Annotated in this window: 47 protein-coding genes (1 of these 47 running past the window's edge); 8 read left to right on the top strand and 39 right to left on the bottom strand. The window is 42.6% G+C overall.

All coding sequences use genetic code 11. The annotated features are described in order from the left end of the window. The 10 genes from GVJ38_RS06890 to queA form a co-directional block, all read right to left on the bottom strand. Positions 1–418: the 5' portion of a hypothetical protein gene (locus GVJ38_RS06890; RefSeq protein WP_159722444.1), read on the bottom strand. The gene continues 68 nt to the left of window position 1, outside the view; only the first 418 of its 486 coding nucleotides appear in the window; its start codon is at positions 416–418; its stop codon lies off the left edge, out of view. Between the two features lie 208 nt (positions 419–626). Next, on the bottom strand, positions 627–3,230 hold the full coding sequence (adhE, locus tag GVJ38_RS06885) for a bifunctional acetaldehyde-CoA/alcohol dehydrogenase (RefSeq protein ID WP_159722443.1): 2,604 nt from the start codon (positions 3,228–3,230) through the stop codon (positions 627–629). Positions 3,231–3,520: 290 nt separating this feature from the next. After that, positions 3,521–3,895: a preprotein translocase subunit YajC gene (gene yajC / locus GVJ38_RS06880; RefSeq protein ID WP_159722442.1), complete on the bottom strand. Its 375-nt coding sequence runs from the start codon at positions 3,893–3,895 to the stop codon at positions 3,521–3,523. Between the two features lie 80 nt (positions 3,896–3,975). After that, complete coding sequence (gene tgt, locus GVJ38_RS06875; RefSeq protein WP_159722441.1) at positions 3,976–5,121, bottom strand: tRNA guanosine(34) transglycosylase Tgt; 1,146 nt, start codon at positions 5,119–5,121, stop codon at positions 3,976–3,978. A gap of 170 nt (positions 5,122–5,291) precedes the next feature. Then, a complete protein-coding gene (locus GVJ38_RS06870) occupies positions 5,292–7,280 on the bottom strand; it encodes an ABC transporter permease (RefSeq protein ID WP_159722440.1) in 1,989 nt (662 codons plus the stop codon). 3 nt (positions 7,281–7,283) lie between these two features. After that, positions 7,284–8,045 carry an ABC transporter ATP-binding protein gene (locus tag GVJ38_RS06865; protein ID WP_159722439.1) on the bottom strand — a complete coding sequence of 254 codons (762 nt, stop codon included), beginning with the start codon at positions 8,043–8,045 and terminating at the stop codon, positions 7,284–7,286. 123 nt (positions 8,046–8,168) lie between these two features. Next, on the bottom strand, positions 8,169–9,152 hold the full coding sequence (locus GVJ38_RS06860) for a sensor histidine kinase (protein WP_159722438.1): 984 nt from the start codon (positions 9,150–9,152) through the stop codon (positions 8,169–8,171). After that, positions 9,149–9,832, bottom strand: coding sequence for a response regulator transcription factor (locus tag GVJ38_RS06855; protein ID WP_159722437.1), 684 nt, complete (start codon positions 9,830–9,832; stop codon positions 9,149–9,151). The genes GVJ38_RS06860 and GVJ38_RS06855 overlap by 4 nt, the downstream gene beginning before the upstream one ends. A gap of 73 nt (positions 9,833–9,905) precedes the next feature. Then, a complete protein-coding gene (locus GVJ38_RS06850; protein ID WP_159722436.1) occupies positions 9,906–12,548 on the bottom strand; it encodes a cation-translocating P-type ATPase in 2,643 nt (880 codons plus the stop codon). Positions 12,549–13,170: 622 nt separating this feature from the next. Further along, positions 13,171–14,202, bottom strand: a complete 1,032-nt coding sequence (gene queA, locus GVJ38_RS06845; protein ID WP_159722435.1) for a tRNA preQ1(34) S-adenosylmethionine ribosyltransferase-isomerase QueA — start codon at positions 14,200–14,202, stop codon at positions 13,171–13,173. 126 nt (positions 14,203–14,328) lie between these two features. Between queA and GVJ38_RS06840 the strand changes: the two genes are divergently transcribed. From GVJ38_RS06840 to GVJ38_RS06820, 5 genes are all read left to right on the top strand, one after another. Then, entirely contained in the window at positions 14,329–15,219 is an 891-nt protein-coding gene (locus GVJ38_RS06840; RefSeq protein WP_159722434.1) for a VOC family protein, read from the top strand. Positions 15,220–15,459: 240 nt separating this feature from the next. Continuing rightward, positions 15,460–16,632 carry a betaine/proline/choline family ABC transporter ATP-binding protein gene (locus tag GVJ38_RS06835; protein WP_159722433.1) on the top strand — a complete coding sequence of 391 codons (1,173 nt, stop codon included), beginning with the start codon at positions 15,460–15,462 and terminating at the stop codon, positions 16,630–16,632. A gap of 2 nt (positions 16,633–16,634) precedes the next feature. Further along, positions 16,635–17,273, top strand: a complete 639-nt coding sequence (locus GVJ38_RS06830; RefSeq protein WP_159722432.1) for an ABC transporter permease — start codon at positions 16,635–16,637, stop codon at positions 17,271–17,273. Beyond that, a complete protein-coding gene (locus GVJ38_RS06825; protein ID WP_159722431.1) occupies positions 17,273–18,190 on the top strand; it encodes an osmoprotectant ABC transporter substrate-binding protein in 918 nt (305 codons plus the stop codon). Before GVJ38_RS06830 ends, GVJ38_RS06825 begins: the two co-directional genes overlap by 1 nt. A 5-nt stretch (positions 18,191–18,195) precedes the next feature. Next, complete coding sequence (locus GVJ38_RS06820) at positions 18,196–18,858, top strand: ABC transporter permease (protein WP_159722430.1); 663 nt, start codon at positions 18,196–18,198, stop codon at positions 18,856–18,858. 79 nt (positions 18,859–18,937) lie between these two features. On the opposite strand, the gene GVJ38_RS06815 is transcribed toward GVJ38_RS06820, so the two are convergent. The 8 genes from GVJ38_RS06815 to GVJ38_RS06780 all read right to left on the bottom strand — a co-directional run bounded on the left by GVJ38_RS06815 (position 18,938) and on the right by GVJ38_RS06780 (position 30,975). Then, entirely contained in the window at positions 18,938–19,279 is a 342-nt protein-coding gene (locus tag GVJ38_RS06815) for a hypothetical protein (protein WP_159722429.1), read from the bottom strand. Positions 19,280–19,497: 218 nt separating this feature from the next. Beyond that, a complete protein-coding gene (locus GVJ38_RS06810; RefSeq protein WP_159722428.1) occupies positions 19,498–21,321 on the bottom strand; it encodes an APC family permease in 1,824 nt (607 codons plus the stop codon). A 218-nt stretch (positions 21,322–21,539) separates the two neighbouring features. Further along, positions 21,540–24,245: a YhgE/Pip domain-containing protein gene (locus GVJ38_RS06805; protein ID WP_200849466.1), complete on the bottom strand. Its 2,706-nt coding sequence runs from the start codon at positions 24,243–24,245 to the stop codon at positions 21,540–21,542. A gap of 223 nt (positions 24,246–24,468) precedes the next feature. Next, positions 24,469–24,792, bottom strand: a complete 324-nt coding sequence (locus tag GVJ38_RS06800) for a hypothetical protein (RefSeq protein ID WP_159722426.1) — start codon at positions 24,790–24,792, stop codon at positions 24,469–24,471. A 1-nt stretch (position 24,793) separates the two neighbouring features. Next, a complete protein-coding gene (locus tag GVJ38_RS06795; RefSeq protein ID WP_159722425.1) occupies positions 24,794–25,726 on the bottom strand; it encodes an NADP-dependent oxidoreductase in 933 nt (310 codons plus the stop codon). A 73-nt stretch (positions 25,727–25,799) separates the two neighbouring features. Then, positions 25,800–27,677, bottom strand: coding sequence for an ABC transporter ATP-binding protein (locus tag GVJ38_RS06790; RefSeq protein WP_159722424.1), 1,878 nt, complete (start codon positions 27,675–27,677; stop codon positions 25,800–25,802). After that, positions 27,664–29,406, bottom strand: coding sequence for an ABC transporter ATP-binding protein (locus tag GVJ38_RS06785; protein WP_159722423.1), 1,743 nt, complete (start codon positions 29,404–29,406; stop codon positions 27,664–27,666). The genes GVJ38_RS06790 and GVJ38_RS06785 overlap by 14 nt, the downstream gene beginning before the upstream one ends. Before the next feature lie 117 nt (positions 29,407–29,523). Next, positions 29,524–30,975, bottom strand: a complete 1,452-nt coding sequence (locus GVJ38_RS06780; protein WP_159722422.1) for a helix-turn-helix domain-containing protein — start codon at positions 30,973–30,975, stop codon at positions 29,524–29,526. 249 nt (positions 30,976–31,224) lie between these two features. Here GVJ38_RS06780 and GVJ38_RS06775 point away from each other — a divergent pair, with 249 nt between their 5' ends. After that, positions 31,225–32,274, top strand: coding sequence for a class F sortase (locus GVJ38_RS06775; protein ID WP_235032839.1), 1,050 nt, complete (start codon positions 31,225–31,227; stop codon positions 32,272–32,274). Between the two features lie 95 nt (positions 32,275–32,369). Here GVJ38_RS06775 and GVJ38_RS06770 read toward each other — a convergent pair whose 3' ends face one another. The 9 genes from GVJ38_RS06770 to GVJ38_RS06730 form a co-directional block, all read right to left on the bottom strand. Next, complete coding sequence (locus GVJ38_RS06770) at positions 32,370–32,744, bottom strand: type II toxin-antitoxin system PemK/MazF family toxin (protein WP_159722421.1); 375 nt, start codon at positions 32,742–32,744, stop codon at positions 32,370–32,372. Positions 32,745–32,764: 20 nt separating this feature from the next. Then, a complete protein-coding gene (gene alr, locus GVJ38_RS06765) occupies positions 32,765–33,898 on the bottom strand; it encodes an alanine racemase (RefSeq protein WP_159722420.1) in 1,134 nt (377 codons plus the stop codon). Positions 33,899–33,914: 16 nt separating this feature from the next. After that, positions 33,915–34,265: a holo-ACP synthase gene (gene acpS, locus GVJ38_RS06760; protein WP_159722419.1), complete on the bottom strand. Its 351-nt coding sequence runs from the start codon at positions 34,263–34,265 to the stop codon at positions 33,915–33,917. A 123-nt stretch (positions 34,266–34,388) separates the two neighbouring features. Beyond that, positions 34,389–35,918 carry a degradosome RNA helicase CshA gene (gene cshA / locus GVJ38_RS06755; RefSeq protein WP_159722418.1) on the bottom strand — a complete coding sequence of 510 codons (1,530 nt, stop codon included), beginning with the start codon at positions 35,916–35,918 and terminating at the stop codon, positions 34,389–34,391. Between the two features lie 283 nt (positions 35,919–36,201). After that, positions 36,202–37,560: a UDP-N-acetylmuramoyl-tripeptide--D-alanyl-D-alanine ligase gene (locus GVJ38_RS06750; RefSeq protein WP_159722417.1), complete on the bottom strand. Its 1,359-nt coding sequence runs from the start codon at positions 37,558–37,560 to the stop codon at positions 36,202–36,204. A 142-nt stretch (positions 37,561–37,702) separates the two neighbouring features. Further along, positions 37,703–38,767, bottom strand: a complete 1,065-nt coding sequence (locus GVJ38_RS06745) for a D-alanine--D-alanine ligase (RefSeq protein WP_159722416.1) — start codon at positions 38,765–38,767, stop codon at positions 37,703–37,705. 113 nt (positions 38,768–38,880) lie between these two features. Next, positions 38,881–39,336: a YaiI/YqxD family protein gene (locus GVJ38_RS06740; RefSeq protein ID WP_159722415.1), complete on the bottom strand. Its 456-nt coding sequence runs from the start codon at positions 39,334–39,336 to the stop codon at positions 38,881–38,883. Next, on the bottom strand, positions 39,327–40,670 hold the full coding sequence (locus tag GVJ38_RS06735; RefSeq protein WP_159722414.1) for a hypothetical protein: 1,344 nt from the start codon (positions 40,668–40,670) through the stop codon (positions 39,327–39,329). Before GVJ38_RS06735 ends, GVJ38_RS06740 begins: the two co-directional genes overlap by 10 nt. 13 nt (positions 40,671–40,683) lie before the next feature. Continuing rightward, a complete protein-coding gene (locus GVJ38_RS06730) occupies positions 40,684–41,583 on the bottom strand; it encodes a metallophosphoesterase (protein ID WP_159722413.1) in 900 nt (299 codons plus the stop codon). 183 nt (positions 41,584–41,766) lie between these two features. Here GVJ38_RS06730 and GVJ38_RS06725 point away from each other — a divergent pair, with 183 nt between their 5' ends. Next, on the top strand, positions 41,767–42,174 hold the full coding sequence (locus GVJ38_RS06725; RefSeq protein ID WP_159722412.1) for a hypothetical protein: 408 nt from the start codon (positions 41,767–41,769) through the stop codon (positions 42,172–42,174). A 53-nt stretch (positions 42,175–42,227) separates the two neighbouring features. Here the strand turns inward: GVJ38_RS06725 and GVJ38_RS06720 are convergent, their stop codons facing one another. The 12 genes from GVJ38_RS06720 to rnc form a co-directional block, all read right to left on the bottom strand. After that, positions 42,228–42,545, bottom strand: a complete 318-nt coding sequence (locus GVJ38_RS06720; protein ID WP_159722411.1) for a hypothetical protein — start codon at positions 42,543–42,545, stop codon at positions 42,228–42,230. After that, the gene (locus tag GVJ38_RS06715) at positions 42,545–42,922 is read right to left on the bottom strand and encodes a hypothetical protein (protein ID WP_159722410.1); all 378 of its coding nucleotides are present in this window, start codon (positions 42,920–42,922) and stop codon (positions 42,545–42,547) included. The genes GVJ38_RS06720 and GVJ38_RS06715 overlap by 1 nt, the downstream gene beginning before the upstream one ends. A 256-nt stretch (positions 42,923–43,178) precedes the next feature. After that, entirely contained in the window at positions 43,179–43,535 is a 357-nt protein-coding gene (locus GVJ38_RS06710) for a hypothetical protein (protein WP_159722409.1), read from the bottom strand. Between the two features lie 76 nt (positions 43,536–43,611). Then, the gene (gshAB, locus tag GVJ38_RS06705; protein ID WP_159722462.1) at positions 43,612–45,867 is read right to left on the bottom strand and encodes a bifunctional glutamate--cysteine ligase GshA/glutathione synthetase GshB; all 2,256 of its coding nucleotides are present in this window, start codon (positions 45,865–45,867) and stop codon (positions 43,612–43,614) included. A 193-nt stretch (positions 45,868–46,060) separates the two neighbouring features. Beyond that, on the bottom strand, positions 46,061–46,951 hold the full coding sequence (gene rbsU, locus GVJ38_RS06700) for a ribose/proton symporter RbsU (RefSeq protein ID WP_159722408.1): 891 nt from the start codon (positions 46,949–46,951) through the stop codon (positions 46,061–46,063). Between the two features lie 27 nt (positions 46,952–46,978). Next, positions 46,979–47,374, bottom strand: coding sequence for a D-ribose pyranase (gene rbsD, locus GVJ38_RS06695; protein WP_159722407.1), 396 nt, complete (start codon positions 47,372–47,374; stop codon positions 46,979–46,981). 16 nt (positions 47,375–47,390) lie between these two features. Next, positions 47,391–48,296, bottom strand: coding sequence for a ribokinase (gene rbsK, locus GVJ38_RS06690; RefSeq protein WP_159722406.1), 906 nt, complete (start codon positions 48,294–48,296; stop codon positions 47,391–47,393). Between the two features lie 174 nt (positions 48,297–48,470). After that, positions 48,471–49,367 (bottom strand): ribose/proton symporter RbsU, encoded by an 897-nt coding sequence (gene rbsU / locus GVJ38_RS06685; protein WP_159722405.1) that lies wholly within the window; start codon positions 49,365–49,367, stop codon positions 48,471–48,473. A gap of 287 nt (positions 49,368–49,654) precedes the next feature. Continuing rightward, a complete protein-coding gene (gene ftsY, locus GVJ38_RS06680; protein ID WP_442896026.1) occupies positions 49,655–50,854 on the bottom strand; it encodes a signal recognition particle-docking protein FtsY in 1,200 nt (399 codons plus the stop codon). Positions 50,855–51,522: 668 nt separating this feature from the next. Beyond that, positions 51,523–52,332 (bottom strand): Cof-type HAD-IIB family hydrolase, encoded by an 810-nt coding sequence (locus GVJ38_RS06675; protein WP_159722404.1) that lies wholly within the window; start codon positions 52,330–52,332, stop codon positions 51,523–51,525. Beyond that, positions 52,329–55,898, bottom strand: coding sequence for a chromosome segregation protein SMC (gene smc, locus GVJ38_RS06670; RefSeq protein ID WP_159722403.1), 3,570 nt, complete (start codon positions 55,896–55,898; stop codon positions 52,329–52,331). Before smc ends, GVJ38_RS06675 begins: the two co-directional genes overlap by 4 nt. A 14-nt stretch (positions 55,899–55,912) precedes the next feature. Further along, positions 55,913–56,605, bottom strand: coding sequence for a ribonuclease III (rnc, locus tag GVJ38_RS06665; protein ID WP_159722402.1), 693 nt, complete (start codon positions 56,603–56,605; stop codon positions 55,913–55,915). Positions 56,606–56,914: 309 nt separating this feature from the next. Between rnc and GVJ38_RS06660 the strand changes: the two genes are divergently transcribed. After that, positions 56,915–57,466 (top strand): helix-turn-helix transcriptional regulator, encoded by a 552-nt coding sequence (locus tag GVJ38_RS06660; RefSeq protein WP_159722401.1) that lies wholly within the window; start codon positions 56,915–56,917, stop codon positions 57,464–57,466. Positions 57,467–57,671: the final 205 nt, after the last annotated feature.

Genomic DNA, 57,671 nt, shown 5'->3' with positions numbered 1-57,671 from the left:
AATCTAAAAATGATTGGAAGCTCAAATTATCTTGTAGCAAAAATTGATTCAATGTGATCAAGTCATCTAGTGCAGCCACTTTTCGCCGCAACGTTCCAGCATCTAAAGTCAACACCGTGGCATCATTACCTTGCGCTGTCAAAATGCGCTGAAAATCCCGTTGTAAGACTTTCATCAATTCATTTTGCCGAGTCAATAACCCATTGATCAACTTAGGATCTTCCTGTTCGATCGGCACACTGTGTTTCAAATCAGCTACTGTTGACAGTGCTGCGACATAATCTTGAAGATCCAAGACAAAAACTTTCAATGGTTTACGCTCCATCAAGTCTTTTTGTTTCCCTAGTAAAGAACTCAAAGAAGCTAATTCTTGGTTTAAAACAGTCAATTCTTGGATATCACGGGTATATTTTTCCACGGCCGGTTTTCCTCTCTAACGATGTTAACTTTAGTCTAGCTTCTTTTGTTCTAACAGACAACTCCAAAAATAACATTTAATAAAAAGATTAGAAGCCTACTCAAATAATTCATTTAATCCGCATAATTTTTTAGAAATTATGGTTGATCATTTAGACAGAAAAAGGATTGAGACATATTTTATGTCCCAACCCCCTCGTGTCTACGCATTATTTTTTGTAGTCGTAAGACGTCACGATGATTTCTTTTAATTCGCTGATTAATGGTTCTTTTGGATTAGCAGTTGTACATTGATCTTCATAAGCTAATTCAGCCATCCGGTCAACAGTTGAATCTAATGTTTCTTGTGTTACCCCTTGAGCTTTCAAGTTCATATCGATACCGACCCGTGTTCCTAAATCATAAACTGCTTGTGCTAGAGCTTCGACTAATTCTGCAGTTGTTTCACCTTTTAGTCCTAAGAAGCGCGCGATATCCGCATAATCAGAGTCAGCTCGGAAATAATCATATTTAGGAAACATCGCGTGTTTTTGTGGATCTTTCGCATTGTAGCGAATGATGTGTGGTAACAAGATCGCATTCGTTCGTCCGTGTGGAATACCATATTCTCCACCGATTTTATGCGCGATCGAATGGCAAATTCCTAAGAATGCATTGGCAAAAGCCATCCCAGCCATCGTAGAAGCATTATGCATTTTTTCCCGTGACTCTGAATCTGGTGTCTTCACTGATTTTTCCAAGTAGTCAAAGACGATCCGGATCGCTTGTAAACTTAAGCCGCGCGTATAATCAGAAGCCATTACAGATACATAAGATTCAATCGCATGTGTCAAAACATCCATCCCAGTATCTGCTGTAACTGAAGCCGGTACTGACATCACAAACTGAGGATCAACGATCGCAACATCTGGTGTCAACGCGTAATCAGCTAGCGGGTATTTCACGTGTGTCTCACTATCCGTGATAACTGCAAATGGTGTTACTTCAGAACCAGTCCCAGATGTTGTTGGGATACAAACAAATTGTGTTTTAGCTGGTTTTTCGATCTGATATGTCCGTTTCCGGATATCCAAGAATTTTTGTTTTGCGCCAAAGAATGATGTATCTGGGTGCTCATAGAACATCCACATCCCTTTCGCCGCATCCATTGCTGAACCGCCACCTAGTGCGATGATCGTGTCCGGTTTGAAATCATTGATCATTTCTAACCCTTTATAAACCGTATCTGTTGAAGGATTTGGTTCCACTTCTGAGAAGACTTCAACTTTCACGTCGTTTGTTCGGCGAGCTAACACCTCACGAACGGTATCCGCGTAGCCAAATTGGACCATTCCCGGGTCACACACTAGCATCACTCGTTCAACGCCTTCCATTTGCGTCAAGTATAACAATGAATTTTTTTCAAAATAAACTTTTGGCGGTAATTTGAACCATTGCATATTATTTCTCCGTTTCGCTACAGTTTTGACATTGATCAAATCGATGGCTGAGACGTTATGAGAAACTGAATTTTTACCATAAGATCCGCAACCTAATGTTAATGATGGAATCAATTCATTGTAGATATCGCCGATTCCGCCTTCTGCTGAAGGTGAGTTCACTAAGATCCGGCAAGCTTTCATTCGGAGACCGAATTGGACTTGTAACTCTTCATCTTCGGTATGGATGACAGCTGTATGTCCTAAGCCACCGAGTTCCAACATTGCCTCAGCTAAGCGGAACCCATCTGCATGATCTTTAGCTTTCAACATGGCTAAAACAGGAGATAATTTTTCACGAGATAGCGGATAATCTGCGCCAACTCCGTCTAATTCAGCAATCAGTAATTTAGTCCCTGCTGGAACTTTGATACCCGCTTTTTTCGCGATCTCTTCAGCAGAGTAGCCAACAATACCTGGATTGACTGCATATTTACCTTCATTCATGACTGCGTCTTCTAATTTGCTTAATTCAGCTTTTTTCACGAAGTAAACTTGATGACTTTCAAATTCAGCTTTAACTGCTGCATAAACTTCTTTATCAACGATTACAGCTTGTTCTGAAGCACAGATCATACCGTTATCAAAGGTTTTTGAAACGATCAAATCATTAACCGCACGTCTGATTTTTGCAGTTTTTTCGATATAAGATGGCGTATTACCTGGTCCAACCCCTAAAGCTGGTTTTCCTGTTGAGTAGGCTGATTTCACCATACCAGAACCACCAGTTGCTAACACGATCGCAATTCCTGGATGATTCATCAAACCTTGTGTCGCATCAATCGAAGGATGTTCGATCCATTGAATACAATTTTCTGGTGCACCAGCCGCAATTGCTGCATCTCGAATGATCTCAGCAGCTTTAGCTGAACATTTTTGCGCGCTTGGATGGAAGGCAAACACGATTGGATTTCGAGTTTTCAATGCAATCATTGCTTTAAAGATCGTAGTCGATGTCGGGTTCGTCGTTGGTGTTACCCCACAGATCACACCGACAGGTTCAGCAATTTCGATCAGGCCTTTTTGTGGATCTTCATGAATCACACCGACAGTCTTATCGTTTTTGATGTTGTTCCAAATATATTCAGAGGCATACATATTTTTGATTGCTTTATCTTCATAGATCCCGCGGCCAGTCTCTTCAACAGCCATTTTTGCTAACATCATATGTTTATCTAAGGCAGCCATTGCCATTTCATGGACGATGTGATCGACCTTAGCTTGATCGAAATCGGCCATTTCATTTAAGGCCACATTGGCTTTTGTCGCTAAATCGTTGATCATCTCTTCAACGTTGATTGTATCTTTTTGAACTTTCTCTGCTGCTTTAACCATAATAGTCCTCCTAGTAGCTGAAAATTATTTGTTAATCATTTCACATTCATATCATACAATACTTACAACAACTTGTAAATATCTTTTTGTGATTTTTTTCACAGTTATTTGATTTAACATTTCGAAATGCTGTTTCATTAATGATTTCATTATATCAGAAAATGATCTCATTTTAAAATCATTATATTCACATATAAATAATAATTGTATTTAATAAAACATAATTTCACAATAGTGAATAAAAAAAAGAGTATGACTTGAACTAGTTCAAGTCATACTCTTTAAGTTAGTTATTTTTCTTCAGTTGAATCGTCTTTTGGTTCAACTTCCGGTTCGATTGTTTCCGCTGGTTTTGCTTCTTCTTTTGGCACAGTTGGTTCTTGAACTGGTGCTGCAGTTGCGCTAGTTCCAGGAGTTACTGTTTTGATCGACGTCCGATCAAAGACTAAGAAGATCCCTTCGCAATCTAACGTAACAGTTTTTGCTTGGTCATCGATTTCAGATACGACGCCGTGCAATCCGCCGATCGTTACGACTGCATCGCCGGCTTTCATTGAATCTAATAAACTTTGACGTTGTTGTTGTTGTTTCTTCTGGGTACGGTTCATCATGAAGAACATCCCCACCATCACAACTAACAAAATAATCATTGAAAAGTTGCCCATTTACTTACTTCCTCTCATTTTCTGCTTAATAATAACTGTATCAAAGAAGTCTGATTTACACTAGTCTTTTCCTGAAGTTTTTAGAAACTTTTTGCGTTTGCTTTGTTAAACCCATAGGATTCGAAAAAGGCTTCACGAAAATCTAATAAATTATCATCCATGATCGCTTGTCGAACTTGTTTCATCAAGTTCAATAAAAAGTACAGATTATGATACGAAGTCAACCGGATTCCAAATGTTTCATCGCAATGAATCAAATGACGAATGTATGCGCGTGAATAGTTCCGACACGTGTAGCAATCGCAATTTTCATCTAACGGTCTAAAGTCACGGGCGAACTTAGCATTTTTCACTACGAGTCTTCCCGTCGAAGTCATGCAAGTCCCATTACGTGCGATCCGAGTCGGCAAGACACAATCGAACATATCGATCCCGCGAATCACACCATCAATTAACGAATCAGCTGCTCCAACGCCCATCAAGTAGCGTGGTTTATTTTCAGGGATCAATGGCGTCGTAAATTCTAATACTCGATTCATCTCGGCTTTGGGCTCGCCAACAGATAATCCCCCAATGGAATAACCTGGAAAATCTAAGCTGACTAGATCTTTCGCACTTTGGCGTCGCAAGTCTTCAAAACCAGCTCCTTGAATGATCCCGAATAGACCTTGTGTTGCTGGATTAGCGTGCGCTTTCAAGCCTCGTTCTGCCCAACGAGAAGTTCGTTCGACCGATTTTTTGACATAATCATAGCTTTCATCAAACGGTGGACATTCGTCAAAACTCATCATAATGTCGGAACCTAATTTATTTTGAATCTCAATCGCCTTTTCGGGTGACAAAAACATTTTCGATCCGTTCAAATGATTTTTAAAATGTACACCCTCTTCAACGATATTTCGCATATCAGCTAATGAGAAAACTTGGAAGCCGCCAGAATCGGTTAAGATCGGCTGATCCCAGTTCATAAATTTATGCAAGCCACCTGCTTCAGCAACTAAATCTTCTCCCGGACGTAACCATAGATGATACGTATTGCTCAAAATAATGCTGGCGCCCATCTCTTTTAGTTCTTCTGGTGACATCGTTTTGACTGTGGCTAGTGTCCCGACAGGCATGAACATCGGTGTCGGAAATGTTCCGTGCGGGGTAATGATCTCCCCTAATCGCGCCCCCGTATGTTTTTCTTTTTTGATCAAACGATAAGAAATGGCAGGTTCTGTCATCTTTCATCCTACTTTCTTTACTATATAATGTATGTATTTTTTGTTCACAACTTGTATCATCATAAATGTTTTTACTAGCATTTGCAACCGTAACTGTAACGCTTTAAACTTTACTCAAAATGAAAAAGCAGAAACGATCTTGATGCTGCGAGATCGTTTCTGCTTTTTAATTAACGTTCTACGATTTGATAATAACTTTTAGCTGTCAATTGATAGACGATAAAATAGAGCAAGGCAAAAATCACGACAACTGCTACGGCGGTCAATAAAAGTAAGTTCCCATTAGCTAAACCAAATAATAGCAGCAATTTTTTGATTAAAGGAAAAGCAAAGGCTAGATGAATCACTGCTACAATAATTGGAAACGCAAAAACTAATAAAACCTGACTGTGGATAACTTTTTTTACTTCTTGGTGACTCAATCCGACTTTTTGTAAAATATTGAAGCGTTCTTGATCATCCATGCCTTCTGAGATTTGCTTATAGTAAATAATCAGAGCTGTTGCTAACGTAAACGTCAGCCCGAAAATAATCCCTAAGAAAAAGAAGCCGCCAGTAAAGGTTTGACTCGATTGGACAAATTCATCTTTAGCATCAAATTGGTAATTTTGATGATTGGGACCGTACTCAACTGCTAACTTATTTTGTAATTGCTTGGCAAAGTTGACCCGTGACGATAATGTTTTACCCTTAAAATCAAAGTTGATCACATACTGTGGCTGGCGATATTCAGCTGTTTCTTTTGTCTGGTACCACTTATTCAATAAATTTTGGATTGTGGACCAATCATTCATCACCACGACATAACCTGCTGAGATACCTTCACCAGCTTTAAAACCTGGTAACTGTTTGATTCTTTTTTTGACCGTAAACTCTTCATTGACCAAATGCAACTGATTTCCCGCAACTTTTCCATCTAATGTTAAAAGCATAACTTCTTGTTGGGCAAGTGGTGTTTTATCCTGACTGAGCCGTTGATATTCTTTTTGATCCAACAAATAAAGCATCGCCGCACGGTTTAATTTCGTCAGATCATTGTTCAGTCTATTTGAAACATCGAAACCCGTTGCTGTTTTTTCAAATAATAAACTGTCGCTCATCTTTAACGTAAATAAATGATGAGGCTGAACTCCTGCTTGGCGGGCAAAACTAAGAGCTGTTTGTTTCAATGCAGTCGGATTCTTTTTGGTGGTAATCGCAATATCATGAGTAAAACGTGTAGCCAACAAATCTTTTTGACCGAAAAACAAACTAGCTGTAGTTGCAACAGTTACTAAGACCATCGTGGATAACACACAAATACTTGCTAAGCCAGCTGCATTTTGCTTCATCCGATAAATCATGCTGGAAACATTGATGAAGTGATCGGTCTGGTAGTAAAAGGCGGGGCGATTTTTCAGTAGTTTTAACAGCGCGATACTTCCGGTGGTAAACAAACAGTATGTTCCTAAGACAACCAAAATCACCGCAATAAAAAACTTACTAAAAGCAGCCAGCGGAGATTCGATCGTCACCGCCAAATAGTAGCCTGCTCCCAACAACAACAACCCTAAAATAGTAACCGACCAATTCGTTTTCGGCATTTGCTCGCCACGTTTAGCGCCATGTAACAATTCGATCGGATTTGTCCGCGCAATCTGACCACAATTAATCAAAAACAATAGTAAAAAGATGATAGCAAAAATTCCCAAAACACTACCCACTACACTTAATGGTAGCTCAAAGATAAACGGTGTAGGGACTTGCATCATTTTCCGTAAAACTAAAAAAGCAAATTTTGCCAGTACTGTTCCGATAAATATCCCACTGACAACAACAAATAAAAAACTGAACCAAGTTTCCCACATCATGAGTTGATAAAGTTCTCGTTTACCAAGACCTAATACACTATATAATCCAAATTCTTTTTTTCGCTGCTTCAATAAAAAACTATTAGTGTACAACGAAAAGATCACTGAAAAAATAATAATAATCACATTGCCTGCATCAAACATCATCATCGCACTAGTTGCATCTGGCAATTTTTGCATTCCAGGATTTTTAATGATCACTTGGGTCAATGTATTGATTGCAACTAAAAAAAGCATCGAGATCAAAAATGGAAAGTAGGCGCGCTTATTTGTCCACAAATTGCGAAGAGCTAATTTCAAATAAAACATAATTTACACCGCCTTTGTCAACAATGCAGTCATCGTCTCACTGATCGTTTCTAAAAATTGAGCATTTGTTTTTTCACCCCGATACAACTGATGAAACACTAAACCATCTTTGATGAACAGTACTCGTTGTGCGTGACTAGCCGCAATTGAACTATGCGTCACCATCAAAATCGTCTGTCCATTTTCGTTGATCGTCTGAAACAATGCTAACAGTTGATCGGACGTTTTAGAATCCAATGCGCCAGTCGGTTCATCAGCTAATAAAATCTCTGGTCGCGTAATGATGGCACGCGCAACTGCCACCCGCTGTTTTTGCCCTCCAGACAATTCATACGGATATTTTTCTAGTAAAGAGTCAATCCCCAAGACCCGAACTAATGGCGTCAACTGTTTTTCCATCGCCCGATGATTCATCCGGGCTAAGACTAAAGGCAATAAAATATTATCCTTTACTGAAAAAGTATCCAACAAGTTAAAGTCTTGAAAGACAAATCCCAAATGATCTCGTCGAAAGGCTGCTGCTTCCTTTTCTTTGATCGTTTTAAAATCAACATCTCGTAAATAAATCGTTCCTGCAGAAGGTTGATCCAACGTTGCCAATAAATTCAACAACGTACTTTTACCAGAGCCAGATTCTCCCATGATCGCGACATACTCGCCTTTTTGAACTGCAAAATTGATATCCTTTAAAGCTTCCACCGGTGCAGCATTCAAGCGACCTTGATAAATTTTTTTCACATGATTTACACGTAATAATTCAGTCATTTGATTTTCCCCTTTTCAGCTTCAAACTAAAGTAGCTGAAGCTGTTGATTATTTTTTGATTGTTCTTAGCATACAAGGCCCCTGACTAAAAAACTACTTACAAAAAAACAGCCAAACTTACAATCATGAAAGTTTGGCTGTTGTTGGAAAACTTACAGTAACTGTCGTGCCATGATTTACTTTAGACTCGATCGTGATCTGACAACCGATTTTTTTGGCAATCGTTTTACTAAGATACAGTCCTAATCCACTGGCCCGCTGCTGAGTTCGACCATTAAATCCGGTATAGCCCTTTTCAAACACTCGCGGAAGATCTTCTGGTAAAATTCCAATTCCTGTATCAGCAATGTGCAACTGATTTTCCGAAAACCAAAGTGTGATCGTCCCGTCTTTAGTGTACTTGATAGCATTGAATAGAATTTGTTCTAAAATAAATTGAGCCCATTTAGGATCGGTCGTGACAGAACCAGTCAGCGATTTCAATTGTAACGTCAAATTTTTTTGCGAAAAGAAAGTCGCGTATTTTTTGACGGTCTGTTTAACGAGTGGTTCGACAGCAACCGTTTGAAAAACAAAATCTTGCTGATCAAGATTCGTGCGTAAATAATTTAATAGCAGTTGTAAATAATCATTGATTTTGAAGACTTCAGTTTTCATCGCTTGTGCAGGAGCCACTGTCTGGATTAGTAAATCCAATGCTGCTACCGGGGTTTTGATCTGATGGAGCCACAACCCAAAATCTTCTAGCAGTTCTTGTTTTTGCTGTTGCTGACTTACTTCCATTTCAGCTAAGCGGGTCACTTCTAGCATTAAAATTTTTTGGAGCAACGCTTCGTTAGTCGTATCAGCCACTGGTAAAAAATCTTTTGCATTCGTTTGTAGTCCTCTTTTTTGTAAAAGCTGTAATCGTTGATATTTTTGCAGCCAGCGATAAAAAGCAAGACACGTATAAAGAAAAAGCAGTGTTCCACAAAATAATACACTATCCCAAAATGGCGCTAAGTCCAAGTCATGCAAATAAAAAGTGAACAACGTGACAAGTGCTAAAACTAGCGAAAAAATATAGAGCTGCCACCGACCTCTTAAAAATAATTTGAACTGTTTCATAGTTGTTCCTCTTCAATCAAATAGCCTTTATTTTTGACAGTCTGGATCAAATCATCGATGCCACTGCTGGCTAATTTTTTTCGTAGTCGCGTCATATTAACCGCCAATGTGTTGTTATCAATAAATTCATCACTTTGCCATAGTGCTTCAATAATCGTTTCCCGAGCGACGATTTTTCCTCGCTGTTCCAACAGTAGTAGCAAAATCCGTGATTCATTAGGCGTAAGCAATACATTGGGGGTTCCTTCAATCAAATTTTCAGCCGGTAAAAAACGTCGATCCCCAAGTGAAAAATTAGTCGCTTGGTGCCCGTACTGGTAGCTTCGTCTCAATAATGCTTGGATCTTGGCTAGCAAAATCGTCAGATCAAACGGCTTGGCGATAAAGTCATCAGCACCCATACTCATCGCCATCACTTGATTCATCTGATCGTCAGCTGATGATAAAAAGATAATCGGAACTTCAGAAAAATCACGGATCGCTTTCGTCCAATGAAACCCATTATAATAAGGTAACGAGATATCCATCAAAACAAGATCTGGTGCAGCGTGTTGGCATTCCAGCGCTATTTGTTGAAAATCAGCCGGAAGCAACACTTGATAGCCCCACTGTTGCAATTGTTTTTCTAATACTGAGATGATCGTCTGGTCATCTTCGACAATAAAAATCGTTGAACTCATTGCCAAACGCTCCTTTTCGTTTTGTTCTAGTATAACGAAAAAGACGCTTGCTAGCTGCAAACGTCTCAAAATTTTAAATATTCTCTGGATCGATCTCGGGTGCTAACTGAAATTTGATCAATTCATTAACGATGATCGGCACAAGCGACAACAAGATCGCAATCAGCCAATGCATCAAACTAATCGGCACAAGATTGAACAATCGTTGCGTTACTGGAACGACTGCGATCAATGTCGTGATCGCTAAAGCTAGCCATGCCATTTGGGCCAATGATTTATTAATTGCTAAGTCAACTTTAAAGATTGACTTGCTGCTTCTAACATTAAAGACATGCAAGATTGAAGAAAACGCTAAGACTAAAAAGGCGGTCGTCTGACCAACTGCAAGACTTGGCGCAACAAATGGACTGATGGACTCAACAAACGCTCCGAGATAAAAGCCAACCAGCGCTACGACTGTGAATGTGATCGTATTGACGCCGATTTTTTTCCAAAGTCCTCGTGCAAAAACACTTTCGTTTTGTGGAATCGGTGCTTCATCCATGATCCCCGCCTCTGCTGGTTCACGTCCTAACGCAAAACCTGGTAACCCATCAGCCACCACATTGACAAATAATAATTGGACAGCTGTAAACGGTGCGCCCCAGCCTAACAGCATGGCGATCACTACGATGAAAATCTCCGAGACGTTACAGCTCAATAGGAAATTGATCGCTTTTCTGATTCCTTGATAAACTGCTCGACCGCGTGCCACTGCATCGACGATCGTCGCAAAATTATCATCGGTTAAAACCATGTCGGCGGCTCCTTTTGCGACATCTGTTCCCGTGATCCCCATCGCACAACCAACATCACTTGCTTTTAAAGCCGGCGCGTCATTTACTCCATCACCGGTCATCGCGACGACTGCACCCGTTTTTTGCCACGCTTTGACGATTCGGATCTTGTCTTCTGGCGTCACGCGGGCATAAACGGAAAGGTCTTTCACTTGAGCGACGAGTTCATCGTCAGTCATTTGTTGCAATTGACTACCAGAGATCGCTTCTTTACGCGAAGTCATGATCCCTAGCTCTTTGGCGATCGCGCCTGCTGTTACTACATGGTCTCCGGTGATCATCACTGTTTTGATCCCAGCTTTTTTCGCCCGTGCAATCGCTACTTTTGATTCTGGACGAGGTGGGTCGATCATCCCGATCAAGCCCATCAACCGCAGATTTTTTTCTAACGCTTCTGACGTGATCTCCGTTGGTTCTTCATCATGGATCGCATAGCCGACTGCGATGACCCGCAACGCTTTTTTCCCGAACCGATCATTGACGATCGCGGCTTGGTCGACATCACCATAATGAAATCGTGGGTACAACACATCAAATGCACCTTTTGTGATCGTCATGTATTTTTTTCCGCGTTTATGAACCGTCGTCATCATCTTTCGTTCTGAATCAAACGGTAGCTCAGCGATCCGCGGATATTTTTCTTCTAGTTCGGCTTTCGTATGATAATTTTCTTCAACTGCGCGGACGATCGCAGCTTCAGTGGGATTGCCTTTCACCACTAGTTCATTGTCTTCCTGTTCCACTAAGACATCTGTACAAAGAGCGGCAATGCTCAACACTTCCATCGCCTCTTCGGTCATGCCTTCTTCAGTGTCAGTTACCGTATCCCCGTGACTCCAAACGCGGCGAACACGCATTTTATTTTGAGTCAACGTCCCGGTCTTATCTGAACAGATCACATTTGCTGAACCGAGCGTCTCAACTGCCGGCAACTTACGAATAATGGCGTGTTTTTTCGCCATTTTTTGCACGCCAAACGCCAAGGTCAATGTGACGATGACCGCCAGTGTTTCTGGCACCGCAGCCACGGCTAGTGAAACAGCCGTGATAAACATTTCTAATAATGGTTCGCCTTGCATTTGCCCGATCAAAAAGACAAAAGCCGCAGCTGCCAAAGCGATCAAACTGATTCGTTTTCCTAACTGATTTAATCGTTTTTGCAGAGGTGTTTTTTGATTTTGATCATCATTTAATAACCCAGCGATCTTTCCCATTTCTGTTTGCATACCCGTTGCAGTCACGATCGCTTTCCCGCGACCATTGACTACTGTGCAACCTTTGTAGAGCATATTCAAACGATCACCAAGCGCATCATCGGCAGTACCAAGATAATCGCTGTCCTTTTCAACCGGTTCACTTTCTCCAGTTAACGCGGATTCTTCCACTCGCAGTTGTGAGCTTTCGATCACACGCGCATCGGCAGGGATCGCTGTTCCGTTTTCTAAAACTAACATGTCACCTGGCACTAATTTTTCAGCGTCGATCTCGCTGATCTTTCCCGCTCGTAAAACAGTCGCCGTTTGCTTATTCATATCTTGCAGTGCCGATAACGCTTTTTCAGCATTTCCTTCTTGAACGATCGCTAAAACGGAATTGATGATTACGATCGCAATGATCAAAAAGCTTTCAAAATAATCACCGTGATCAGTCGCGATTGCGGTGTAAAGCGAAATGATAGCCGCCGCTAATAAAATCAAGGTTGTAAAGTCCAAGAGTGTATGCAGAAATTTTTTTGCCACCGATTCTTTTTTGGCTTCATCAAATTTATTTTTACCATACTCGGCCGTTCTTTTTTCTACTTCTTTTTCGGTTAGTCCTTGCTCACTATTTGTTTTTAAAACTGCTTTCACTTCTTCGATCGTCTCTTTGAATGGTTCCATTCCATTCCTCCTTTTGTTATAAAAATAATCTTACTCTCTTACTATAACATAAGTTTTGTATCACTATCAAACAAATAGCTTGTTTCCGTTCTATAAAGTAACGAGCAAAAAATAATAAAAAAATAGTATAAAAATAAATGTAATCGCTTTCCAAAATAGAAGCTTTATGCTATATTATAAATACAAGGAAGGAGGAACTTAATCATTCGAAGGATTTCTCGATAATGTAGAACGAAGTAAACAATAAAGTTGTTCGTAATACCAGATTCACAAAGTTACACTCGTTTCATCAGATCCATTCAGTTACATCAAGTTGAGTAAGTACCATCAGTTTCAGTATACGTGTAAAGTATTTCTTTACAAATAGTGAATGCGTATCAAGATATTGAAAAGAATAACTCAAGATTAGAAGTAACACGATACGTAATGTTTCAGAGTAACAAAGTTCAAGTAGCAACAAGTGAAGATGTAGTTAAAACAAGATTTATGTTTATGATCTAGAAATTCCATCAATACTTTACATGTATAAAGTAATCGCAATTCGAATGATTAATCCTTCCATAAGTAAAAGCCAGGCGATCGAGCGCCTGGCTTTTTTGATGATAAAATTTTCAACAGGTCTTTATTTAACAAACATCGCATCACCAAAACTGAAGAAACGATATTTTTCTTCAATTGCGTGTTGATACGCGTTCAGTACATTTTCTCGACCAGCAAAAGCTGAAACAAGCATGACTAAAGTTGATTTTGGTAAGTGAAAGTTCGTTGAAAAAGCTTGAACGACTTTGAACTGATACCCCGGCGTGATAAAAATATCCGTCCAACCACTATCAGCTTTGATCGCACCGTCAAATTTCGTACCGATCGTTTCCAATGTCCGGATCGACGTAGTTCCTACTGCTACGATTCTTCCCCCTTGATCGCGAACAGCGTTTAATTTTGCTGCTGCTTCAGCTGTTAAACGGTAAAATTCACTGTGCATATGATGTTCAGAAATATTATCGACACTGACAGGACGAAACGTTCCCAAACCAACATGAAGCGTTAAATAAACGAGTTCGACTCCTTTAGCTTGGATCTCAGCCAATAGTTCTGGTGTAAAATGAAGCCCGGCGGTGGGTGCTGCTGCGGAACCATTTTCTTTAGCGTAAACAGTTTGATAACGTTCTGGATCTTCCAAACGTTCTTTGATATAAGGTGGTAGCGGCATCTCCCCTAATGATTCTAAGATCTCTAAAAAGATCCCATCATAATGGAATTCTACGATCCGGCCACCGTGTTCTAATTCCTCTTTGACTGTAGCAGTCAAGCGACCGTCACCAAATTTGATTTGTGTACCGACTTTAGCTCGGCGGGCGGGTTTGATCAACGTCTCCCACTCATCGCCTTTCGTGTTGTTCAATAGTAAAACTTCTAAGTGCCCCCCGGTCTCCGGTTTTTCACCGTATAAACGAGCGGGCAAGACCCGGGTGTTGTTCATCACGAGCGCATCACCGGCATTCAATTCGTCGATGATCTCATGAAAGTGTTTATCTTCGACTTTTCCCGTTTTACGATCTAAGACTAATAAACGCGAGCTGTCTCGTTTTTCTAGAGGGGTCTGGGCAATCAATTCTTCTGGCAAATCAAAATCAAAATCTTCAGTTGTTAACATAGCTTCTCCTCTTTTCCTCGGCTATTTTAACATGAAGTCGCGTACCTTAAAAGCAAGTCTTTTTAGTTTATGATTCTGTAGGGCTTTAGTATACTAACTTAAAATAAGTTTGTGAGGTGAAGTTCGATGACTACCTTTTTTCATCATATTTCATTGTTGACTCGTTACAAAGAAGAAAATCTTCAGTTTTATACGGCTACATTGGGTTTACGCTTTGTCAAAAATACCGTCAACCAAGATAACCATCGCATGTTGCATTATTATTATGGAGATTATGACGGCTCACCGGGGACGGTTGTAACTTTTTTTGTCGTTCCTTTATTGGGGCATCGTTATGACAATGAGCATTACTTAGCGGAGATCGGTTTGAACATTCCGCAAAATAGTTTGGACTACTGGCAACAACGACTGACTGAAAAACAAGTCCTGTTTGAAAAGCAAGGTCGTTCCCTCGTTTTTTATGATCCTGATCAAGTTAAATTGACCTTGACTGAGACCGACTTGCCACCCCTTGCAGCTCAGCGAGTGGTGCACAACGAGATCCCCAGCCAGTACCAACTGCTAGGGTTGCGTTTCACATCTTTCCATGTTCCAGAACCAGCTAAAACAAGTGCTTTCTTTCAAGAATTTCTTGGTTGGGAAACAACCGGTCAAAAAATCAAAGCTAGCGATTACGAATACTTGAATCTCTATCAAACTGACAGTACTGAAAAAAGTCGGATGGGCCGCGGCAGTATCGATCATATTGCTTTTGCTGTCAAAGATGATGCCGCCTTGGATGCTCTTTATCAAAAAGCTGTGCTACAACACTGGCAGATCGAAAAAATCATTTCTCGCGGCTACTTCAAAAGTTTGTACATTCGCGAGCCTGGCGGCAACCGAGTAGAATTTGCGACGCTAGGGCCCGGCTTTACGATCGATGAAGACCTCGCGCACCTTGGCGAAAGTTTTGCGCTACCGCCTTTTTTAGCGGATCAACGAGCTGAGATCGAAAAAAATATTTACGAAGAAATGTAAATCAACTAACGGACCACTCAAAAAGCTAAGCTGCGTGCTTAGCTTTTTTTGTTTTTAATCTGACAACAATTCTTTTAATGATGAAAGCTTTTCTCATCGCTTATTACTTGAAACTTTCAGCAAGTTATTTTCTAGTCGTCTCAATCGGTCTACTTTCCCAGCTTGATTTGCTTTTTGTGTCGCAGTTGTAGCATACTGAGAGAGTAGAAATTTCTATTTTTTGAAATTAGGGGTGAAGAAATGATTGAATTTGATAACGTCTCAAAAGTTTATGCCGGTAATAAAGTTGCCGTCAAAGATGTCAATCTTACATTTGAGACTGGGGAATTTATTTGTTTGATTGGTACGAGCGGGAGCGGAAAAACGACGACGATGCGGATGATCAACCGCATGATCGATCCGACCACCGGCACGATCAAAATCGATGGCGAAGATATCCAACAAAAAAATCCAGTCGAGCTGCGGCGGCAAATCGGTTATGTGATCCAAAATATCGGACTGATGCCGCATATGACGATCCGCGAAAATATCAATCTCGTGCAGCGTTTATTAAAAGTTGACCGCGAGACGCAAACTAAAACGGCGGAAAAGATGATCGATCTAGTCGAATTACCGCGCGAAATGTTAGATCGCTATCCCCACGAACTATCCGGGGGACAACAACAGCGTATCGGAGTGGTCCGAGCACTGGCTGCTGATCAAGATATCATTTTGATGGACGAACCCTTTGGCGCGCTGGACCCGATCACGCGTGATTCGTTGCAAGATCTAGTCAAAGATTTGCAAGAGCGACTTGGTAAAACGATCGTCTTTGTGACGCACGACATGGATGAAGCGTTGAAACTGGCTAGCCGGATCGCGATCATGAGTGAAGGTCGCGTGATCCAATTTGACACGCCTGATAATATTTTACGCCAGCCGGCCAATGATTTTGTTGAAGAATTACTGGGAGAAGATCGTCTGTTGCAAGCGCGGGAAGATACGACAACGGTGGGCGACATCATGATGAGAACCGCGGTTTCTATCACGCCGGAAAAAAGTTTGCAAAACGCAATTCGCTTGATGCGGGAAAAACGAGTCGATACTTTATTGATCGTGGATGACTCCAACACTTTAAAAGGCTTCGTGGATATCGAGACGATCGAAAAAGAACGCCGGCGCGGCACAGCTACAAGTGTCGGGGACATCATCAATCCAAAAGTATTTTACGTGAAAGAATCGGCCTTATTGCGTGATAGTTTACAACGGATCTTAAAGCGCGGTGTGAAATACGTTCCAGTCGTAGACGACTATAATCACCTAGTTGGTATCTTAACGCGTGTCTCACTAGTCGATATCATTTACGATGTGCTGTGGGGCGAAGAAGAAACGCTAGGTGACGCGGCAGAAAACGTAACTGACAAGGAGGCTTAACCATGACCCAATTTTGGAATCAATATGGCAGCCAGATCTTGACTAAAAGTGCCGAACATATTTACATCTCTGCACTGGCATTAGGCTTAGGAATCTTAGTCGCGGTACCTTTGGGAATCTTACTGACTCGCCTGCCAAAAATCGCAAATTTTGTGATCGGATTAGCCAGCTTGTTGCAAACTGTCCCTTCATTAGCTTTATTAGCGTTGATGATCCCCTTTTTAGGCGTCGGAAAATTTCCCGCGATCATCGCACTTTTCATTTATTCACTGTTGCCGATTTTACGGAATACGTATATCGGCTTGAAAAATGTCGACAGCAATTACCGTGATGTAGCCAAAGGGATGGGGATGACCAATCTTCAATCCATCACGACTGTTGAACTGCCAATCGCGATGCCAACGATCATGGCGGGTATTCGGTTAGCTGCTGTCTACGTAATCGCGTGGGCGACGCTGGCCTCTTACATCGGTGCTGGCGGACTCGGTGATTTGATCTTTAGCGGGCTGAATAATTTCCAACCGCCGCTGATCTTTGCCGGCACGATCCCCGTAACTTTGATCGCCTTGTTAGCTGATTTATTATTAGGCGGATTGGAAACAAGATTGACTCCCAGTGCGCTAAAAAAGGAGGAAAGCTGATGAAAAAAACAAAACTTTTTTTACTGTTAGTAGCTAGTCTACTTTTTTTAAGTAGTTGTTCTTTTCCTGGCTTAGCCTCTAACAATAGTGATGACACGATCGGGATCACTGGCGGCATCACCTCAGAGACGCAAATTTTAGCTGGAATCGTTTCAGGGATGATCGAACATTATACAGATCAAAAAACGACGATCATCAATAATTTAGCAACAACGACGATTAATCACCAAGCAATCATCAGTGGAGCAGCCTCCATCTCTGCTGCTCGCTACACAGGAACGGATTTGACGACGACACTGGGCTTGCCAGCTGAAAAAGATCCAGCCCAAGCGTTTAAAACAGTCAAGCGGGAATTTCAAAAACGCTATCACCAAACGTGGTTCAAGTCATATGGCTTTGACAATACGTACGTCTTTTTAGTCCGCAAAGATACGGCGCAAAAATATAATTTAAAAAAAGTCAGCGATCTGAAAAATGTCGCCGACAAATTAAAAGCCGGTGTCGACACAGCTTGGATCACCCGTGAAGGCGATGGGTACGATGGCTTCAAAAAAACGTACGGCTTTGAATTTTCTTCGATTTTACCGATGCAGATCGGATTAGTTTACGATGCGGTAGAAGCTGGTAAAATGGATATCGTTTTAGGCTACTCCACTGATGGGCGGATCGCGTCATACGATCTAGTAATGTTAGAAGACGACTTGCACTTCTTCCCACCGTATGATGCAGCCCCGATCGCAACCGACGAAGTGTTACAAAAAAATCCGGAATTGCGACCGATCTTGAAAAAATTAAGCGGCCAGATCTCCACTCGTAAAATGCAGCAGCTGAATTATCGAGCGGACAATGATCTAGTGGAACCTTCTGTCGTGGCCGAAGAATTTCTAAAAGAACATCATTATTTCGAAGGGAAGTGACGGGCTTGGAAAATTTGAATACCTTACAACAGTTTTTTGACTATTTTAAGATCAATGGCGGCTATGTCTTGGCGCAATTCACCCGCCACTTCTTGATCTCGATTTATGGTGTGTTGCTAGCTGCACTTATCGGGATTCCGATCGGGATCTTCATCTCAAAACATTCAAAATTAGCTAACTGGGTGATCCGCTTGGCAAATATCATCCAAACGATCCCGTCTTTAGCGATGGTTTCGATTTTGATGATCGGTCTCGGACTTGGCGTCAACGTCGTGATCTTAACGGTCTTCTTATATTCTCTTTTGCCGATCATCAAAAATACGTACACTGGCATGCGCCAAGTCGATAAAAATGCACTGGACGTCGGTAAAGGCATGGGCATGACTAGCTTGCAACGTCTGTATTTGATCGAGCTCCCGCTTTCGATTTCGGTCATCATGGCTGGGATCAGAAACGCACTGGTCGTAGCCATCGGGATCACAGCCATTGGCGCATTTGTTGGCGCAGGCGGCCTCGGCGATATTATCATCCGCGGAACAAATGCGACCGATGGAACAGCGATTATTTTAGCAGGTGCGCTCCCTACCGCTTTAATGGCGATCATCACCGACTGGTTATTAGGAATCGTGGAACGAAAACTCGATCCTGTGACGAAAACGAGTCGGTAAAAAAAGACCGTTAAATTGCTACTAGCATAAATTCATCCAACCTAAAAAACGGAAGTGCAGCCAGCACTTCCGTTTTGATTTAAGCAATTTTTTTCTGTTTAACGACTCGTTGTAACAAAACTAAAATCAGTAACGCCAGTATGAGATATCCGACTAAATTGAACCACGAGTTGGCTACTAACGCGAGACCGATCCCCACCACGACCGAAGCATTGGCATTGGAACCAGCTGATTGACTATGGCCATAAAAATAAGGTAAGTTTGAACGCAATTCCAGTACCCAATAAAAAATCCCCAACAAACTTATGACCGCTCCTACGATCTGGATAAAAAAGACCGGCTCGACTAATTGCAGTTTCGCAGCAAAAGCCACGAGTCCAACTCCAACAACCGTTAGCCCTTTTAAGATCAATAATTTCATCTTACTCACTCCTCAGAAATATTTTGTTTAAACTTTCTGACATTGCTTTTCTGCATTATCTACCGAAACAATGGAATGTGCAATCTTTTTTATTTTATACGAACTTAACTAAATCAATTCATTTCTAGAGACAAAAGATGCGAACGAAATGAAATAGTTATCCGTTCGCTCGCATTTACTTTTTGTTAAAGATGCAAAAATTTTTCCGCTTCAACACTTTATTTTTTCAAATGATAATTATAGGTACTGACGATGATATCATCGCGATAAGACAGCCGCAGTCGCAACTTAAAGGCAGTTTGGTTATGCAATGAACGTTTCCACGCTTTGTTCGGTACAAACTCAGGTATCAAAACAGTCGTGGTGTAATTATGTTTTTTGGCATTGGCAGAAACTCGGTCCACATAGCGCGCGACCGGATTGACGATCGAGCGATACGGCGAGCGGACGACTGAGAAGCGAACTTCAGGGAAATGTTCGCGGAACTCATGGCGGATCTCTCGTTCTTTGGCTTCGTTTTCTTCTAGCGAGACGTGCATGGCGATCACGTAATCCCCGATCGATTGCGCGTAGTTCAATGCGCCGATGTTGACTTGAGTCACATTGCCCACTAAAACGATCACCGTATTGCCATCGTATTCATGTAACGCGACATCTTCAGCTAGCCGTAACTGTTCGGCGACTTTTTTATAATGATCGTGGATTTTATAAAAGACATAGATCAAGATCGGCATAATGATGAAAAATGGCCAAATATCTAACAAGCGATAGACAAACAAAATCACGACGATCGAAAATGAGATCAACGCGCCGATAATATTGGCGATCGATTTTTTTAACCAAGGACCACCTTCGCCGCGCCATTTTTTGACCATCCCAGTCTGTGACAACGTAAAAGGAATGAAGACTCCGACTGAATACAAAGGAATCAAACGTTCCGTCGAACCTTGGAAGATCATCAATAAAATAATCGAACCTAAAGCCAACGTAATGATCCCGTTTGAATACCCTAACCGATCGCCTCGGTCTTGGTACCGGTGAGGCAAATATTTATCTTTTGCTAAATTATAAGCTAAAACGGGAAAGGCTGAGAATCCAGTATTGGCTGCCACGGCTAAGATCAAAGCCGTTGCGAATTGCAAAATGTAATAAAAAATTCCTTTACCAAAAACCGCTTCTCCGACTTGTGACAAGACCGTAACTTTTTCCGATGGGACGATCCCATACCAGTAGTTTAAAAACGTGATCCCGGTAAAGAAGAACCCTAAAATGATTCCCATCATCGCCAGCGTTCCCGCAGCATTTTTCGCGCGCGGTTTTTTGAAAAACGGCACGGCGTTACTGATCGCTTCGACCCCGGTCAAAGAAGAAGACCCTGAAGAAAAAGCCCGCAGCAATAACGCGACCGTGATTCCTGGAACGACTGTCCCGACTTGAGCTGTCGCTTGGATCGGTGCAGCACCCGTCAAACATTTGAACAGTCCGACAATGATCAAAAGTGTGATCACTCCGATAAATGAATAGACCGGCACCATCAAAAAGCCTGCGCTTTCTCGTAAGCCGCGTAGATTCATCAGCATCAATAGCAAGACGATCACCACCGAGATCGCAACTCGATGATGGTACAAACTCGGGATCGCCGAAGCAATCGCTTCTGCACCGGCCGAGACTGAGACGGCTACCGTCAACATATAATCGATCAGCAAGGAACCCCCGGCGATCAAACCGGCATTTTTGCCCAAATTCTCGCTACTGACGACATACGCTCCCCCACCGTGAGGATACGCGTGAATGATTTGACGATAAGATAAAATCAAGGAAGTCAGTAAAACTAAAACAACGACTGCAATTGGCAATGAGTACCAGATCGCAGCAGCTGATAAGGTCACTAAGATCACAACGATTTGCTCTGTTCCGTAAGCGACCGATGACAACGCATCTGACGACAGCATCGCCAAAGCCGCGAATCGACTCAAACTTTGATCATCATTTTCTGACGATTTTAATGGGCGTCCTACTAATAGACGCTTCAAGTAATCCACTTTCTTCACCCCTTTAATAAAGTACAAACAAGCGATATGCTACTCGGGAATGAGAAAAAAGTCAATCTTTTCTTGCAGGTTTTTAGGAAGGACTTAGAAAAGTGGAACCGACTGGATAGCTTCGGTAAAATAAGCGGAAGCAAGCGTAAAAAAATACAGGCGTGACAGAAGTGGTCAGCTCCAAAAAAAGAGCTACTTCTGTCACGCCTTCACTTAGTTTAATGGAAGATCTTGCTTTCATGAGAGACTTTAGTCAATTTTTTCAACTGCGGTTGGATGACTGGATAAGCCCACGTCCCGATCACCGCAAATCCGATAAACAACGCGACCATGATCCAAATATCTTTTGTCGCATTAGGCCAATAGATCCCGCCGGCACTTTCTCGTAACAGATTGACCGCATGAGTAAAGGGTAGCCACGGGTTGACTGCTTGGAAAAATTTCCCCGAGACTTGGATCGGATAATTCCCGCCCCCGCCAGAAATCGACAAGACCAGAATGATGACCGCTAGTCCTTTACCAACTGTTCCAAAGAGTGCGACTAGTGCATAGACCATCATCGTAAAGGCTAGTCCAACGAGTAACGCAAACAAGACACTCAACACCGGACTTTTCACATAGACGCCTAAAATAAAGATATTTCCTAGAGATACGATCAAGGACTGGGCGGTCCCCATCGTCAAATACGTCAATAAGCGCGCACCAAATCGTTCACGTTTTGTGAATTTGCCTCGATCTTTTGGATCTAAATAAAAATCTGTTGTCGTAACGCTAGAAAATAAAACGGCCCCGACCCACAAACACAATGCGGTATAAAACGGCGCACTAGCCGAACCATTGTTGGCGATTGGATACATCGTATGATCTTTCAACTCGACCGGTTTAGTGAAAAAGTCACTTTCTTTTTGGGCATCCAGCTTCAATAACTTCAAAACTTCCCCAAAATCAATTTCTTGATCGCCTTGTTTGATCGCCCCGGCAGCTTTTTGGATTCCTGCTTTCAAGGTCGGCCAATCATTAACGATCAAATCATTCGCTTGATTCAGCGCCGATTCCACCACTGGCATTTTATCGTTGGCAACTTTTAGACCTTGTGTCAGATCCGTTTTGACGCCGGGCCAATCATTTTGGAAAAAGTTCGTCGCTTGGCTAAGTTTTTGTTCAACTTGTGGCAGTTCATTGTTATAAAGATCCGCGCCGCGATTGATACCGGTGGTGATCTCATTCATGTGTCCATTTAACATAACGTTTGCATCATGGACTTCTTTGCCGACTGCCGGCATTTGTTGCTGGTATTTTTCTAAGATCGCGATTGCATCGGTCACTGTTTTTTCCGTTGAATTGAGCAGACTATTAAAATCGATCCCATTGGCTTTTGCCAATAGATCTTGCGCTCCAGATACCGTCGTGATCAATTGATCCAAGACATTGTTAACCGTCGTTTGGACGCCATTGACATCGATACTGTTCGCAAGCTGACTGATTCCTTGCCCGACACTTGAAATCTGATTAGCTAACGCTACGACTTGGTCGACATCAAAATTCGTCCCCGTCTGTAAAAAGCCGTCGATCCGATTTTTCAGATCCGTCACGAGCTGATTCAAATGATTGACTTGATCGATCGCGCCTTGTAAGTCTTGATTACCAGCTTGTTGTTGCAGTTGGCTGAAAAATGCTGCGACATTAGTCAAGGCCGATTGTTGCTTTGCTAAGTTACCAGAAAAATCCCCCAAGACTTGGCGAATGTCTTGTTTTTCTTGATCGGTCAAGCGATTATCACTGACGGCTTGTCCCAGCGTGCCCGCGATCGAACTCGTCGTATCACCAATCGTCGCCACGGATTTTAACGTGACCATTGCGGAATTTGCGATGCTGGGAACTGCTTGTTTGAATTGTTCAGCAGCTTGCTTCGAGGTATCAGCGAGTTGCGCGGCATTACCACTCATCTTTTCGATTGCCGGCATTGTTTGTTGGACTTGTTGAATGATCGTAAGACCTTGTTTGGCTTCATTGATCCCATCGTTCATCGTTTGTTGGATCGATGCAAAATCTTGATCAACAGTCGCGAGTTGTTGCCCGGCTTGTTGGATCTCCGGAATCTTTTGCTGCAAGTCTAAAATGATCGATGCTTGTTGCTTGAGCTCCGGCATTTTTTGATTCAATGTAACGAGTTTTTGACCCATCTCATCGATTTGCGGCAAGTAACTTTCCATTTGATTGGCTTGGGCTAATTTTTGTTTCAGCTCCGGCAACTGACCCCGAACATCTTGGATCTGTTTCAAATACCCTTCGATCTCGCCTAGATTGTCATTGGTATTTAAAATCAAGCTTTTGACTTTATTGATCGACACGAGATTGCTGTCGATATCATAGCCCAGTTCATTGAAGACTTTCAGCAAAGTCGAACTGGCCGTCTTAATAAACTCATCCGTGATCTCTTGTTGGATCGAGCTGGCACCTTTATCAGTGATCTTTGGTGCGATCGCATTGATCTTTTGATTCAAATAGTATTCGATCTTTGGTTTTTTGATCTCACCACTAGTAAAACTCAAAAGATCTTGCGAGAAGTCAGCGGGTAAATAAATACCGGCATAATATTTACCAGATCGGACACCTTCGACTAATTGTTCTTTTGATGAAACAAACCGCCAACCTAGCTGTTTGTTTTTATGCAAGTTCGTAATGACTTGATCCCCGATCTCGACTTCTTTTTTTTGAAAAGTAGCGCCCGCATCGGCACTGTAGACTGCGATAGGTAACTCACCAGTATTGGAATACGGGTCCCATAACGCTTTGATATTAAACCAAGCATACAACGACGGGATGACCATTAAAGCGATCATCAACAAGACTGCGATCGGATTTTTTATGATCCGTTTCCAATCGAGAGCGTAAAGTTGGACGGTATGCTTGATGGATTGAATTGGTTTCATGAATCGTTTCACCCACTCTGATTTTTTCTGACCGACTTACAATAGCATGGAGAAATAGCCCTTTTCAATCACTCCATTTGACAAGTCTGGCAAATTACGACACATCGACTGATTTGTCGGACAGCTCGTGCTGATTGCTTAAGAAAAATTAATGAGTCCCCTACCTGCAAAAAACTTTTCTCAAGCAGTCAATCAAGCAAAAGAACCGTCGCGGTTATTTCCCCGCGGCGGTCAATCGTTTAGCTAAACAAAATTTTGTTAATAAAACCTCAGCTGCTGACTCTAATTTTTCAGTTTCACTTCGGTCCCAGCGTTTGATCGGAGTCGCAGCTAGATCTAATAACGCGATCGGAACGGCGCGCCCGCCGACCCATTCGATCGTGATCTCTGGCTGAATGACTTTTTCGCCACAAGCACCACTCGTTAAAAAAGCCAGTTTAAATCGTTCACCGACATTTTTTAAGCGATAATAGCCATCGTCTAAATATTCTATTTCTCCAAAATGTTGCTGAACTAGCTGCCACTTTTTTTGATCCATTTTATTGCTCCTTTTGGATGATAAGCTTGCCCGCATTGGGATGGCCTTCAATTTTTTCATGCGCTGTGATGACACTTGTCAATTCAAAAGGTAAAATCTCAGCGATCGTAAGTTTGAGTTTGCCCGCTTTATATAAAGCCGTTAACGCTTCGAATGCTTCTTGGTCTTGGTAACTGCGACTAGGACCAAAGTGCACATAATTACCAGCTTTCGTGCGTTTTGTCGGTAAGTCATTTAACGCGATGTACGTCCCGCCAGCTTTTAGTAATTTCATGCCACTTTCACTGGTGCGGCTGCCTTTAGTAGCATCAATGACAGTATCGGCTTGATCGGCAAAAACTTTACCTGGATCGACCTGATCATAAGCCGCGAAGTGATCGACACCTAAGTTTCGCACCAATTCTTCATTGCGTTTTGAAGCAGTTCCGATCACCGTTTTTCCGTTTGCTTTCAACAATTGAACGACTAATGAGCCCACTGCCCCAGATGCACCTTGGACTGCCACGACTTCGCCTGCCGCTTCACCTAATAAATGGGTCACTAAATTATAGGCGGTCAAGCCTGGTGTCACGAGTCCTGCCGCTTCGGCAAATGACATTTCAGCTGGCTTCAAAACTACTTTATTCCCTGGAACGACGATCTCTTCACCGTAACTGCCGGTCAAAGCGTGAAAGATCACTTCATCGCCGACTTTTAATTCCGGCACGCCGATCCCGACTTCAGTCACGATCCCAGCACCATCTTTGCCTAGCACATAGGGAAATTCGATCGACTGACTCATCTTCCCTTGGCGAAAAGCTACGTCATAAGGATTGACTGCAAAAGTTTTGATTGCGATGCGAACGTGGCTGGCATCTACTACGCGGGGGTTGGCCTCGATTTCTTCAAACACCTCGCGGGCAGCACCAAATCCTTTGATTGCAAAACGTTTCATCTTGGATCCTTCCTTTCTATTTCTGAAGCGACGAGACAAAGCAGCACTATCATCACCGCCGCAAGCTGGACCATTAAGCTAATTCGACTTTACCGGTATACAATTGATAATACAAGCCGCCTTCTTTTAACAAACTTTCGTGAGTCCCCCGTTCTAAAATCCGACCGTGGTCCATCACCATGATGACATCTGAATTTTGGATCGTGGACAATCGATGCGCAATGACAAAGACGGTCCGACCTTCCATCAGACGATCCATCCCCGACTGAACGATACTTTCGGTTCGCGTATCGATACTGGAAGTTGCTTCATCCATGATCATCACGGGCGGGTCTGCGATCGCAGCACGCGCAATCGCTAATAGCTGACGCTGCCCTTGAGACATCCCTTCACCGTCACCGGTGATTACCGTGTCATATTGTTCCGGTAAATGTTGGATAAAACTGTCCGCATTGGCTAATTTAGCGGCTTCGATCACTTCTTCATCGGTCGCATCCAGTCGCCCGTAGCGGATATTATCTTTAATCGAACCGGTGAACAGATGCGTGTCTTGTAAAATGATCCCCAATGAACGACGCAACGAATTTTTTTTGATTTTTTGAACATTGATCCCATCGTAGCGAATCTTACCCTCTTGCACATCGTAAAAGCGATTGATCAAATTGGTGATCGTCGTCTTCCCAGCACCCGTTGCACCAACGAAAGCAACTTTTTGACCAGGTTCAGCATAAAGATTAATATCATGCAACACGACATGACCTTCATCATAGCCAAAATTAACAGCTTCAAATCGTACATCACCAGTCAATTTTGTATACGTCACACTACCATCTTCATGGGGCTGTTTCCACGCCCAGATGCCAGTACGTTCGTTACTTTCCGTCAGCTGTCCTGCCTTTTCAGTTACATTGACCAAGGTTACATACCCGTCATCGACTTCAGGTGCTTCATCTAACAGTTGGAAGATCCGGTCGGCACCAGCTAAAGCCATGATGACGAAATTGATCTGTTGCGAGATCTGACTGATGGGGCCGTTTAAAGAACGACTCAACTGTAAAAATGACGCGATCATCCCGACCGTCAGACTCGAAACACCATAAACTGCAAACAAGCCACCGACGATCGCGACTAAAACGTATTGGACATTCAATAAGTTCATCATGATCGGCATCAACGTATTGGCGACGCCGTTAGCTTTGGTCGCACTGACTCGTAACGTTTCATTGATCGTATCAAAATCATCGATCGCTCGTTTTTCGTGATTGAACACTTTCACGACTTTTTGCCCGTGCATCATCTCTTCAATAAACCCATTGACTCGTCCTAAATCACGTTGTTGCGCACCAAAGTAACGACCACTGCGCCGCGAGATGATCCTCAGCATCCCAAACATCAATGAGACGGTAAAAATCACAAACAATGTGAGCGGGATACTCAATGAAAACATCGCCACAAAGACGGATATAAATGTCACACCAGCAAGCATCAAGTTGGGGATACTTTGCGAGATCATTTGGCGCAAGGTATCCGTGTCATTGGTGAAATGACTCATGATGTCTCCGTGAGAATTTGAGTCAAAGTAACTTAGCGGCAACGTCTCTAAATGATTGAACAAATCATCCCGGATCTTTTTTTGCGTTCCTTCTGAAACTTTGACCATCATTAGATTGTAGATCAAAGTCGAGGTGATCCCAACTAAATAAATGACGCCCATCGTCATGATCGCTTTTAACAAACCGCCGAAATTCGGATCAGCTTTACCTATGAGAGGCGTGATATATTGATCGATTACAACTTGTAAAAAAAGTGACCCGCGAACATTGGCAAATGCACTGAGCAAGATCAACACTAAGACGAACAACAGTTGGAATTTGTAACGCCGGATCATGATTCCCAACAATCGTTTCAAAGGTTTGATGGTATTTTTCGTTTGTTTTTTATTCGATAACATGTTCACCAAATCCTTTCTGCTGAGAATTATTTACTTCTTGGTAGATCTGATTGGTTTGCATCAATTCTGCGTGAGTTCCGATACCGTTGATCTTGCCATCATCCAATACGATGATGCGATCGGCGTCTTGGATCGAACTGATCCGCTGAGAAATAATAAAAGTCGTCGTCCCAGGAATCTCTTTGGCTAACCCTTCGCGAATCGCGCGGTCAGTTTTCGTATCAACGGCGCTAGTCGAGTCATCCAAAATCAAGATCTTTGGTTTTTTCAACAGCGCGCGAGCAATCGTCAACCGCTGCTTTTGTCCACCAGAGACATTGTTCCCGCCTTCTGAGATCATCGTCTCGTATTTTTTAGGAAACTCTTGGATAAACGAATCGGCTTGTGCGATCTTCGCCGCCCGCACGATTTCTTCATCACTGGCTGTTTCATTGCCCCAACGTAAGTTTTCGGCGATCGTCCCGGTGAATAGCACATTATTTTGTAAAACCATTCCGACTTGATCGCGTAACACTTCAAGATTATAGTCTTTGACATCGTGTCCGCCGACTTTTACCACTCCGTGAGTCGCATCGTAAAGCCGCGGGATCAATTGCACTAGACTGGATTTTGAACTCCCGGTCCCTCCGACGATTCCGATCACTTCACCGGATCTGATCTTCAAATCAATATTTTCTAACACTAATTTATCCATATCATTTTTGTAACTGAAACACACATCATCAAACTCAACGGAACCATCTGGTACTTTTTGTAACGGTTGCGCCCCGTTTTTCAAGTCGCTTTCTTCTGATAAAACTTCCGTGATCCGCTCGGCTGACGTGCGTGCGACCATCAATTGGACAAAGGTCATAGACATCATCATCAGACTCATCAAAATCTGCATCGTATAGTTGAACATACTTACTAATTCACCAGTCGTCAACGTTCCTTTATCAACGATCAAATTTGCTCCTAGCCATGACAGCAAAAGCATACACGTATAAATAGCAAATTGCATCAACGGCATGTTAAACGCTACGATCCGTTGCGCTTTAGTGAAATTATCAAAAACAGCAGTCGAGACCGTGCTGAATTTTTGTTCTTCATAGCCTTCTCGCACATACGATTTGACGACTCGAATGCCTTGCAAATTTTCTTGGACGACACGGTTCAAACGGTCATACGTTTTAAAGACTTTCATAAAAATCGGCCGTGCAAAGTGAATGATGATGAACAAGCCGACCGCTAAAAGTGGCACGACGAGCACGTAGATCATCGACAATTCTTTGTTGATGTGAAAGGCCATCGTCAAAGAAAAAATCAAAATCAACGGTGAACGAACTAAGATCCGGATGATCATCTGATACGCATTTTGGATATTGGTGACATCAGTCGTCAAGCGGGTGATCAAACTAGAGCTAGAAAAACGATCGATGTTAGAAAAAGAAAAACTTTGGATGCGTTCAAATAAATTATGGCGCAAGTTCCGCGCAAAACCAGCTGATGCGATCGCCGCCGTTTTTCCTCCCATCGTTCCCATGAACAGTGCAAACAGCGCACACAAAAACAACAGCCCACCGAGTTTTAAGATCACAGTCGAGTCACTTTTTTGAATCCCTTGGTCGATCAAGCTCGCCATGATCAAGGGCATCACCACATCCATCGCGACTTCTCCCATGACAAAAAATGGCGTGACTAAGCTCGTCTTTTTATATTCGCCAACACTGGCTAACAGCTTTTTAAACATTGGTTCACGTCCTTTCTCTCTTTTATAGTATAGAGTTTTCCAGATTTTATTTCTATTAATATCCCTTTAAATCGAAAACGTTTTACTAAAGGAAAAAGACACCGCCTAAGACAGTGTCTACCGTTTTTGTTTAACTTGTTGGCTCACAAGTAAAAAATCCAAATCATCTAAAAAATCATCGATCAACTGTAAATTGGGATACGGATAATTAGCTAGCGGATAATTGGATAAGACAAGATCATACGTAGCTAATTTTTCGTAATCGGTCAAAGCAAAAATAGACTCTCCATACACTGTCGGCTCCACTCGATAATAAAAGCGGCTCTTCAACCATTCGGCTAATAATTCGCCGTGACGTTTGCCAGAATCACTGACGACTAACACGTTGACTTTGGGTGAGTGAACATCTAAATAATAGCCGAGCTGCCCCCAATTTTTAAATAATAATTGCAAGACTTCTGCTTGAAACTGCGTAAACCACGGAAAATCAGTTGCTTTTTCTAGCCGAATCAAGAGCTGCTGGACTAGCTTGGTAAAATGCGGATAGTCCCGTTTGACAAAGCGGCTGAATAGTTCTGCTTCATTAAATAAAAGCGTCCGCCGATATGGATAGATGCGATAGCCATGATACAATTGCAAACAAGCTTGGAACAGCCGTTTTTGGTCGATCGCAGCTAACTCGATCATAAAAGTCGTTTCGAGTTCTGTAAAAAACTTCCGCAGCTCTGCTAAAACATCCAAGGCCTCGTGCTGCTTTAACAACACATGATCGTAATACAAACTCAACGCGACTTCTGTCTGCCAATTCTGACTGACAGAAAGCTGGGTGCGTAAAATACTTTTTTCCAATTCGGCTAATAAAGCGGCACGGGTCGTCGTCAAAGGTGGCTGTTTTTGTTGTAGCAAGTCAGGCGCTAACAAAAAGCCTTGGCTATTGCGAAATAGCAGCACGACTAAAAAATAAGTGTAGCGCATTTTTTCACGATCAGTCAGCAACAGATCAAATGTCTGACTGCTGCCATTTACAAAGCACAAAAGTTCTTGCTTAGCTAGAAAAAACGGCCAGCGGGCTAGACCATATTTTTCGATAAAAAAATTTTGATAAAAGATCCGGACCCACCGTTCATCAGGTGCCGTCACTCGAAACGGTTTGCGCTCAATTTGTAACCCGTGGCGTTTTAACGAGTGTTCTAATTGTCGAATCATCCGATAAAAAGTCGCTTCACTGACAAATAAACAATTGATCCAATATTCCGCGTCTTTGTTAGGATCAAAAAAAACTTTCTCTAAAAAATCAAACGCTTCTGATTGTTCCATGATTGAAGAGAACAACAGTTGCCATTTGTTATGTTGACTATCATCGAGTCGCAGCCCTTTTGTTTTGGAATATTCGACCCCGACTTTGCCGGCCCATTCGTGATTGATCGTATCGATATCCGACAAGACGGTCTTTGGAGTACAATCCAGTTCATCCGCGATTTTTTGGAGCGGCTGCCAGTCAAATGTATCGCGCAATTTTCCAACGATTGCTAGCCGCCGCTGAACTGACGTCTTCAACAATTCTTTCATCCTATACCCTCACACAATCATTGCATTTTTTTCATTTTAGCTGAATATTTTAGCTCAGTTTGCTGGTTATTTCCTTAATCATTATATCATAAAATAACTTTATAATAATGAACAAAAATAGTTATCAAGCTGTTTTGAGATTAAAAATAACTATTTTTGAAACAATGCAAGAGGTTACTTTTTCATAAACCACAACTCGCTTCTATAATGACATTGTAAACTTAAAACGATAGAAACGGAGCGATCTTAATGCGACCAAGTAAACTGTTGCTGCTAAAAATTACTATTTCACTTACTGGTGTGGCCTTGTTTACATTACCAAATTTATTATTAGCCGCCGGAAAAGATCCGGGACAATTAACTGCAAATACCAGCCAAAAAATTTCCTCTCTCGTCCAATCAACCACCAAGCCAACTGAAAAAGCCCTCTCAAGTTCGACGCAAAATTCTACTTCGAAAACCGCAAAACCAGAAACGACTCAAACTATGACGACCAAACAATCAATCGCTCCTTCAGCAATTAACAGCACAGTTCCCGTTGAAGTAAGTCAAACCGCAGCAAGTAGTTCAACTGCCACAACTGATCCAGCAACTAACAGTTCAACTGCGCCGACCGCAACAACTGAAAGTACTCAAGTCCAAGCTACGACTCTTGAGTCAACTGCAGCTGAAAACAGCGCCGCAGCCTCTACTGAATCAACAACTGCTGCAGCAACACCGGCAGGATCTTCCAGCGAAGAAGCTGCCCCAGCCGCAACTGAAACAACGGCGACTCAAGAAACTACGGAGGCAGCGCCTGCTCAAACTACCGTCGAAACGACCAGTTACAGCGCAGTGCCAGAAACCAGTACCGCAGTTCAAACACCAGCGCCAGCACCGGAAGCACCTAAAACTGATCAACTTAAAATCTTGAATCAATCGATCAGCTACCAAAACGGTGGCCAAAGTCAAGGGCAAGCGATCATCGACCAAAATCATTCGATCGTCTCAACTTGGGGTGGCGTACCAGCCCAATCAGGAAATGATAATCAAAATACGCATTTCATTGGACATAATCCGGGAATTTTTTCTGTGTTGTTTTCATTACATATTGGTGATGTGATCACCGCTACCGATAGTCAAGGGCAACCGACTGATTATAAAATTTATTCCATCGTGCAAGTTGACGACTCTGGCTATGATATCCATGACGGACACGATTATTGGGATCAAATCACTGGAACTTCCGGCGGCGAACGTATCACGCTGCAAACCTGTATCGATGATTCAACCAATCTCGTCGTCTTCGCCAATCATTAAACAATTAAAAAACGATCAGCCCACACCCAGAGCTGATCGTTTTTTTTTGCGGCCAAAGCTTCGTCCGCATCATTATGATCGAAAAAAATAATTGCTTATGTAAAACGCGGTTCAGGCATGATAGAGATCCCACTGTCAATGCCGACACTCACGCGAAGTGCTTCATCGACTTCTTCCATGACCTCTCGATTCAAATGACAAACTCGTTCTTTCAACCGCGATTTATCGATCGTTCGAATCTGTTCTAACAAGATCACTGAATCCCGCTCGATCCCGGTCCCAGCTTTGATCCCGATGTGCGTTGGTAATTTAGGTTTGGCCATCTTTGCGGTGATCGCTGCAACGATGATCGTTGGGCTGAAGTGGTTTCCTAAATTATTTTGGATCACTAAGACCGGCCGGATGCCACCTTGTTCGGAACCGACCACTGGAGATAAATCTGCAAAATAGATATCGCCCCGTTTGACCAATGCTTCCTTCCCCCTCTATTCTACTCTTGATACAATCGCGGTACTCGTTCTGAGAGCAGACACGCGACTTCATAATGGATCGTATCTAAATATTCAGCAACTTCTTGCATTTTTATTTCAGCGCCGTGGTTTTTCCCAATCAGCGTAACTTTTGTTCCAACCGGATAAGCTTGCGGCAAGCGGATCATCATTTGATCCATGCAGACCCGACCCACGATTTCACAGTATTGGCCTTCCACTAAAACCGAAAAACCTTGCATCTTACGAATCCAACCATCGGCATAGCCGATCGGCACGGTTCCGATCCATTCCTCAGCGGGCGTAACGTACGTCTTCCCGTAGCCGACTCCTTCGCCTTTAGGTAATAATTTGACTTGGATCACTTCTGAAACGAGTTCTAATGCCGGCTTCAATTCATACGGTGCATCGATCAACGTACCAGAAGGATTCAAGCCATACATTCCTACACCAAAACGCACCATGTTCCCAAGTTTTTCTTCGTCATCGTGCCACAATGCCGTCGCACTATTGCTGGAATGCACATACCGCGGCAAATAATCTAAGCCGGTCACGACTTCTTTAAAACGAGCTTCTTGTTTTTGCCAATATGCATAACCCGCGGCCTTTTCATCTGCCGTTGAAAAATGCGTAAACAAGCCTTCCCATTCCATCAATGGATCATGTTCAATGAAAGTAACGGCTTCTTTGACCTCAGCAAGTGAACGAAAACCTAACCGCCCCATGCCAGTGTCGACTTTGAGATGCAGCTTCACGGGCCGTTTAGCATCGATTTCTTTTAACACTTGCTGGGCTTCAGTCAACCATTCATGCGTCGCGATCGTGATCGACAGATCGTAATCCACCACCACGGACAAATAACTGGGAAAGACCACGCTCAACACTAAAATCGGTTCAATGATCCCCGCTTCTCGCAACTCGATTCCTTCATCCAAAGTCGCCACACAAAATCCTGTAGCTCCTGCTCGTTTGGCAGCGTTGGCGGTTGCGATCGCACCATGACCATAGCCGTCTGCTTTGACAACGGCAAATAATTCACGGCCTTTAGGTAAGCGTGCAACTTCATTCCGAGTATTTTCTTCAATGGCATTTCTATGTATGATCGCTCTAGTAGGACGATGGTAAGTTACAACCACATTGATTTCCTCTTTTCTATTTTTCTAATATGACTTGGCCGATCGCGATCGTATCCGTGTGAGTCAAAGTGACGAAGACTTGCCCCTCAAACGGTGAATGCGTAAAAATCGGCTGCCCTTTCTCATTTCGTAAAATCTCTAACTCTTGAAAACTAATTTCGCCGATCCCCGTACCCCACGCTTTGGAAAAAGCTTCTTTACACGCATAACGGCCGGCCAAAAATTCCACTTGTCGTTTGGCCGAATGCGCCGCAAACAGTGCTTGTTCTTTTTCGGTCAAAACGCGCGTAATAAATTGAGGTTTGCGTTGGATGATTTTTTCCATCCGTTCCAACTCCACGGCATCGATTCCAATTCCGACAATCATATTTTCCCTCCGTTTATACTATACCCATTTTACCAAAGTCCGCCTGAAAATCTATTTCTTTTTGCGAAAAGTCTAAAAAAAGTAGGCTTACTCAGTCATTAAACTGAATAAGCCTGCCTTTTACTAGTCATTCTCGTTTTTACGGATCACAAAGCCCCGTTTTTTGTCGCCTTGGTTTTTATTGCTCGAGCGCTTTTTACCGTTATAATTTTTGTTTTTATTCCGGTCACCACCGCGGTCTTTGCGGTAATTTTCTTTTCGATTACCGCCGCGATTGTTTCCACCACCGCGTTTGCCGCCGCCACGATTACCGCCTCGTTTGTTAGAAGGCAATGGTCGTTCTGGCGTGATCTTAACGGGCACAGCATCAGATGGATCTTTTGCGATCGTCTTCAACAACAATGCTGCCAATTCTTCTGAAGAATAAGAAGTGAGCAAACTTTCAGCTGTCTCCGTGTATTTATCCAAACCGTCATGATTGTCTTTCAATTCATTTTCGATTTGTTCAACGGCAGCGCCTAGTTGACCTTTAAATGCTTCTTTTTCAGTTGGCGGACGCATTGGGTTCATGCGTTTTTTCGTTAAGTTCTCAATTACGTGCAAGTAACCCATTTCGTTTGGTGTTACAAACGTCACTGACATCCCGCCTTTACCAGCCCGACCTGTCCGGCCGATCCGGTGAACATAACTTTCAGGATCTTGTGGGATATCGTAGTTGTAAACGTGAGTCACACCTGAAATATCCAAGCCACGCGCCGCAACATCCGTCGCAACTAAAATATCTAAGTCGCCGCGTTTGAATGAACGTAAAACACTCATCCGTTTTTGTTGGGACAAGTCACCATGGATACCTTCTGCTTTATAGCCTCGTGCTTCCAAACCACGAGCCAATTCATCGACCCGACGTTTTGTCCGACCAAAAACGATAGCAAGATCAGGTGTTTGAACGTCAAATAAGCGCGTCATCACGTCAAATTTTTCATAGTCTTTTGCTCGAACATAATATTGATCGATCAAATCAGCGGTCATTTCTTTGGCTTTGATCTTCACGTGTTCAGGATCATGCATGAAGTGAACACCGATTTTTTTGATTGCGTCTGGCATCGTTGCTGAAAATAGCAACGTTTGACGCTTTTCAGGGACTTGACTAATAATTTTTTCAATATCTTCTAAAAAGCCCATGTTCAACATCTCATCAGCTTCATCTAAAACCAATGTCTCCACCGTACCTAATTTCAAGGTGTGACGGTTGATGTGGTCAAGCATCCGACCAGGTGTCCCAACGACGATATGGGGATGATCTTTCAAACCACGAATCTGACGGCCGATATCAGCGCCACCATAAACAGCTTGAACTTTGATTTTTTTATCTCGGCCTAAACGGTACAATTCTTCTTGCGTTTGAATTGCTAATTCACGCGTAGGGGAAATAACCAAACCTTGTAAGCTGTGGTTTTTAGGATCGATCTTTTCTAACATCGGCAAACCAAAAGCGGCTGTTTTACCAGTACCGGTTTGGGCTTGGCCGATCACGTCGCGGCCTTCTAAAGCCAACGGGATTGTTTGGGCTTGGATCGGAGTTGCTTCTTCAAAACCAGAGCGCTCAATGGCCTGCAATAGTTCTGGTGATAAATTTAGTTCTTTGAATTTCAAATGATATCCTCCTAGTTTCTTTTCGACTTATGTCTGATTGGAGCGTAATGGATCTGCATCACCTACCAGCTAACCGTCCCTGTAGTTTCTGCTTGGTGTGATGCTACCGAAAAACCACTCCTCGAAGTCAATCAGAAGGACTCTCAAAAAAAGCCCCGAGTCAGGGCTGAAAAATCACTTCATTCGATGAATCATTCAATCATTACTTCATTTCTCGGCAATAGCTCATTCTAGCATATGCTGATGTTTTCTGCAAGTTACAGAATTTCCATTTTCAAACTTCTTAATCTATTTGTAAAGCTGTGATCACTTCATCAAGTTTCATTCCATTGCTACCTTTTAACACGATGCTATCTTCTGGTCGCAACTCAGCTTTGATCGCAGCGATCATTTGAGGTTTTTCATCTTTTTTGTAATGCTGAACATTTAACTCTGGATAACGATTAGCTAAAGCTAATGCCAAGTGTTCCATTTCTGAACCGTATAAGTAGACTCCGGCAAAATCATTGGCATTTAAATGGTCGGCCATTTGCGCATGCAACGCTCCTGAATCTGGTCCTAGTTCCAACATATCTGCCAATACAGCAAATCGGCGGCCATCTGTCGGTAATTTAGCAAACGTATCGAGGACTAGCCCCATTGCCGTTGGGTTCGCATTGTAGACATCACTTAAAATCTCCGCACCATTTTTAGCTTTTAACCATTCCGTTCGATTTTTCGTCAATTCAACTGTTTTGAGTCCTGCGACTAACTCGGCTGTCGTCAGTTCAAACCAGCGACCAACAGCTAACGCGATCAACGCATTGGTCACATTGTATTTACCAGGAACTGGGATCGTGTATTCTTGACCATCCACCTCAAAAGTCGTCGCTGTTTTCGTTTCGCTGACGATCCGAGCAGCCAAATCACCTTCGCCTAACCCAAACGTTTCGACCGTTTGAGATAGATTACGACTGCGCTCAGCTAAAAGTGGTTCATTAGCTGGGATGACTAATAACCCATCATCCACTAAGCCATGCGTGATTTCCATTTTTGCATCGGCGATCCCTTCGCGCGAGCCCAGATTTTCAATATGCGCTTCTCCAATGAGGGTGATAGCGGCAACATCTGGTTGGGCTAACTCGGATAAGATCTCGATCTCACCGGCGTGATCCATTCCCATTTCTAAAATCAATTTCTCGGTTCCTTCTGGCATATGTAAGATCGTGTAAGGCAAACCGATATCATTGTTATAATTTCCTTGGGTCTTATGGGTTTTATAGCGCTGAGCTAAAACAGCTGCAGTCATATCTTTAGTCGTCGTTTTTCCATTTGACCCCGTGATCGCAACAACACCAGGATTTTCTTCTAATAGATAATAACTAGCTAACGCTTGAAGTGCTTGCAATGTATCATCCACAGCGATCGCCGCAATCGCAGTCGGTGCAGTCTCACTGGCTAATCCCCAAAAAGTTGCGACCGCTCCATTTTCAATCGCTTGGTCGATAAAGGTATGGCCATCATGTTCCCCTTTTAATGGGACAAACAAATCACCCGGTTTGATCTTGCGCGAATCAAATTCAACACCAGTCACTGTCACTTCGTTTTCTGATAATAACTGTCCTTGAACCGCGCGATTGATACTCGTCGTGGTTAATTTCATTCTTTGTTCCTCCTAAAAATTTTCCTTCGCTCATCGAATCGTTCTGCTGCCAATTGGCTAGTAAAAAGCCGCAGCTCATATTGTGATGCAACTCTTGAACAAGGACCTAGTCGAAAAAAGTCGGACATAGTGTCCGACTTTTTTATTCAAATCTTGCTTGCTGTTCGTAGCGTTTCAAACCTAATTGAATCAACTCTTCAATCAAATCGCCGTATTGCAAGCCCATATTTTCCCAAAGCAGTGGGTACATACTGAATTGAGTGAAGCCCGGCATCGTATTCAATTCGTTCAAGAAGAGTTCATTTTTATTCGTTAAAAAGAAGTCACAACGGCTCAATCCTGATCCACCTAACATCGTGTAGGCAAGTTTCGCATATTCACGAGCTTTTTCATAGACTTCATCTGGTACTTCAGCTGGAATTTGCATCGTGATCTGGTTGTCGATGTATTTCGCATTGTAATCGTAAAACGCAACTTCTTTGACGATCTCGCCTGGCAAAGTCGTCCGCACATCAGCGTTTCCTAAAACAGCAACTTCGATCTCACGTGCTTCGATTCCTTGTTCCACTAAAGCCCGTGAGTCAAAACGATAAGCTTCTTGTAACGCATTTTGAAGTTCTTCGCGATTTTCGGCTTTGGTGATCCCGACACTTGAGCCCATATTCGCTGGCTTGATGAACATTGGATAAATCAATGTCCCTTCACATTTTTCAAAAATTTGTTTTGGATTTTCTTTCCATTGGTTTTTCAAGACTGGAACATAAGGCACTTGCGGAATCCCTGCCGCTTGTAAAACGTATTTCGTCATGATCTTGTCCATCGCACAAGCGCTAGTCATCACACCAGCTCCGACGTAAGGCATGTCGATCGTTTCTAAGAAGCCTTGGATCTTGCCATCTTCACCATTTGGCCCGTGTAACACTGGAAAGACGATCGCATTATCTTCTTTGATATCTCCCGGTGCGATCAACTGACCGGTGTAGTCAGCCGTTTGTTCACCTGACTCAGCCCACGTCAAACGCAACGTTTCATCTGACGCTGGTTTTTCCGTCAAGAGCGGTCCTTTGACCCACTGACCTTCTTTTGTGATATAGACTAATTGGACTTGGTAATAATCAAAATAGACAGCGGAGATCACTGAGAAAGCTGAAAGAATCGCCACATCATGTTCTGGACTTTTCCCACCATAAAGTAAAATAATTTTCAAAGACTTATCCTCCATTATTATCTGATCTTTCTACATTTTAGCATAAAACCCGGCGGACTAAAAAAAAATTTTCGAATCAGCGTTAGCATCGAAATGTTCCTTCATGTCGGCTCTTACCGATCGGCTAAACTTTTTTCTACCAAGTTCGTCAAAACAGCTTTGAAATGTTCCCGATCCGCTTCGGTGTACGGCTTAGGACCTTTTGTCTTTTGTTTTGCTTGACGCATTTTACTGCTGAAATAGCGCTGATCTAACAGCGGTTCAATATTTAGCGGTGTGTATTCCAATCCGGATTGATGTAAGACATGGGCTGCTTTTTTAAGCGTCAAAGAAGCTAAACCATAATCTTGTGTGATTAAGATATCCGTTGGTTTGATCAATGACACGATCTTATAATCCGCTGAATCGAATCCAGGATCAACATAAACAAATTTCACGAACGCCGGATATTCTTTTTTTGAATAGTGGTCGATGCTCGTGACGATCACGACTTCTAGCCGAAACTGCTCGGCTACTTCGATCGTGGCCGTTTTTACTGGCGAACCATCGCCATCAATTACTAATCGCATTTTTTCAAACTTCCTATCATTAAAAGTAAAAATATCAACGTGACACATGACCATAGTTTAACTTGTTCCATCACAAGAACGACAGAAGGTGCACTACTGTGGAGATTGGTCAAAAAGAAAAGTTCATTAGCAGGTAGGCCGGCCCGCTGCAAGAAAAATAAAATCAAGAGCATCAAGAAAAATTGTTGCACGATACTGCCTCGGTTATTCGTCGCATATTTAGCTGTGATCCGTTGCGATTCTGCTAAACTGGTCGTTCGCCCATAAACTTGGTTCAGCCAAGTGCTGGTACTTTGGCGGAAAAAAGCTAATAGTCCGACCGCCAATGAAAAAAGTGGCGTGAGCATCAACGCTAAACTAACTACTAGTCCCATTAGATGAAACCACAAAGGCTGTTCAGAAAATCGTCTGCGTAACCGAGCTCCGAAGAATAACGCCGTCATCATACCGATCAAATAAGGTAAAAACAATTGGCGCGTTAACGCCTCTTTACCGTAGACGACCGCTACATAAAACGTCCCAAATAAAAATAAAAAGTTCCCACAACTACCGGCTAAAAAACTCAGACCATTTTGCCAACCAGGCAGTTGCCAGCGACTCTTCCAACGATGTAACAAAAAAACGGCGAAAATAAAGAAGACACAAAAAGCCAAGATCGCTAAATTCAAAATATCTTCTTCAAACAAAGCCCGCGCACTGCGTAATAAAAACAACAAGCCAAAAAACAAACCAAACCAGAACAATTCCCGTACCGATAATAAATTTTTCGAGATGCCTTTAAAGTCCAGCTCATAATGAGGATAACGTAAGACAGCAAAATAAGCCCAAATAAAATACAGCGTGTAGACGATCGGGACTAAGACTAGTTGCAAGCGTAATTTAGCCGTCAAGCTGAGGATCAATGGCACAAGCAAGCCGAGTGCGGCCAAGTATTTTTGACCATTCATCACTAGATAGCCTTGATTTTTTTCATAAAAGTTCACCGTGACATTCGCCGGTGGCAGCCAAGCCCCACTCAAGCCCAAGCCGATCGCGCCCACTAAATAAAATGGAAAATAGATCGTCCCTAGTAAACTAAAAATGCTGCCGGCTGCTCCGACCAACAGTGCGAGCATCAGTAAAGTATATTTTTCAATTGAGCGTTGGATCCCACGAATCAAAAAGATCCCCGTCATCCGTAACGTATAAAATAAAACAAACGGCAAGACCGTGATCGGGATCTCACCATTGATCAAGTGGATATATAATAAATAAGGTACGATAATGATCGTATTGCTTAAAATAAACGGCGTCGTTTGTGCCAAATAACGCCCACCATTTTTTAGTTTTTCCATCTTGTTCCTCTTTTCAATAATCGACGATTGTCATCGCTTGCGCGAACTCAATCTTCAAATGTGCATTACGGTACTGGTCAAAGGCGGGTTGATGTTGCCGGATCACGGGTCGTAATTTCATCGGATTGTATTCCGTCACCAATTGATTAGCCAGCACAAAGTCTCGCGTTAAACGCCATTCATAGAAATAACCAAACGGTCGGCAACTGTAACGTGTTCCATGAATGACCTGATCAGGAAAACGCCGATGCGTATGACCAAAAACGACTTGTTGCAGATTGTCGTATTGATCAAATAATTCGCCCAATGAACGGGAGCCTAAAAAAGCGTTCAACTTATTCCACACTTGGTATTTTCCCGTCAAAGTCACGATGAAAGCCGCTTGTGGAACAAAGTGAGTCGCGATCACAACTTGTTGTTTTTTTCGTGCTAAGTCATCTAAGACTATTTTGACAGCCGTCAGCATGTGTTGATTTGTCGTCAGATCATCGGCCGCTCGTTTGATATTTCGATCATACCAATAGAGATTTTTCATAGCCGAGATCTTCTGGGGATCGGACAATTCAGAAAACTGATAATCATACCAGCCATTTAATCCCAGCAAGACCGTCTGCTCATTTAGCCGCTTTGTGCGCAGATTTAAAAAATCGTGATCCGGAAAGTGTTCGATTGCTTCTTCCCCAGAAAGATCAGCCATCTCGTGGTTGCCTAGATTAAAGGTCACTGGAAAACCAGCTTGCACAAAATAATGATTGACTGCAAGTGTCGTAGTGATTTTATTCGCCGTATCACCGGCAAAATGCACACGTGTAATTTGTCTTTCTCTTAACACCTCGACTAATAAAGCGAATTCTGGTTCCGCTAACCGATTGATATCCACATGCAAATCACTCATGATCGCTAATTTTCCCATATTCCCACATCCTCAGTCCTATTTTACGCAACTAATTGCCAGAAAGCAAAATTCCCTTGAAAATTTGCGTGCAAAAAATGATGTACCCCTCAGTGAAAAAAATTTTTTAGCCGCTCAGAACAAAAAATATCCCATTAAGAAATATGGTATACTGAAGCTGATCAAATCATGAGGAGGATTGCTATGACTAGTTATGACCAGTTAAAAACCGAATTATTGAAAGCGCTCGATATGCACATTGATATTTTGAAAGAAGTCGATGAGATCGCAGTCGAAGAGTTGCCAGGCTTTTTATTCATGATGCGCAGCTTTGGTTTTATGTTAGACCGGGCCCCCAAAGTATTGGCCGTTGAAGACCAAGAAGAGATGTATTACATGATGTTCCAATACTATAGTTTATTGACTGAGTTGAAATACAATCTGACACTGACTTTTCCTTACGCAACTTTACAAGGCGTGCCCTTAATTGAAATCGTCAAACGGTTCCCGATCACCTACGAAAAAGAAATGAAAAATTGGTGGGAACAAAAAACTGGTTTAGTGATCGAAGAAACGAAACAAACGATCGAGATCAAAGAATTCGAATATTGATCAAAAAAATCGCAGCCCCTTCATTTTGAGGGGCTGCGATTTTTAAGTCAGTTTTATTTTTCCTTCAATGTGATCGGTTGAGTCAACCCATAGCCTTTTTTAGCTTGTTGCTGGACTGTGATCTCTCGCTTGTTAGTTTTATTGATGCGATATTTTTTACCATCTTCTGTCTTCAAGATATATAGCTGCTTGTTTTTTGTAAGTTTGGCTTGCCGACTGACAACTTTGTGATCGACTTTGATCTGCCATGAATTTTTTCGTGACTGAAACTGATAGGCCGTACCATCTGCCGCTTGCCACGTTCCTGCAAGCCAGCTAGCCGTTGGGGCACTCGTCAATAAGCACAAACTGAGCAATAGTTGAAGTTTCATTATTTTTCATCCTTTTCAAATACTTGCTCTTTTTGATCGACCCGATAGCAATGATCCGTGGCATTTTTTTCCACTGCTGGCTTGCCAACGATCTTTTTTTCTGGATATTTAGCAAAACGTTGAAAATTATTTTCGTCAAACGCGACTTTTTCTTTTTCGCCACTCGCTGCCGTATAGGTGATTTGGTAGGTCGCTTTTTTATTCCCATATTTATCTACTTGATTGATCGAACGAACCGGCTTGCCTGTCGCTTTTTCAGTCATGGCGGCATAATCATGGTATGAGTAGCCAAATACAGCAGATTGCGCTTTTTCATCATTCAACGCAACAAGTAATAAGCCCCCCACTAGCGCAGGTAAAATAAGTTTTTTGTTCATTCGATCTCCTCCTTAAGCTTTCAATTCTTCATCGTAGCAAGAATAGCATATCTAATGTAGCAAGCAAACCCTTTCTAAGTGCTTGTAACGTGTTCAAGTAAAATTTATTCCTAGCGAAAACTGCCTGTAATAAATGTCACTCGATTTAAAAACACAACGGCTGCTATTCAATCCAAACTTAAATTTTGGCGAACAAAAAAAGCTGAACAAATTCATTCAGCTTTTTGAACAGGGGGGCTAATAACAACTCCCCAACTTAATCATCATTTATTTCAGGCTGGTCCACTGTATCATCATTTTGATCATCATCAGAAACATCGTCATTTTGATCGTCTGTGTCAGCATCAGAATCGTCGTCATTTTGATCATCTACGTCATCGTTAGAAACGTCAGTACTTTGATCGTCTGCGTCATCGTCAGAAACGTTGTCACTTTGATTATCTACGTCATCATCAGAATGGTCGTCACTTTGATCATCTGCATCAACTTGATCAGCAGATTTTTCATGGGTGTTGACGGACGGTGTTTGCTCTTCTTGATCCTCATTGAATTGACCACAGCCAGCAACTAAAAACAACAATAACATTAACCCAATCAAATTGATTTTTTTCATTTTCTACCTCCTAAAGTAATTAAATTATAGCAAACTCAGGAGGTAAAAAATAACTATCTAAAACATTTTTCTGTTTTTAGTTTTGAATACCAGGAACTTCTGGGAATAAAAATCGCAAAACTTCTAAGGTTAAAGGCCGACTCTGACCGGCATAAGGATAGATGTGCATATGCATCGCTGGATTGAAATTCGCTTCGATGATCCCGTAATCATTCGTTGTTTCTGCTGGCTTTTTAGCATCTGGAATGATCAGATCGATCCCACTGATTTCAGCTTTCAAACTAGCCACCGCGTTGACCGCGATAGTTTTATAACTTGCGTCAACTTCATCGGTCACATCAATCGAATCTCCTCCCGTAGAAATATTCGAATTTTCCCGCAAAAAGACTTGCTGCTGTTTTGCTGGTACACTCTCCACAGTCAACCCTTGTTCTTTTAACATCAATTGTTCCAATTCGCCTAGTTGGATCTTCTCCAGCGGTGCTCGATGATCTGAACCGCGCAATGGATCGTCATTTTTTTCCGCCACTAACTGACGGATCGTGCGCTTACCATCTCCCACAACGTTAGCCGGAATCCGGAGTAAAACGGCTTTGACTTTTTGATTGATCACAAAGAAACGGTATTCCGTCCCAGCTAAAAATTCTTCTACTAAAACTGCATCATCTTCCGCAAAAGCTAATTTCAGACCGGCTGCATAATCTGCTTGGCTAGTATTTGCTTTAAAAATCGTGATCCCGACACCATAATTAGTCGTCTTAGGTTTGATCACAAATGCTCGCTGCGCAAACCGAGGGAAAGCGTTGAGTGCAGTCGTGAAATCAGCAAACTCTGCTCCCGTTGGTACGCGAAAGCCTTGCTGCGCTAAGATTTTTTTTGTCACCGTTTTATTTGCCATGACTAAAGGTGCGATATACGTATCGTGGCTCGTCATATTCCCATTTTTCACCAGCTCTTCGTGCTCAGCAAACCGTAAGCGAACGAATTGATCGCCTCGGTCTAACACCTCGACACCGATCCCTTTTTGAATCGCATCAAATAATAGACTTTGCGTGGAGACTTCCATTTCAGAAAAACCAGCTAACTGATAAGGTCGTGCATAAGCTGTTTCATAATAGGTCTGACCTAATTTTTGCGCGAGTTGTGCTTGCCCTTCAACTTCATCGGCTTTCAAAAGACGTGCGGCTAACGTTTTTTCTGGTTGATCCAGCCACTCTTCATACTCAACCAATAAGTCGCTTTGACCTAACTGCAATACTTGATCCAGCTCACGCATTCCCGCAAATAATTCTTTACCTTCTTGGTAATATTTACTTTTAGCAAATGGATGTTCTAGCGATACTTCATCATTGATCACCGTTCCAGCAGCTGTCCATTCATCAGCCGGTTGTTTCTCATCAATCCAAAGTAAATACAGCATAAACAACTGGATGAATTGAATCGTTTTTTTATCGATCCCTACCCGTTCAAATGGATTTAGATCGACATTACGCAACTCCACATAGCGAATCCCATTTTGCAAAATATCTGCGACTTTTTGCCCGCCCCGCATGCGAACCGGTGCGTAAAATTCTTTTTCCTCTGACAAACGACCTAAACGGACATTTTCTTCTAAGTCGCGATTGTAACGTTCTAAAGAAGCAAAAGATACCTTGACTTCTGGTTTGTTCACGTAACCATAGTGGCTCGTTCGAATACTGCGGACTGGTTCTTGTGGCCGGTCGTCAGTATCAAAATAATTTTTCTCACTCACTGGCGTCGCCCCAAACAAATACGTGACCAGCCAACGATAACGCAAATAATTACGCGCTAATTTCATATAGATCTCCGTCTTAAATTTTTCCAGCGTAGCAAATTCCGTCTGAGCTTCAAATAATTGCTGGATCAATTCTTTACCGTACTCAAAGTTAAAGTGGATACCACTGACCATCTGCTTGCGTTTTCCATACTCCCGCGCTAAAAAACGTCGATACAAAACACCCGCATGATCCGCTAATTTTGCGATTTGGATATCCGCTTCACTGGCAGGTAAAGCTGGTGGCATCGAAAGTGGCCACAACATCTCCGTTTTTTCTAAACTACGTTGTGCCACATCATGGATCGCAGTCAAATAAGCTAGCACATCATCGATCGAATCCGTTACTGGCGTAATCAATTCCAATTGGCTTTCTGCGTAATCCGTTTGAATATATGGATGAAACGTACGATCACCTAATTTAGCCGGATGGTCGGTCGTAGCTAGTTCTCCTGCCAACGTCACCCGCTGACTTTCTTTTTCAATTCCAAATCGAGCCTGTAAGAGCCACGGTTTTACGTTTTCATTTTTCATCATCGTTTGTATCTTCAAGAAAAATCCCCCTCACTCAACGTCATTATATAGAAACCCTGTCAGAAAAAGAACTAGATTGCTTACAAAAATAAATTTACTCACTAAATAAAAAAATGATTTCGCTACAGCCACGATATTTTATCAACCACACGAAGACCATAAAAAAGCCGTGCCAAATTTTGACACGACTTTTGCTTTATAACATGACCGTTACGGCAGCGGCAAAGATGATCAACACTAAGCCCAAAATCGTAATGCCCATTTCTTTTTTCGTTTTCTTCTGACCTAAGAACCAGATCCCAGTCAAGGTCGCTAAAACAACGGAAGTTTGAGATAAGATAAAACCAGTTGCCAAGCCATTCATATCCGGTTGAGCCGAGATCAAATACGTCAACGCCGCAAAGGCAAAGAAGAAGCCTGAAAAAATATGTTTGTAGCTGACGACTTCCGCAAAAGCAGAGGGTTCATTTTTTTCTTTGACTGCTAAAACAGCGGCATAAACGGCAGCGACTAATAACATTCCGATCGCTTGAGGCAAAAAGGCGTGCATCCCATCGATACTCGTTGCTTGTGGTGCAGCGGAATACGCCCAATAACCAATTTCACCAACAGCTAGTAAGAGGACTGCTTTTTTTAACAAACTAGAATTTTCTTGCGTCTTGCGTTCTGACCAGACAGTTAAATACGCTCCGATGATGATCAAAATCAACGCTAAACCGCCGATGATTTTGGCTGTAGCACCCGGCCAATTGCCTAAGTAAAAGACGCCCCACAATGACGCGCCTAATAATTGAAAGGCAGTCGTGATCGGCATGGCTTTTGATGAGCCGATCAAAGTGAAAGATTGAAAGGTGATGATCTGCGCCGAAGCCCAACCAACACCAGATAAAATCGCAAAAAACAAATCCCAACCTTGAGGTAAAGCTAGTCCTTTCATCAAGGCAAAGACGATCGCAAAAATCAACGTCCCAATCGTCGAGCCTAAAATTTGATTGACGGGACGACCGCCGATCTTAGACGCGATGGTAGGATAAAGTCCCCAACCTAATAGCGGCCCTAAACCAATCAATAATGCAGTGGTATTCATCTTGCTTGCTCCCTTCTAACAGACGACTTAAAAGACGACGCCGCTTTCTAATAAGATGTTGGCGTACGGTGTCATCTCGCCGGTCCGAATAAAAGCATGACAATTGTTCAGCTCTTGTTTCATCTCCGTGTGTGGGATAAACGTGATCGGCGTTTCAGGTAACCGCTCTTTGATCTGTTGAAGCATGGTAGGATTTTCCGTTTTGATCTCTTCAGCTAAAAAGATGCGTTGGACTTCTAATTCTTCTAAAACATTATTCAAGACTTGCATAAAACTTGGAATACCATTGTCAACGGCTAGATCGATTTTTTCGGTCGTTGCTGGAACTGGCATCCCGGCATCGCCAATACTTAATTTATCGAAGTGTCCCATTTGGGCGATGACACGCGAGATATCTGAATTGATGACTTTTGTTTTTTTCATGATCAAGACTTCTTTCTTATTTGATTTCGTTTTTGTAAGGAATTGAAGGTTGAGCGCCATAACGTTGGACTGTTAGCGATGAGGCTTGGTTTCCATAAGCGATAGCATCAGTTAAGTTACTGAAATCTTTGGCCAACACACTGCTCATTGCACCGATAAACGTATCTCCAGCAGCTGTAGTATCCACTGCATTGACTTTAAAGGCTGGTACGATCCCATTTTTCCCATTGACATCGTAGTAAGCTCCTTTGCTGCCGATCGTGATGATCACGACTTCAATGCCTAGTTCGTGTAGTACAGCAGAAGCTTTTTTCATTGAAGCTTCATCGGTTACTTTGATCCCTGTCAAAATCTCAGTTTCTGTTTCATTTGGAATGATCACATCAGTTACTGCTAATAATTCAGTTGGGACTTTTTTCATTGCGGGTGCGGGATTCAAAATCGTTTTGACTCCGTTTTCTCTTGCAATCTCAAAAGCTCTAATCGTGCTATCAAGAGCGCTTTCAAACTGAGAAATCAAAAAGTCGCTGCCGGCAATAACGGAACGAAATTCTTCAACTTGTTCGATCGTGATCGCATTGTTAGCACCTGCGTGGATCATAATACTATTTTCGCCGCTCTCATCGATTACGATAAAGGCTTGCCCCGTTGCTTCATTTTCAAGCATCTTAACACCGGTCAAATCGATTTCTTCTTGTGTCAATAATTCTTTCATCACATTTCCGGCCGCGTCATTTCCGATCGCCCCGATAAAATTCGTTTTTGCTTCTGAACGTTTCGCAGCTACTGCTTGATTGGCGCCTTTGCCTCCGCCTGCGGTATATAATTCTTTTGTATGGATCGTTTCACCCGGTTTGGCCATATGAGCGACACGCAAGTTTGTATCTAAATTGATGCTGCCAATAATTGTAATCGTATTCATTTCCATCATTCCGCCTTTGCGTTTAAATTTTTTTAAGTCAACTCGGATTTTGAAACGTTTTATTAAAACGTTTTAAAACTCTACGGTTAAAATTTAACACAGCTTGAAAACAATTTCAAGCGAAAAAAGCAAAAAAAATAAAAACGCCTTCTTTTGATAGAAGACGTTTCCGATTTAAAGTGCGACCGTCACAGCCGCAGCGATTAAAATCAACGCTAACCCGATCAACGTGACTCGCATTTCTTTTTTTGTTTTCTTTTGGCCTAAGAACCAGATTCCAGTCAAAGTCGCTAAAACGACTGAGGTCTGAGATAAAATAAAACCAGTTGCTAACCCGTTCATGTTTGGTTGGGCCGAGATCAAATACGTCAACGCGGCAAAGGCAAAGAAAAAACCTGGAAAAATATGTTTGTAACTAACTGCTTCTATAAAAGGTGAAGCTAAGTTGACTTTTTTCCCACGCAATGTGACCCAGGCAGTGTAACCGATCGCTGCCAGTAGCATTCCGATTGCTTGCGGTAAAAAGGCGTGCATCCCATCGATAGTTGAAGCTTGCGGCGCCGCAGAGTAACCCCAAAAACCGATTTCACCAATTGCTAGTGCAATAGTAGCTTTTCGGACGAGACTTGAATTTTCAGTTGTCTTTTTCTCCGTCCACACCGAGAGGTAAGCGCCCAAAATAATCACGACTAAGGCTAACCCACCGATTATTTTTGCCGTTGTTCCCGGCCAGTTGCCTAAGTAAAAAACGCCCCACAGTGAAGCACCCAGTAATTGAAAGGCAGTCGTGATCGGCATCGTGATCGACGAGCCGACTAAAGTAAATGAATAAAACGAAAGTAGTTGACCAAATGCCCAGCCGATCCCCGATAAAATCGATAAAAATAAATCCATCCCATGAGGTAAGGCTAGTCCTTTAACTGAAGCAAACACGATGGCAAAAATCAAAGTTCCGATAGTCGAACCTAAAATCTGATTAGCCGGACGACCTCCGATCTTAGAAACGATCGTTGGGTAAAGCCCCCAACCTAATAGCGGCCCTAAGCCGATCAGTAACGCAGTGGTATTCACAATAATGGTTCCCCTCTCCTAGCGATCCCCATTCAGTTTTATGAGAACAGCAAATTGAACGCTTTCATTTGTTTTAAGTAACTCGGTTTTCATGAATTATTTTTGAAATATTTCAAATTACATAAAAGTAAATTTAACATACTCAAAAATCAATTTCAATCTCAACTTATACTAAAAGAAAACGCAGAAAAGCAGAATCAACTGATTTGCTTTACAGCAGGCTAAACAACACCAGCTACGAGCAACTAAAAATAGCTGAGACGAAAACCATCTCAGCTATTTGCTACTTATTCAACTTTTAAGAGACCTTTGAATAGACCGACTGCAAATTCATTGGGATCAAAAGGTTCTAAATCATTGATGCCTTCGCCTAATCCGACCAATTTGACTGGCAAATGCAATTCATTGCGGATCGCAAGAACGATCCCACCTTTAGCCGTCCCGTCTAATTTAGTTAAGACTAGCCCGGTTACATCGGTTGTTTCTTTGAATTGACGCGCTTGGACCATCGCATTTTGGCCAGTCGTCGCGTCTACTACTAACAACACTTCATGGGGAGCACTAGGAAATTCACGTTGGATCACTCGCTTGATTTTTTCTAGTTCATTCATCAAGTTGACTTTATTTTGCAATCGTCCAGCAGTATCGATCAACAAAATATCATAGCTTTCACTTTTCGCTTTTGCGACCGCATCGTAAACGACAGCTGCAGGATCACCGCCAGCATTGCCTCGTACGACTTCAACGCCAGAACGCTCACCCCAGACGACCAACTGATCGATCGCTCCGGCACGGAATGTATCCGCAGCAGCTAGCAACACTTTTTTCCCTTCTTGTTTGTACTGATTCGCCAATTTCCCGATACTAGTTGTTTTCCCCGTTCCGTTAACTCCGACAAATAAGAAAACCGTCGGACCATCGGCTTGTAAATTCAAACTATTATTTTCATCAACGCCTTCTGCTTCATAAATATCGACCATTTTTTCAATGATGATATTTTGGATTTGAGCCGGCTTCTTCGCATTTTTTAGTTTGACTTCTTGGCGTAATGAATCAGTCAGCTTCATCGCCATATCAAATCCGACATCGGCACCGATCAACGTTTCTTCTAATTCTTCAAAGAAATCTTCATCCACTCGTCGGAAGCGGGCAAAGAATTCATTCATCCGTTCGCCAAATGATTTTCGCGTTTTTTCTAGCCCTTTATCGTATTTTTCCTGCAACGATTCATCAACCGGCTGCTCGCTTACTGAAGACGTATCAGTAGCTAAATCAGTTGGTGCCGCCGGTTCTACTTCTGGTGTGATTTCATCGGCAGGTGTATCGATCAGATCAGCTGGAGCTACTGGCGTGTCAGCTTCTGGCGGCGTTTCGGCACTTTCTTCAGTCGCAACTTTAGTTTCCGTCTCCGAAGCTTCAGGTGTCGCTGTCTGGGTCTGCTCAGGTGTTTGTGCTGGCTTCTCTGACCCGATTTCCAAATCAGACACTGTTGGAGCAGAAGTTTCAGTCGTTTTATTTTCTGTTGGTGCCAAATGGTCAGCGGTAGCTTGATCAAGCTCTGAAGTCGCTGGCTGAGCTACCGGCGCGGTTGGTTCTAGCGCTTCAGCTTCCGCTACTGGTTCAGGTGTTTCGCTTTTAGTCGTGGGTTCAGCCGTCGTTTGTACACTTGATTCCTCAACTGGTGTTGTTTTTTTGTGCTCAGTTTGATCTACCGATGGACTGTCCGTTGCTGCTTTGTACGATCCCGTTGAAGTCGTTGAGCCAGCTTCATTCGGTGATTCACTCGGTGGCTCGCTCAAACGATCAGACGCTGTCGGTTCTGCGGGTTGAGCAGCTACCGATTCATCGGTCTTGTCCGTGGTTTGGGTAGTCGCAGCTACTTTTGATTGTTCAAGTTCAGTTGGCGGACTATTCTCGCTTGACTCCTCGCTAACTTCAGATTCACTATCTGTTGGAGCAGTTTTTTCGGCGGCTTGTTCCGCCGCTTTTTTTTCTTCTTCATCTGGTTTGTCTGCAATAAATGCATTCTTTATTCGATCAAATAACCCCATGGAGTTCCTCCTTCTTCGTATTAAGGTAACTAATTTTTTATGAAAAATTTCTACCGTTCCTCAGGCCGTATACCATTCCACTAGTTTACAACTATTGACTGCCTTTATTTCAAGACATATTTTTCAATCGCAACTGCCACGCCATCCGCTTCGTTGCTCAAAGTCGTTACATCGGCGTGTTGTTTTACTTCGGCTACTGCATTGGCCATCGCGACTCCGAGACCAGCGGCTTGGATCATTGGAAGGTCATTTGCTTCATCGCCCAGCGCCATCATGTCGGCTGGTGCGATCGCTAGTTCTTTTCCTAACAATTGCAGGCCGTAAGCTTTCGTGACTCCTTTTGGCATAAATTCCAACAAGTTCGCTCGCGTTTTGACGATTTCATAGCGGTCATAAAACGCCCGCGGAATTTTGGCGATCTGCTGATCTAAATACTCCGCATCAATGGCTGAGACAATTTTATTATACAACAAGTCTGGGCCTAAATCTTTCAGCGCCTGTTTTTTATACGTCAACGCTTTATTTAATTGCGGATAAATGGAAAGATGAGCTGGTGCCGTATCGATCTGATAGGCAATCGAATCCGATAAAATATCCATTGGCAGTGCCAAGTCCTTTAATAATTGCGCAATTTCTTGGACTTGATCAAAGTTCATCACCGTTTTTGCTAAAATTTCCCCTGTATCATTTTTTTGGACTAATCCTCCATTAAAGGTAATGGAATAATCCCCCGCTTGCCGTAAATTTAATTCCGTCAAATACGTTTCGATCGCTTTTAACGGCCGTCCCGTACAGATCACGACTTTGACACCTGCTGCTTTGGCTTTTTGTAAGGTCGCTTTATTTTTTGCTGAGATCGTTTTTTGATCGGTCAATAATGTTCCATCGAGATCGATCGCGATTAATTTGATCATCCTTTTTTCTCTCCTAACTCTTTTGCTTCTTCTAATCGGACTGAGATCACACTTGAGACACCTGATTCTTGCATCGTCACCCCATATAATGCGTCAGCAGCTTCCATCGTCCCTTTGCGGTGAGTCACCACGATAAACTGGGTCTCATTTTGAAAAGCACTCAAGTAGCGTCCAAAACGATTAACGTTTGCTTCATCTAATGCGGCTTCCACTTCATCTAACACACAAAATGGTACGGGCCGGACTTGGATGATGGCAAACAGCAACGTGATCGCTGTCAATGCGCGTTCGCCCCCTGAAAGAAGCGACAAACTTTGCAATTTTTTCCCTGGTGGTTGTGCTTCGATCTCAATTCCCGTATTCAATAGATCGTCAGGCGCTGTTAAAATCAATTCAGCTTGCCCGCCGCCGAACATTTGCGGAAAGACTTCGGTAAATTTTTGTCGGATAGCTTGGAAAGTCTGATAAAAACGAGTCTTGACCTCATCATCCATTTCATCCATCGTCTCAAACAACTGCTCTTTGGCTGAGATAAGATCGTCTCGTTGCGTCGTCAAAAAATCATACCGCTCACTGACCTGCTCAGCTTGCTCAATCGCCGTCAAGTTCACCGGACCTAATTTAGCCAAGCGAGCTTTTAATTGTTGCACTTGTTGTTGCGCACTTGAAAAATCAGCCACTTCCGTCGCGTCAGCCGCCGCTTTTTCAAAGGTCACGCTGTATTCCGTTTGCAAATAATCCAATTGCTGATCCAGCTGCAGCTCTAACCGATTTTTTTTCACATCCACTTGGGATTGTTCAGCGAGTAACTGTTTTTGTTCCTCGTTTAATTGCGTCAGCTCTTGATCTAATTGCGTGACGGTCGCTTGTGTTTGGTTGCGCTCGGTCTTCATTTGAGCGACGGTTTCCGTCAATTTTTGTTTTTGTTCTGACAATTCAGCCAGTCGCTGACTCAAACTTTCTTCGGTTTCTTCGTGCGTTGAAACATCACTAGATAAGGCTTGCAGTTGACGATCTAGACTCGCGATCTGTTGCTCAAGTTCTGTGATCGTAAATTTGCTACTTACTACTTGCTGGGCTAAATGGGTGACTTGCTCAGTTTTTACTGCCAATTCAGCTTGGAGTTGGCTCAATTGTTGCGCGATCGCGGCTCGCTTTTCAGCTAACAGATCACTTTCTTCAGTCAACTGTTTGATTTCTTGGTCGATCTTGCTTTGTTCAGTCACTAGTTCACTTTGACGTTGGGTCAACGCGTTTTTTTGCGTCTCATAGTCAGCTAAAAAAGTTTCCAGCTCTTTGGCTTCATAGGCAAACAATTGCTGTTCTTGTTTGACTCGTTTTAATTCTTGTTCTAATTGCGCTTGTTGCGTTTGTTGCTGCTTGACCGTAAAACGTAATTCTTCGCCGGTCGAACGCAACGTTTCACTTTGGTCTTTTTGCATTTTGATCTGCTGCTGCAACTGGCGAACGTGTTGTTCTTGCTGTTGCAAAGCCTGATCTGCTGTTGCTACTTGGTGTTGCAACGCATCCAGTTCTTGCGTTTGATTCAACAAATTGTTTTGCGTATTGCGGCTAGCTCCCCCTGTCATGGAACCACCAGCATTCATCACATCGCCAGTCAAAGATACGACACGGACTTGGTAATTTAAAGCTTTCGCTAACGCATTGGCACTTTCTAAATCTTGCGCGATCACGATCGTACCTAAAAGATTTTCCATCACTTGACTGAGATTTGCTGGAAATTCGATCAGCTGGCTAGCGATTCCCAAATAGCCCGGCAACTGTTCCACCCGCGCAACTAAACTAGCCGTCAACTGTCGGCTTTTGATGGTAGTTAAAGGTAAGAACGTCGCGCGACCACCGCGTTGTTGTTTCAAAAACTGGATCGCACGCCGAGCACTCGCTTCATCTTGGACGATCACATGTTGCGCGGCTGCCCCCAATGCGGTTTCAATCGCTAACGTAAATTTGGCTGGCACTTCGATCAGTTCAGCGACCGCTCCAACGATCCCCGTCAGCTGCGTTCGCTGTTTCAAAACAGTGCGGACACCTTGATAAAAACCGCTGTAACTAGCTTGGATCGCTTGCAAGCTTTTCAATTTAGCTTTCGACTGTTGCAATTGATTCATCTGCTCATACATTTTTTGTTGGGCGCTTTGCAATCGCTCTTCAGTTTGAGTCATATCTGTCAGCACTTGTTGATACATCTCGGTCGTCGTTTTGAGTTGTTCAGTTGATGTTTTATTTTCCTGCTGGACTGCTTGCAAGCTGGCAGTCAGTTCTGCGCGAGTGTGCTGTAACTGTTCAAAACGTTGACTGGCTTGCGTATTTTTAGCAGTTTCTTGGACGTATTGTTTTTCCAAGTATTTTAATTCGTTACTCGTCGTCGCTTGTTCTTGCATCAAATCGACATACGTTCCCCGCAGTTCTTCAATCACTTCTTTGGTCGAGCGTTGATACTTTTCAGCCTCTTTAGCTAGTTGAGTCACTTGTTGTTGTAACGCACTTTTTTCTTTTTGCGTTTGCGCATGTTGGGCAGTCAATTCCGCCAATTTTTCAGTTGCTTGTTGGTGTTTCAGTTGTACTTGGACTTGATTTTCTCGGTATTCACTACTGGATTTTTGCGTATTTTTCGAACGCTCCTGCAACAATTCTTTTTGGCCTTCTGTTTGTTTGACTCGTTCAGTCAACGTTAATAAATCTTGCTGCTGGCGTTCCAACTGGACATCATAGTGGTCTCGCGTATGTCGAAGTTCTGTCAACTTTGCTTCAGCTTGTTTTACTTTTTGGGCTTGTTGCGCGGTCGCTGTTTGTAATTCCTTCAGCTGGGTACAATGTGCTTGCCACGTTTGTTTCGTTTGTTTGATCTGTTGAACCGTCAAATTGACATCTTGTTCTTGCAGCTGGGCCTTAAGCGCCAAAAACTCCTTGGCTGCTGCTGATTGGGCGGCCAAAGGAGTCAACTGATCTTCTAGTTCATAAATAATATCTTGGACTCGATTTAAATTGTCTTCTGTCTCAAATAATTTTTGTTCGGCTTTTTTCTTTCGCTGTTTGTATTTCAAAACGCCGGCCGCTTCTTCAAAGATCCCCCGCCGATCCTCTGGTTTACTGCTGAAAATTGCTTCGACTTTGCCTTGTGAGATGATCGAAAACGACTCTTTGCCCAGACCAGAATCTAAAAACAACTCTTGGATATCTTTTAACCGACAAGCTTTCTTATTGATAAAAAAGTCGCTTTCACCGCTGCGGCGATACCGACGCGTCACACTGACTTCACTAAAATCCAGCGGCAAATAATGATCCGTATTATCCAAAACCACCGTCACTTCTGCTAAATTTAACGGCTTACGAGAGTCAGAACCGGCAAAAATAATATCCGGCATCTTGCCGCCCCGCAAATTTTTCGCTGATTGCTCGCCTAACACCCAACGGATCGCTTCTGTGATATTACTTTTCCCGCTGCCATTTGGTCCGATCACAGCCGTCACACCAGGTTCAAATTCAATTTTTGTTCGATCAGCAAAGGACTTAAAGCCTGCTAATTCAATTCGTTTCAAATACACGAAAGAACCTCCAATTATGCTTTCAACGTCAATAATGCTTTTTCCGCCGCATCTTGTTCAGCGAGTTTTTTCGATTTTCCTTGGCCTGAACCGATCAAACGATCATCGGCATAGACTTCGATCGTGAAAATCCGTTCGTGGGCTGGTCCTTCTTCATTGACCAAGCGATAATCAATCGCCACATCTCCGCTTTTTTGCAACACTTCTTGTAACCGTGTCTTATGATCCATCTCGCGCGTGAACATACCTGATTCGACTTTCGGAAAAACGACTTTTTTAATAAACGCCAGTGCCGTATCGTAGCCTTGATCTAAATAGACAGCGCCTAAGAAGGCTTCAAATAGATCACACAGCAAGGAAGCACGCTGGCGGCCGCCAGAATTTTCTTCCCCTTTTCCTAACATGATCTGTTGATCAAACTGACATTCTTTGGCGAATTTTGACAAACTATCTTCGCGGACGATCGCAGAACGTAACTTTGTCAGCTTGCCTTCTGGAATATCGGGGTAACGACGATACAAATAATCTGAGACTTGGATCTCTAAGACTGCATCTCCTAAAAATTCCAATCGTTCATTATCTGAGATATGCATGTTGCGGTGTTCATTGACATAGGACGAGTGGGTAAACGCTTGTTCCAACAAACTGATATCGCGAAAGACGATCCCGTAATTTTCTTTTAATTGATTAATAAATTGAGCATCCATCTGGCTACATTCCTTTATAAAAGATTTACATCACGCCTTATTATACTGTTTTTCCCGTGATTTTTAAATCAGAAGTCATGATACTAAGAAATTCTTGAAAAATAGTGCAACGGACATTGCCAGAAAAAAACAACGACCACTTCTTTATAGTTGTTTTCTAAAGCAACGCAACGCACACCTAACCAGCTAAAAATAGCGGTTTAAAGGCTTGGCAAATTTCACTTGCGCAATTTTTGGCTAAAAAAAATAAAACTTGCTCGCCATTTAAAAACAAACCTGCGATACTTGAGATAGAAGAAGACAGAAAGGATGTCTGAGATGATCGCAGAGATTTTACGGTCCCGCCGCCAAGCACTCCACTTGACCCAGCAAACAGTCGCTGATCACTTGCATGTCACCCGCCAAACCGTTTCTAATTGGGAAACTGGCAAAAATTATCCCGATGTCCCTACCTTGATCGAACTCAGTGACTACTACGGGTTATCATTAGATTATTTATTGAAAGGAGACGCTCAAATGATCCAACAACTCAAAAAAGAAAGCCACTTCCGCCAAACATTACAAATGGGACTTTTTATGTTACTCACCGTGCTACCGTTAGACTTTTTTAGTGGTCTTTTATTTTATGGGGCGGCTCACGGGCGGAGTGCAGTCCACCTTTTACCAATGCAGCTATTATTATTTATAGCGATCTGCGGGATGGTGATCACTTACCGGGGGCAATTTTACGAAGTGGCTCCCGATGCTAAAAGTCGCACGGTTCATTGGCTGTTGCAAGGAATCTTATTGCTTTCCCTGTTGTTGAGTTTTGCCAATTGTGTTTTACTTGTTTTACAATTCAGCGGCGTGATCCACTTTTAAAAGGGCAAACAAAAACGAATCACTGATCAGTGATTCGTTTCAGACTGTAGACAAATCCCTTTTCAGAACCAGTTAATGTGGTTTCGAAAAGGGATTTTTACTTTTATATGTATTTTGTTAGTACTTTTTCAATAGTTTCGGGTAACTCGACCCGCTTATTAGGTATGGTTTATAGCCAACTGGCTAATTTTTTGAGGTTCATTGC

Origin of the sequence: Enterococcus sp. CSURQ0835 (assembly GCF_902706605.1) — a bacterium.
In the GTDB taxonomy this organism is placed as follows: domain Bacteria; phylum Bacillota; class Bacilli; order Lactobacillales; family Enterococcaceae; genus Enterococcus_A.
The sequence above is the reverse complement of the archived record's forward strand: the minus strand, read 5'-3'. Positions and strand labels throughout refer to the sequence as shown.

Excerpts from the sequence above, each read along its gene's own strand:
- GVJ38_RS06795 (WP_159722425.1), bottom strand. The coding sequence starts at position 25,726 with ATGAAACGTTTTGCAATCAAAGGATTTGGTGCTGCCCGCGAGGTGTTT.
- acpS (WP_159722419.1), bottom strand. The coding sequence starts at position 34,265 with ATGATTGTCGGAATTGGAATCGATGCCGTGGAGTTGGAACGGATGGAA.
- GVJ38_RS06825 (WP_159722431.1), top strand. The coding sequence starts at position 17,273 with ATGAAAAAAACAAAACTTTTTTTACTGTTAGTAGCTAGTCTACTTTTT.
- yajC (WP_159722442.1), bottom strand. The coding sequence starts at position 3,895 with ATGGGCAACTTTTCAATGATTATTTTGTTAGTTGTGATGGTGGGGATG.
- GVJ38_RS06730 (WP_159722413.1), bottom strand. The coding sequence starts at position 41,583 with ATGGGAAAATTAGCGATCATGAGTGATTTGCATGTGGATATCAATCGG.
- GVJ38_RS06660 (WP_159722401.1), top strand. The coding sequence starts at position 56,915 with ATGTCTGAGATGATCGCAGAGATTTTACGGTCCCGCCGCCAAGCACTC.
- GVJ38_RS06865 (WP_159722439.1), bottom strand. The coding sequence starts at position 8,045 with ATGACTGAATTATTACGTGTAAATCATGTGAAAAAAATTTATCAAGGT.
- tgt (WP_159722441.1), bottom strand. The coding sequence starts at position 5,121 with ATGACAGAACCTGCCATTTCTTATCGTTTGATCAAAAAAGAAAAACAT.
- rbsK (WP_159722406.1), bottom strand. The coding sequence starts at position 48,296 with ATGAATACGATTACAATTATTGGCAGCATCAATTTAGATACAAACTTG.
- GVJ38_RS06715 (WP_159722410.1), bottom strand. The coding sequence starts at position 42,922 with ATGAACAAAAAACTTATTTTACCTGCGCTAGTGGGGGGCTTATTACTT.
- GVJ38_RS06790 (WP_159722424.1), bottom strand. The coding sequence starts at position 27,677 with ATGTTATCGAATAAAAAACAAACGAAAAATACCATCAAACCTTTGAAA.
- GVJ38_RS06720 (WP_159722411.1), bottom strand. The coding sequence starts at position 42,545 with ATGAAACTTCAACTATTGCTCAGTTTGTGCTTATTGACGAGTGCCCCA.
- GVJ38_RS06780 (WP_159722422.1), bottom strand. The coding sequence starts at position 30,975 with ATGAAAGAATTGTTGAAGACGTCAGTTCAGCGGCGGCTAGCAATCGTT.
- GVJ38_RS06750 (WP_159722417.1), bottom strand. The coding sequence starts at position 37,560 with ATGAAATTAACCACGACGAGTATCAATCGCGCGGTTCAAGGACAGTTA.
- GVJ38_RS06840 (WP_159722434.1), top strand. The coding sequence starts at position 14,329 with ATGACTACCTTTTTTCATCATATTTCATTGTTGACTCGTTACAAAGAA.
- GVJ38_RS06870 (WP_159722440.1), bottom strand. The coding sequence starts at position 7,280 with ATGTTTTATTTGAAATTAGCTCTTCGCAATTTGTGGACAAATAAGCGC.
- gshAB (WP_159722462.1), bottom strand. The coding sequence starts at position 45,867 with ATGATGAAAAATGAAAACGTAAAACCGTGGCTCTTACAGGCTCGATTT.
- GVJ38_RS06850 (WP_159722436.1), bottom strand. The coding sequence starts at position 12,548 with ATGGAACCATTCAAAGAGACGATCGAAGAAGTGAAAGCAGTTTTAAAA.
- GVJ38_RS06725 (WP_159722412.1), top strand. The coding sequence starts at position 41,767 with ATGACTAGTTATGACCAGTTAAAAACCGAATTATTGAAAGCGCTCGAT.
- GVJ38_RS06815 (WP_159722429.1), bottom strand. The coding sequence starts at position 19,279 with ATGAAATTATTGATCTTAAAAGGGCTAACGGTTGTTGGAGTTGGACTC.
- GVJ38_RS06830 (WP_159722432.1), top strand. The coding sequence starts at position 16,635 with ATGACCCAATTTTGGAATCAATATGGCAGCCAGATCTTGACTAAAAGT.
- rbsU (WP_159722408.1), bottom strand. The coding sequence starts at position 46,951 with ATGAATACCACTGCATTATTGATTGGTTTAGGGCCGCTATTAGGTTGG.
- GVJ38_RS06740 (WP_159722415.1), bottom strand. The coding sequence starts at position 39,336 with ATGCGATTAGTAATTGATGGCGATGGTTCGCCAGTAAAAACGGCCACG.
- rnc (WP_159722402.1), bottom strand. The coding sequence starts at position 56,605 with ATGGATGCTCAATTTATTAATCAATTAAAAGAAAATTACGGGATCGTC.
- queA (WP_159722435.1), bottom strand. The coding sequence starts at position 14,202 with ATGTTAACAACTGAAGATTTTGATTTTGATTTGCCAGAAGAATTGATT.
- adhE (WP_159722443.1), bottom strand. The coding sequence starts at position 3,230 with ATGGTTAAAGCAGCAGAGAAAGTTCAAAAAGATACAATCAACGTTGAA.
- GVJ38_RS06675 (WP_159722404.1), bottom strand. The coding sequence starts at position 52,332 with ATGATCAAATTAATCGCGATCGATCTCGATGGAACATTATTGACCGAT.
- GVJ38_RS06800 (WP_159722426.1), bottom strand. The coding sequence starts at position 24,792 with ATGGATCAAAAAAAGTGGCAGCTAGTTCAGCAACATTTTGGAGAAATA.
- rbsD (WP_159722407.1), bottom strand. The coding sequence starts at position 47,374 with ATGAAAAAAACAAAAGTCATCAATTCAGATATCTCGCGTGTCATCGCC.
- GVJ38_RS06860 (WP_159722438.1), bottom strand. The coding sequence starts at position 9,152 with ATGAAACAGTTCAAATTATTTTTAAGAGGTCGGTGGCAGCTCTATATT.
- GVJ38_RS06785 (WP_159722423.1), bottom strand. The coding sequence starts at position 29,406 with ATGTTTAAAAAGCTGTTAGCCAGTGTTGGCGAATATAAAAAGACGAGC.
- GVJ38_RS06835 (WP_159722433.1), top strand. The coding sequence starts at position 15,460 with ATGATTGAATTTGATAACGTCTCAAAAGTTTATGCCGGTAATAAAGTT.
- GVJ38_RS06855 (WP_159722437.1), bottom strand. The coding sequence starts at position 9,832 with ATGAGTTCAACGATTTTTATTGTCGAAGATGACCAGACGATCATCTCA.
- GVJ38_RS06735 (WP_159722414.1), bottom strand. The coding sequence starts at position 40,670 with ATGGAAAAACTAAAAAATGGTGGGCGTTATTTGGCACAAACGACGCCG.
- GVJ38_RS06710 (WP_159722409.1), bottom strand. The coding sequence starts at position 43,535 with ATGAAAAAAATCAATTTGATTGGGTTAATGTTATTGTTGTTTTTAGTT.
- GVJ38_RS06775 (WP_235032839.1), top strand. The coding sequence starts at position 31,225 with ATGCGACCAAGTAAACTGTTGCTGCTAAAAATTACTATTTCACTTACT.